This is a genomic window from Marinilactibacillus psychrotolerans (assembly GCF_900101525.1).
GTDB classification, from domain to species: domain Bacteria; phylum Bacillota; class Bacilli; order Lactobacillales; family Carnobacteriaceae_A; genus Marinilactibacillus; species Marinilactibacillus psychrotolerans.
Genome location: NZ_FMZD01000003.1, coordinates 115,344 through 173,014, shown reverse-complemented (window position 1 = coordinate 173,014; position 57,671 = coordinate 115,344). Strand labels below are relative to the sequence as shown.

At 33.4% G+C, this 57,671-nt stretch carries 62 protein-coding genes (2 of these 62 cut by a window edge); 56 read left to right on the top strand and 6 right to left on the bottom strand.

The genetic code is table 11. The annotated features are described in order from the left end of the window. The 38 genes from fliI to arcA form a co-directional block, all read left to right on the top strand. A protein-coding gene (fliI, locus tag BLT22_RS02780) for a flagellar protein export ATPase FliI (protein ID WP_091760424.1) crosses the window boundary here: on the top strand, window positions 1–809 show its 3' portion. Its footprint begins 517 nt before the window's first position; only the last 809 of its 1,326 coding nucleotides appear in the window; its start codon lies beyond the left edge, outside the window; the stop codon is at window positions 807–809. A 13-nt stretch (window positions 810–822) separates the two neighbouring features. Beyond that, window positions 823–1,275 (top strand): flagellar export protein FliJ, encoded by a 453-nt coding sequence (gene fliJ / locus BLT22_RS02775; protein WP_091760421.1) that lies wholly within the window; start codon window positions 823–825, stop codon window positions 1,273–1,275. 57 nt (window positions 1,276–1,332) lie between these two features. Then, window positions 1,333–2,754, top strand: coding sequence for a flagellar hook-length control protein FliK (locus BLT22_RS02770; protein ID WP_176935291.1), 1,422 nt, complete (start codon window positions 1,333–1,335; stop codon window positions 2,752–2,754). A 27-nt stretch (window positions 2,755–2,781) separates the two neighbouring features. Beyond that, window positions 2,782–3,216 (top strand): hypothetical protein, encoded by a 435-nt coding sequence (locus tag BLT22_RS02765; protein WP_091760413.1) that lies wholly within the window; start codon window positions 2,782–2,784, stop codon window positions 3,214–3,216. Further along, complete coding sequence (locus BLT22_RS02760) at window positions 3,209–3,598, top strand: hypothetical protein (protein WP_091760410.1); 390 nt, start codon at window positions 3,209–3,211, stop codon at window positions 3,596–3,598. The genes BLT22_RS02765 and BLT22_RS02760 overlap by 8 nt, the downstream gene beginning before the upstream one ends. Before the next feature lie 88 nt (window positions 3,599–3,686). Next, window positions 3,687–4,568: a flagellar hook-basal body complex protein gene (locus tag BLT22_RS02755; RefSeq protein WP_091760407.1), complete on the top strand. Its 882-nt coding sequence runs from the start codon at window positions 3,687–3,689 to the stop codon at window positions 4,566–4,568. Window positions 4,569–4,618: 50 nt separating this feature from the next. Next, on the top strand, window positions 4,619–4,822 hold the full coding sequence (locus BLT22_RS02750) for a flagellar FlbD family protein (RefSeq protein ID WP_091760404.1): 204 nt from the start codon (window positions 4,619–4,621) through the stop codon (window positions 4,820–4,822). Next, window positions 4,819–5,622, top strand: coding sequence for a motility protein A (locus BLT22_RS02745; RefSeq protein ID WP_091760402.1), 804 nt, complete (start codon window positions 4,819–4,821; stop codon window positions 5,620–5,622). The genes BLT22_RS02750 and BLT22_RS02745 overlap by 4 nt, the downstream gene beginning before the upstream one ends. Window positions 5,623–5,646: 24 nt before the next feature. Further along, window positions 5,647–6,441 (top strand): flagellar motor protein MotB, encoded by a 795-nt coding sequence (locus BLT22_RS02740; protein ID WP_091760400.1) that lies wholly within the window; start codon window positions 5,647–5,649, stop codon window positions 6,439–6,441. Beyond that, window positions 6,431–6,922 carry a flagellar basal body-associated FliL family protein gene (locus tag BLT22_RS02735; protein ID WP_091760397.1) on the top strand — a complete coding sequence of 164 codons (492 nt, stop codon included), beginning with the start codon at window positions 6,431–6,433 and terminating at the stop codon, window positions 6,920–6,922. Before BLT22_RS02740 ends, BLT22_RS02735 begins: the two co-directional genes overlap by 11 nt. Window positions 6,923–6,957: 35 nt before the next feature. Beyond that, window positions 6,958–7,350, top strand: coding sequence for a flagellar biosynthetic protein FliO (locus BLT22_RS02730; protein ID WP_091760394.1), 393 nt, complete (start codon window positions 6,958–6,960; stop codon window positions 7,348–7,350). Between the two features lie 15 nt (window positions 7,351–7,365). Next, window positions 7,366–8,031, top strand: a complete 666-nt coding sequence (fliP, locus tag BLT22_RS02725) for a flagellar type III secretion system pore protein FliP (protein ID WP_091760391.1) — start codon at window positions 7,366–7,368, stop codon at window positions 8,029–8,031. A 26-nt stretch (window positions 8,032–8,057) separates the two neighbouring features. Then, entirely contained in the window at window positions 8,058–8,321 is a 264-nt protein-coding gene (gene fliQ, locus BLT22_RS02720; RefSeq protein ID WP_091760388.1) for a flagellar biosynthesis protein FliQ, read from the top strand. Between the two features lie 5 nt (window positions 8,322–8,326). Beyond that, window positions 8,327–9,085, top strand: a complete 759-nt coding sequence (gene fliR, locus BLT22_RS02715) for a flagellar biosynthetic protein FliR (protein ID WP_091760384.1) — start codon at window positions 8,327–8,329, stop codon at window positions 9,083–9,085. Window positions 9,086–9,110: 25 nt separating this feature from the next. Then, on the top strand, window positions 9,111–10,178 hold the full coding sequence (flhB, locus tag BLT22_RS02710; RefSeq protein WP_091760381.1) for a flagellar biosynthesis protein FlhB: 1,068 nt from the start codon (window positions 9,111–9,113) through the stop codon (window positions 10,176–10,178). Window positions 10,179–10,201: 23 nt separating this feature from the next. Beyond that, window positions 10,202–12,286 carry a flagellar biosynthesis protein FlhA gene (gene flhA / locus BLT22_RS02705; RefSeq protein WP_091760378.1) on the top strand — a complete coding sequence of 695 codons (2,085 nt, stop codon included), beginning with the start codon at window positions 10,202–10,204 and terminating at the stop codon, window positions 12,284–12,286. 22 nt (window positions 12,287–12,308) lie between these two features. Beyond that, window positions 12,309–13,025, top strand: coding sequence for a sigma-70 family RNA polymerase sigma factor (locus tag BLT22_RS02700; protein ID WP_236048774.1), 717 nt, complete (start codon window positions 12,309–12,311; stop codon window positions 13,023–13,025). Then, complete coding sequence (locus BLT22_RS02695; RefSeq protein ID WP_091760375.1) at window positions 13,018–13,785, top strand: flagellar hook-basal body complex protein; 768 nt, start codon at window positions 13,018–13,020, stop codon at window positions 13,783–13,785. Before BLT22_RS02700 ends, BLT22_RS02695 begins: the two co-directional genes overlap by 8 nt. 11 nt (window positions 13,786–13,796) lie before the next feature. After that, entirely contained in the window at window positions 13,797–14,579 is a 783-nt protein-coding gene (locus tag BLT22_RS02690) for a flagellar hook-basal body protein (protein ID WP_091760372.1), read from the top strand. A gap of 32 nt (window positions 14,580–14,611) precedes the next feature. Next, entirely contained in the window at window positions 14,612–15,328 is a 717-nt protein-coding gene (gene ftsE / locus BLT22_RS02685; protein WP_091760370.1) for a cell division ATP-binding protein FtsE, read from the top strand. Window positions 15,329–15,958: 630 nt separating this feature from the next. Next, entirely contained in the window at window positions 15,959–17,491 is a 1,533-nt protein-coding gene (locus BLT22_RS02680; protein WP_091760367.1) for a methyl-accepting chemotaxis protein, read from the top strand. Between the two features lie 83 nt (window positions 17,492–17,574). Beyond that, on the top strand, window positions 17,575–19,377 hold the full coding sequence (locus BLT22_RS02675) for a sensor domain-containing protein (RefSeq protein WP_091760364.1): 1,803 nt from the start codon (window positions 17,575–17,577) through the stop codon (window positions 19,375–19,377). 345 nt (window positions 19,378–19,722) lie between these two features. Beyond that, window positions 19,723–21,480 carry a GGDEF domain-containing protein gene (locus BLT22_RS02670; RefSeq protein WP_091760361.1) on the top strand — a complete coding sequence of 586 codons (1,758 nt, stop codon included), beginning with the start codon at window positions 19,723–19,725 and terminating at the stop codon, window positions 21,478–21,480. Continuing rightward, on the top strand, window positions 21,377–21,592 hold the full coding sequence (locus BLT22_RS12550; RefSeq protein WP_091760357.1) for a prepilin-type N-terminal cleavage/methylation domain-containing protein: 216 nt from the start codon (window positions 21,377–21,379) through the stop codon (window positions 21,590–21,592). Before BLT22_RS02670 ends, BLT22_RS12550 begins: the two co-directional genes overlap by 104 nt. Window positions 21,593–21,970: 378 nt before the next feature. Then, window positions 21,971–22,723, top strand: a complete 753-nt coding sequence (locus BLT22_RS02660; RefSeq protein WP_087059643.1) for a prepilin peptidase — start codon at window positions 21,971–21,973, stop codon at window positions 22,721–22,723. Window positions 22,724–22,774: 51 nt separating this feature from the next. Then, window positions 22,775–22,969 (top strand): hypothetical protein, encoded by a 195-nt coding sequence (locus BLT22_RS02655; protein WP_091760354.1) that lies wholly within the window; start codon window positions 22,775–22,777, stop codon window positions 22,967–22,969. Window positions 22,970–23,142: 173 nt separating this feature from the next. Further along, a complete protein-coding gene (locus tag BLT22_RS02650; RefSeq protein ID WP_091760351.1) occupies window positions 23,143–24,411 on the top strand; it encodes a tetratricopeptide repeat protein in 1,269 nt (422 codons plus the stop codon). Window positions 24,412–24,481: 70 nt separating this feature from the next. Next, window positions 24,482–25,051: a ReoY family proteolytic degradation factor gene (locus BLT22_RS02645; protein WP_091760348.1), complete on the top strand. Its 570-nt coding sequence runs from the start codon at window positions 24,482–24,484 to the stop codon at window positions 25,049–25,051. A gap of 109 nt (window positions 25,052–25,160) precedes the next feature. Then, the gene (locus BLT22_RS02640; protein WP_091760345.1) at window positions 25,161–25,484 is read left to right on the top strand and encodes a nucleotide pyrophosphohydrolase; all 324 of its coding nucleotides are present in this window, start codon (window positions 25,161–25,163) and stop codon (window positions 25,482–25,484) included. Between the two features lie 81 nt (window positions 25,485–25,565). After that, the gene (locus BLT22_RS02635) at window positions 25,566–26,783 is read left to right on the top strand and encodes a CCA tRNA nucleotidyltransferase (RefSeq protein ID WP_091760342.1); all 1,218 of its coding nucleotides are present in this window, start codon (window positions 25,566–25,568) and stop codon (window positions 26,781–26,783) included. A gap of 45 nt (window positions 26,784–26,828) precedes the next feature. Next, window positions 26,829–29,633, top strand: coding sequence for a helicase C-terminal domain-containing protein (locus BLT22_RS02630; protein ID WP_091760340.1), 2,805 nt, complete (start codon window positions 26,829–26,831; stop codon window positions 29,631–29,633). Window positions 29,634–29,723: 90 nt separating this feature from the next. Beyond that, window positions 29,724–30,197 (top strand): cell wall elongation regulator TseB-like domain-containing protein, encoded by a 474-nt coding sequence (locus tag BLT22_RS02625; RefSeq protein WP_091760337.1) that lies wholly within the window; start codon window positions 29,724–29,726, stop codon window positions 30,195–30,197. 36 nt (window positions 30,198–30,233) lie between these two features. Then, window positions 30,234–31,529 (top strand): asparagine--tRNA ligase, encoded by a 1,296-nt coding sequence (asnS, locus tag BLT22_RS02620; RefSeq protein WP_087059628.1) that lies wholly within the window; start codon window positions 30,234–30,236, stop codon window positions 31,527–31,529. Between the two features lie 21 nt (window positions 31,530–31,550). Beyond that, window positions 31,551–32,267 (top strand): DnaD domain-containing protein, encoded by a 717-nt coding sequence (locus tag BLT22_RS02615; RefSeq protein WP_236048773.1) that lies wholly within the window; start codon window positions 31,551–31,553, stop codon window positions 32,265–32,267. A 34-nt stretch (window positions 32,268–32,301) separates the two neighbouring features. Then, window positions 32,302–32,949, top strand: coding sequence for an endonuclease III (gene nth, locus BLT22_RS02610; RefSeq protein WP_087059624.1), 648 nt, complete (start codon window positions 32,302–32,304; stop codon window positions 32,947–32,949). A 190-nt stretch (window positions 32,950–33,139) separates the two neighbouring features. Continuing rightward, complete coding sequence (locus BLT22_RS02605) at window positions 33,140–34,411, top strand: aspartate aminotransferase type Ic (protein ID WP_091760334.1); 1,272 nt, start codon at window positions 33,140–33,142, stop codon at window positions 34,409–34,411. A gap of 2 nt (window positions 34,412–34,413) precedes the next feature. Then, window positions 34,414–34,734 (top strand): YtxH domain-containing protein, encoded by a 321-nt coding sequence (locus BLT22_RS02600; RefSeq protein WP_087059620.1) that lies wholly within the window; start codon window positions 34,414–34,416, stop codon window positions 34,732–34,734. A 225-nt stretch (window positions 34,735–34,959) separates the two neighbouring features. Further along, complete coding sequence (arcA, locus tag BLT22_RS02595; protein WP_091760333.1) at window positions 34,960–36,189, top strand: arginine deiminase; 1,230 nt, start codon at window positions 34,960–34,962, stop codon at window positions 36,187–36,189. Between the two features lie 56 nt (window positions 36,190–36,245). Here the strand turns inward: arcA and BLT22_RS02590 are convergent, their stop codons facing one another. Continuing rightward, on the bottom strand, window positions 36,246–36,677 hold the full coding sequence (locus BLT22_RS02590; protein WP_087059616.1) for a DUF2188 domain-containing protein: 432 nt from the start codon (window positions 36,675–36,677) through the stop codon (window positions 36,246–36,248). A 115-nt stretch (window positions 36,678–36,792) separates the two neighbouring features. Between BLT22_RS02590 and BLT22_RS02585 the strand changes: the two genes are divergently transcribed. The 3 genes from BLT22_RS02585 to trmL all read left to right on the top strand — a co-directional run bounded on the left by BLT22_RS02585 (window position 36,793) and on the right by trmL (window position 39,734). Further along, window positions 36,793–37,632: a methyltransferase domain-containing protein gene (locus BLT22_RS02585; protein ID WP_091760330.1), complete on the top strand. Its 840-nt coding sequence runs from the start codon at window positions 36,793–36,795 to the stop codon at window positions 37,630–37,632. 349 nt (window positions 37,633–37,981) lie between these two features. After that, window positions 37,982–39,151 (top strand): tRNA epoxyqueuosine(34) reductase QueG, encoded by a 1,170-nt coding sequence (gene queG, locus BLT22_RS02580; protein ID WP_091760327.1) that lies wholly within the window; start codon window positions 37,982–37,984, stop codon window positions 39,149–39,151. Between the two features lie 73 nt (window positions 39,152–39,224). Then, window positions 39,225–39,734, top strand: coding sequence for a tRNA (uridine(34)/cytosine(34)/5-carboxymethylaminomethyluridine(34)-2'-O)-methyltransferase TrmL (gene trmL / locus BLT22_RS02575; RefSeq protein ID WP_091760324.1), 510 nt, complete (start codon window positions 39,225–39,227; stop codon window positions 39,732–39,734). 48 nt (window positions 39,735–39,782) lie between these two features. Here the strand turns inward: trmL and argS are convergent, their stop codons facing one another. Further along, window positions 39,783–41,477 (bottom strand): arginine--tRNA ligase, encoded by a 1,695-nt coding sequence (gene argS, locus BLT22_RS02570; protein ID WP_091760321.1) that lies wholly within the window; start codon window positions 41,475–41,477, stop codon window positions 39,783–39,785. 280 nt (window positions 41,478–41,757) lie between these two features. On the opposite strand from argS, the gene argR reads away from it, so the two are divergent. After that, entirely contained in the window at window positions 41,758–42,222 is a 465-nt protein-coding gene (gene argR, locus BLT22_RS02565; protein WP_087059604.1) for an arginine repressor, read from the top strand. 147 nt (window positions 42,223–42,369) lie between these two features. Here the strand turns inward: argR and zwf are convergent, their stop codons facing one another. After that, on the bottom strand, window positions 42,370–43,836 hold the full coding sequence (gene zwf / locus BLT22_RS02560) for a glucose-6-phosphate dehydrogenase (protein ID WP_091760318.1): 1,467 nt from the start codon (window positions 43,834–43,836) through the stop codon (window positions 42,370–42,372). 332 nt (window positions 43,837–44,168) lie between these two features. On the opposite strand from zwf, the gene BLT22_RS02555 reads away from it, so the two are divergent. After that, the gene (locus BLT22_RS02555) at window positions 44,169–45,482 is read left to right on the top strand and encodes a DEAD/DEAH box helicase (protein WP_087059600.1); all 1,314 of its coding nucleotides are present in this window, start codon (window positions 44,169–44,171) and stop codon (window positions 45,480–45,482) included. A gap of 57 nt (window positions 45,483–45,539) precedes the next feature. Here the strand turns inward: BLT22_RS02555 and BLT22_RS02550 are convergent, their stop codons facing one another. Then, window positions 45,540–46,316 carry a DUF1189 domain-containing protein gene (locus tag BLT22_RS02550; RefSeq protein WP_176935287.1) on the bottom strand — a complete coding sequence of 259 codons (777 nt, stop codon included), beginning with the start codon at window positions 46,314–46,316 and terminating at the stop codon, window positions 45,540–45,542. A 285-nt stretch (window positions 46,317–46,601) separates the two neighbouring features. On the opposite strand from BLT22_RS02550, the gene BLT22_RS02545 reads away from it, so the two are divergent. Together BLT22_RS02545 and BLT22_RS02540 are read left to right on the top strand one after the other, a co-directional pair. Further along, window positions 46,602–47,210, top strand: coding sequence for a superoxide dismutase (locus tag BLT22_RS02545; RefSeq protein ID WP_091760311.1), 609 nt, complete (start codon window positions 46,602–46,604; stop codon window positions 47,208–47,210). Between the two features lie 247 nt (window positions 47,211–47,457). Beyond that, window positions 47,458–49,614: a peptidoglycan D,D-transpeptidase FtsI family protein gene (locus BLT22_RS02540; protein ID WP_218127227.1), complete on the top strand. Its 2,157-nt coding sequence runs from the start codon at window positions 47,458–47,460 to the stop codon at window positions 49,612–49,614. Between the two features lie 89 nt (window positions 49,615–49,703). Here the strand turns inward: BLT22_RS02540 and rpmG are convergent, their stop codons facing one another. Continuing rightward, window positions 49,704–49,853, bottom strand: a complete 150-nt coding sequence (rpmG, locus tag BLT22_RS02535) for a 50S ribosomal protein L33 (RefSeq protein WP_080146533.1) — start codon at window positions 49,851–49,853, stop codon at window positions 49,704–49,706. 257 nt (window positions 49,854–50,110) lie between these two features. On the opposite strand from rpmG, the gene BLT22_RS02530 reads away from it, so the two are divergent. From BLT22_RS02530 to BLT22_RS02500, 7 genes are all read left to right on the top strand, one after another. Further along, window positions 50,111–50,470 carry a helix-turn-helix domain-containing protein gene (locus BLT22_RS02530; RefSeq protein ID WP_091760308.1) on the top strand — a complete coding sequence of 120 codons (360 nt, stop codon included), beginning with the start codon at window positions 50,111–50,113 and terminating at the stop codon, window positions 50,468–50,470. Window positions 50,471–50,518: 48 nt separating this feature from the next. Then, window positions 50,519–51,055: a hypothetical protein gene (locus tag BLT22_RS02525; RefSeq protein WP_087059592.1), complete on the top strand. Its 537-nt coding sequence runs from the start codon at window positions 50,519–50,521 to the stop codon at window positions 51,053–51,055. 97 nt (window positions 51,056–51,152) lie between these two features. Then, window positions 51,153–51,494 carry a hypothetical protein gene (locus BLT22_RS02520; protein ID WP_087059590.1) on the top strand — a complete coding sequence of 114 codons (342 nt, stop codon included), beginning with the start codon at window positions 51,153–51,155 and terminating at the stop codon, window positions 51,492–51,494. A 138-nt stretch (window positions 51,495–51,632) separates the two neighbouring features. Beyond that, window positions 51,633–52,337 (top strand): rhomboid family intramembrane serine protease, encoded by a 705-nt coding sequence (locus tag BLT22_RS02515; RefSeq protein ID WP_226910104.1) that lies wholly within the window; start codon window positions 51,633–51,635, stop codon window positions 52,335–52,337. Window positions 52,338–52,354: 17 nt separating this feature from the next. After that, complete coding sequence (locus BLT22_RS02510) at window positions 52,355–53,332, top strand: ROK family glucokinase (RefSeq protein WP_091760305.1); 978 nt, start codon at window positions 52,355–52,357, stop codon at window positions 53,330–53,332. A 66-nt stretch (window positions 53,333–53,398) separates the two neighbouring features. Then, window positions 53,399–54,517 carry a YqgU-like beta propeller domain-containing protein gene (locus tag BLT22_RS02505; RefSeq protein WP_091760302.1) on the top strand — a complete coding sequence of 373 codons (1,119 nt, stop codon included), beginning with the start codon at window positions 53,399–53,401 and terminating at the stop codon, window positions 54,515–54,517. Window positions 54,518–54,589: 72 nt separating this feature from the next. Beyond that, on the top strand, window positions 54,590–54,988 hold the full coding sequence (locus BLT22_RS02500; RefSeq protein WP_226910105.1) for a rhodanese-like domain-containing protein: 399 nt from the start codon (window positions 54,590–54,592) through the stop codon (window positions 54,986–54,988). 78 nt (window positions 54,989–55,066) lie between these two features. On the opposite strand, the gene BLT22_RS02495 is transcribed toward BLT22_RS02500, so the two are convergent. Beyond that, window positions 55,067–55,879 carry a pyruvate, water dikinase regulatory protein gene (locus tag BLT22_RS02495; protein ID WP_087059582.1) on the bottom strand — a complete coding sequence of 271 codons (813 nt, stop codon included), beginning with the start codon at window positions 55,877–55,879 and terminating at the stop codon, window positions 55,067–55,069. A 132-nt stretch (window positions 55,880–56,011) separates the two neighbouring features. Here BLT22_RS02495 and BLT22_RS02490 point away from each other — a divergent pair, with 132 nt between their 5' ends. The 4 genes from BLT22_RS02490 to BLT22_RS02475 all read left to right on the top strand — a co-directional run. Then, entirely contained in the window at window positions 56,012–56,434 is a 423-nt protein-coding gene (locus BLT22_RS02490) for a Fur family transcriptional regulator (protein ID WP_087059580.1), read from the top strand. A gap of 240 nt (window positions 56,435–56,674) precedes the next feature. Beyond that, window positions 56,675–56,857 carry a 30S ribosomal protein S21 gene (rpsU, locus tag BLT22_RS02485; protein ID WP_072694955.1) on the top strand — a complete coding sequence of 61 codons (183 nt, stop codon included), beginning with the start codon at window positions 56,675–56,677 and terminating at the stop codon, window positions 56,855–56,857. A 59-nt stretch (window positions 56,858–56,916) separates the two neighbouring features. Continuing rightward, window positions 56,917–57,363 (top strand): GatB/YqeY domain-containing protein, encoded by a 447-nt coding sequence (locus BLT22_RS02480; RefSeq protein WP_087059577.1) that lies wholly within the window; start codon window positions 56,917–56,919, stop codon window positions 57,361–57,363. A 222-nt stretch (window positions 57,364–57,585) separates the two neighbouring features. Then, a protein-coding gene (locus tag BLT22_RS02475) for a PhoH family protein (RefSeq protein ID WP_236048772.1) crosses the window boundary here: on the top strand, window positions 57,586–57,671 show its start. Its footprint extends 886 nt past the window's final position; the window shows 86 of its 972 coding nt (coding positions 1–86); it begins with the start codon at window positions 57,586–57,588; its stop codon lies beyond the right edge, outside the window.

Sequence of the window (57,671 nt, the reverse complement as noted above, 5' to 3'; positions counted from 1 at the left end):
CAACCTTACTGGGGATGATGGCTCGGTATTCAGAAGCAGATGTAATCGTGATAGGTTTGATAGGAGAACGGGGACGAGAAGTCTTAGAGTTTATTGAAAATGACTTAGGTAAAGAAGGATATGCAAAATCCGTAGTTGTCTGCGCCACTTCTGACATGCCGCCACTTGTAAGACTTAAAGGAGCATATGTAGCAACTGCTATAGCTGAATACTTTAGAGATCAAGGCAAAAAAGTAGTATTGATGATGGATTCGGTGACTCGGGTTGCTATGGCCCAACGTGAGATTGGACTTGCAACTGGAGAACCGCCAACAAGTAAAGGATATACGCCTTCAGTGTTTACCACATTGCCAAAATTATTGGAACGCAGCGGGACTTCACAACATGGTTCGATTACAGCTTTTTATACTGTGCTTGTTGAAGGAGATGATATGAATGAGCCGATTGCAGATTCAGTTCGAGGAATCTTAGACGGACATATCATTTTATCTAGAAAAATTGCTTCTGAAAACCATTATCCGGCAATTGATATTCCAAATAGTTTAAGTCGGTTGATGAAAGAACTTGTTTCACCAGAACAAGATGAGTTAGCTGGAAAATTAAGAGAAAATTTAACAAGATATGCTGACTCTAAAGATTTGATTGATGTAGGGGCGTATCAAAAAGGAACAAATCCTTTAGTAGACCAAGCAGTTAGACTCAATCGACCAATAAAAGAATTCTTAAAACAGAAAACGACTGAAGAGTATAAATATGATGAAACGTTAACTGAACTAAAATCAGTATTTTCTGCTCAGCCGCTAAGATAAGGAGAATAAGTATATGCAGCCCTATCATTTTTCAATGGAAAAGATTTTGGATTGGCGCGAGGATTTAGAAGAAGTCGCAAAAAAAGAAGTTAAAGATTGCGAAAATCTCTTAATAATGGAAAAGCAAAAGTTAGAATCATTATTAAAAGAGAGTAGAAAGCTAAAAAGCGATAATCTTTTTAAATCAAATATTGATTCCGTTAAGCGTCATAGTTTATACAAAGATATGCTAGATGAAAATATTATTCAACAGAAACTAGCGATTAAAAATGTTGAGATGCAGTTAAATATTGCTCAAGAAAAACTACTAAAAGCTAATAAAAATAAACGAATTATGGAAAAGTTAGAAGAAAAAGAACGATATGGACATAAAGAGGCAGAAAAAAAAGAAGAACAGAAACAACTTGATGAAATTTCTACATTACAATTTGGAAGGAATTTTACCTTTAATCAAAAAGTAAAATAAAGATTTAATTTCAACGATTATAAATTTATTTATGAGAAATTGAAGGGAGGTGAGATGATGAACAATCAGATACAAGTTAAACCTACTAAAACAATAAATGATTCTAATAAAAGCAAAACAACTAAATCTGACGAAAAACTATTTGTTTCTTACTTAAAGCAACAGGATAATACCAAGCAAGAAGCCACAAAAAGCAAAAATTCTAAAAGTGAACAAAAAGATATAGAAGAACAAGAAGACGAAACAATAGAGAAATCTGGAAATATAATTGAGTTGAGTAATTTAGTTGCTCAGCTGATTAAGGGATTGCAAAAAAATCCTGATGCACTCAAACAATTAGGATCGCAAGATGTAAAACAGGTAATTTCTATAATAAATCAATATAAAGAAACTGGACAACTCACGCAAGAAGAAAAAGGCCAACTTGAAAAGATAATGGAACAAATTCAAAATAGTGAACCAATTTCTAGTTCAGTTAACCAGATTTCAGAAGTTAAAGTAAATAATGTGAAAGAAAACAGTGAGAGCTTAGTATTCCAAGAAAAAATAGCTGCAAAACCTGAAATTGAGCAACATAAAACCGCTTCAGTATCGAAGGATCAGTTGGGAAAGATAGACATAGAACTGCAACAACTAATCAAGCTTTTGAAAAGTGGAGATAACAGTGCGCTTCAAAATGCTGAGAAACCAGAAAATGTTGAAGAGCAATATACAGATCTTATCAACTACATAAAGCAGATCAATTTGGTTGGTAAGCAAGAAAGGAAATCGCCAGTCAGTCAACTAAACACTATTAGTCAAGTTGAAGATAATCTAACAATAGACTCTCAATCTGTTCAAAAGGTAAATGTTCAACCTAATGAAGAAACGGGATTAATAGCAGAGCGTCCGTTAATGAATACTATAACTTCTGATATTAAAGAAACGAATATTAAAGTTGAAATGCCTCAAACAGATATTGCAGCTCAGAAAAATGTACGTTCTGAAAATATATCAGTTGCTGCAAAAGAAATTTCTACAGTTTTAAATAAAGATATAGTAGATCAACTGCAAAGTATGGTAACTGAAAAAATTCAAAATCCTGGAAAACCAGAAACCATTAAATCTACTGTTCAACTTACGCCTGAAAGCTTAGGTAAAGTAACCATTGAATTAGAAATGATTGACAACAAACTAATAGGTAAATTAGTTGTTTCTTCTGAGGATGCAAAAAGGTTAGTAGAACAGCAACTAAAAAACTTTACTGGAAATACGGCAACGCAGTCAGTTAAATTTGATAAAATCGAAGTACTAGTTACACCTGCACAAGAAGCTTTCGATGCAGCATTTAATTTTTCTGACCAACAGCAGAGTAATCAGAAATTTCAGCAAGTCATAAAAAATAAAAAGCTCTATTTAGCTAATAGTGATCTAGATCCAGAAATTGAATCACCGATTGAGACTGAAATGAATAAGGGCCGAGTAAATGTAATTGCCTAACTAAATATTTTGAAAGGAGTTAATTAAATGAATGTACCTTCTCAAATGACTATTGGATCGCTCGAAAAAGTAGTACCAGAAGATGAAACAAAGAAGAATTCAGATCTAGACATGGAACAATTTTTGTATATTATCTCGAATGCAATGAGTATGCCATCCTTAGACGGCGGAAGCGGCGGTGGCGGTGGAGAAACGGATTATATTGGTCAGATGGTTCAGTTTGGAATGTTGGATTCAATGCAGGAATTAACAAAAACTATGCAGACGACGATGCTAATGACTCAACAACAACAGGCTTTAGGCATGGTAGGTAAAGAAGTTTCACTTAAAACAGAGGAAGATCAGTTAGTAAAAGGTGTGGTAGAAAAAGTAAAATTCGATAGTGGTTACGCTACGATACAAGTTAATGGTAAAACTTATTCATTAAACAATATTGTCGAAGTTGGGACTGCAAGTGATTGATAAACTTACAGGACCTAAAGAACCTTCATCACATTCTTTTAAATTAAATCATCCTTCTGTTTCAGTAAATCGTCAGTTCGGCTCATTTATCGAAGATGCATTAAAAAACGTAGATAGTGAACATAAAGTAACATTTTCTAATCATGCACAGAAAAGACTAGACCAACATGGCATTTCATTAGACAAAACGGATTTAAGTAATTTAGAAGAAGCTGTTCAAACGCTAGCTGAAAAAGGCTCTAAACAGTCATTAATTTTGTATGATGACTTAGCTTTGATTGCGAGTATAAAAAATCGCAAAGTCATTACAGCATTGAAATCAGATGAAATGCATGAAGTAACAAATATTGATAGTGCAATCCAAGTAAAAAGGGATGTATAAGCTGGACTGAAAAAGGGGCTTTTCTCTATTGACTGACTGATTTAGAGACATCTCAAAACAACTATAGATAATAATAGGAGGATTCAAAATGTTAAAATCATTATATTCTGGTATCACTGGTATGAAAGGCCAACAAACTAAAATGGATGTAATCTCTAATAATATCGCTAACGTGAATACAACGGGCTTTAAATCACAAAAGGTTTCATTCCAAGACATGATTTCTCAAACAAATGCTGCAGCACAAGGACCGAATAATAACGGTCGAGGTGGAATTAATGCTCAACAAGTTGGGTTAGGAACTCAAGTTGCAGCTACTAATATGTTAATGCAAGGTGGCTCACTCCAATATTCAGGTAGAGGGTTGGATTTTGCTATACAAAATGGAGATAAATCTTTCTTTGTAGTTAGTGAGAATGGTACTGGAGAAAATGTTAATTATACGCGTGATGGTGGATTTACAATTGATTATGATGGAAACCTTACCTCAGCAAACGGATATAAAGTAATGGGATACGTTCCAGCAGGCGGCATGACGCCAGAAGCTGGTTATAATAGTGGAGATTTACCCACTACATTAAGCCCCATTCAAATTAATCAGACTATGGGTGGCCTCGAATTACAAGATTACAATATTGATAATACGGGTACGATCATTGCTACATACAGTGATGGAAATACCTATGTTTTAGGTAGAGTGGCATTATCCAATTTTGCAAATCCGGATGGTTTAGAAAAAGCAGGCAGTAACTTATACAATTCAACTACTAACTCAGGGGAGCCACAACTTGGCGGTCCTTCAGATGATGGTTATGGAATTATTCGTTCTGGATTTACTGAAATGTCTAATGTTGATTTGGCGAGTGAATTTACAGAGATGATCGTAGCGAGTAGAGCTTATCAAGCAAACTCTCGAAGTATAACAACATCAGATGAAATGCTGCAAGAATTGATCAACTTAAAACGTTAATCTAAAAATTAGTTGAATACTCAAGATCAAAAATAGAAAGAGGATATAAAATGATTCTTTTAAAATCTTTAGCTGGAAAAGAATTTTATCTTAATTGTGATCTGATCTATAGGGTAGAAAAAGAGTACGATACTTTGATTACACTGGTTGATCAAAAGACGATTTGGGTTCAAGAGACACCTGAAGAAATTAGAGATAAAGTTATCCAATTTAAAAATCAGGTTTATCGCAACCCCTGGGAGGTAAAAGAATGAAACGAAGCTTTACACCTATCATTGGTATGATTGCAGGTATTGGATTGATCATATATGCTATGTCATCCAGTGGTCCACTAGCAGGATTTTTTGATGTTCCATCTCTGATCATTACACTTTTAGGTTCTTTTTGCGCTTTAATGATCAGTTTTCCGATTGAAACGATGAAAAAAATTCCAAGTTTAGTAATGAAATTAATTATTGAACCAGATAACGATCGAGTAGCTTTAATAGATAAGATTATTGAAATCACAAAAAAATCTAGAGTTCAAGGAATCCTATCAATCGAAGGAGATATTAAAGAACTGCAGTATCCATTACTCAAATATGGACTGGAAATGGTCGTTGATGGAACAGATGAAGACACCATTAAAGAACTGATGACTGTACAACTTGAACAAACTGAAAATAGACATTCAGAGGGACAAGAAGTCTTTAGTAAATGGGGAGAATATGCTCCAGCATTTGGAATGATTGGTACACTAATTGGACTTATTGCTATGCTGGGAGATCTTCAAGATCCTTCACTAATTGGTGCGGGAATGGCTACAGCTTTATTGACAACTTTGTACGGAAGCTTTTTAGCTAATATCATATTCATTCCATTAGCTAAAAATCTAGAAATGCAAACGGGGAATGAGTTGAAAACGAACGAAATGATTCTCGAAGGAGTACTTGCGCTTCAAAGGGGAGAAAATCCACGAGTAATCGAACAGAAACTTCAAAGCTTTATTTCACAAAAAGAGCTCAAGACAACCAAGCTTGAAGACGAAGCAGTAGCAGCAGTTTCTGAAAAATAAAGATGTAGTAAATGAGGGAGTCAAATGGCAAGAAAACCGAAAAAAGCTAAGTCAAGCGGAGCACCCGCATGGATGGCCACATATTCTGACCTGATGTCTTTATTACTAACATTCTTTGTTCTGTTATTTTCAATGTCATCAGTGAGTGAAGAACAATTTAAAGCAGTCGCTGAGTCGCTTCGAGTTGCTCTGGCAGGTAGCAGTAATGACTCGATACTGGAAGATAATGGCAGTACTATCTCTGATCTAAACACAACTGAGGTAGAAGATATTGATCAAGCTAATCCAGAAGATTTAACAGTAGAAGATAGTGAAAGTGTTGAAAGTACAAATGTCATTCCACAAGAAGTACAAGAATTATATGAGACAGCAAATAAGTATATGGCTGAGAATGGAATTGAATCTGATTTAACAATTTCTCGCGATACTGAGGGTGTATATATCGATATTCAGGAATCTATATTGTTTACTTCAGGCAATGCTGATATCACAGCCTCTGGAGAAGAAACATTAAGTAAATTATCAGGTTTATTTGATCTTTTTGATAATAAAATTGTCGTGGAAGGTTATACAGACAATGTTCCCATTAATAATTCTAAGTTTTCTTCAAACTGGGAATTATCTACAGGAAGAGCAGTCTCTGTTTTACGTTATTTAAGTGAAGAAAGGGGGGTCTCTCCGAATAGATTAGCTGCAAAAGGCTATGGAGAGCATTCCCCGCAAGTAGCTAATGATTCTGATGAAAATAGAGCATTGAATAGAAGAGTGAATGTGATTATTATGTATGAAGATAGAGAGGAAGTAGACAATGGCGAATAATCCTACAGTAGCAGAAAATACAAAAAGTAAGGGTAGTAAAAGTAAAATAATAATTATTGCCCTGGCCATTGTTATCCTATTATTAGGAGGTTTTATTGGGTATTCACTCATGAGCGGTTCGGGTGAAATACCTTTTATCAGTAAATTTTTTGAAGAGCCTGAACCAGTAGAGGTTCAAGTGCCATTAGATGAGTTTCTGATTAACGTACCTGATAAAAATGGTGATGACACAGCGATAGTCAAATTGGAAGTATCTGTCAGTAGTTATGAAGAAGGTGCTGAAGAATTGATAGGGAAAGAGATAGCAAAAGTTCGGGATGCAATTATTCATGTTGTTTCAAATGAAAACATTGATACGCTACTAAAAAGAGAAGATAATTCTTTTGTAATAAAAAATGATTTGAAAAATCGTATAAATGAAGCATTTGGAAAAGATATTATCCATAAAGTCTACATTACGAATATTCTAACTCAGGATTAAATAACCTTTAACGACATAAATACAGGAGGAATAAGATGCAAGGTGTAGGTGTAGATCAATTTATTCAAATGTTGTTTGCTCTTTTACTGATCATTATATTAGCTAATTTCTTATTGAAAAGATTAGATAGAATGAATCAAGTGCGAAGTAAAGCAATCAAAATAATCGAACGCGTACCTGTATCAAAAAGTTCCTCCTTATGTATCGTGCAAGTAGGAGCGCAATATATGTTAATGAGCTTCAGTGAACATGGAAATGAAGTTATAAAGGAATTTTCGCAACAAGAAAAAGAAGAGATTCAAATACGGCTCCATCAACAAGCAGAAAATACGAAAAGTATAACTGACATTAAGAAAATATCCGGTGACTTGAAAAGTAAGTATAAGCATTTAAAGAAAAAGTATGAGGACTCTTTTAAGGGAGACTAAGAAAGGAATTATTTTATGGTGGACAATTTAGTAGATGTATTCTCAAATACTGGTGAATCTTCTGAAGTCATCGATTTGTATCTACTGCTTCTATTAATCGCATTGATTCCTTCTTTCTTAGTATTAACTACAAGCTTTACAAGAATGATCGTCGTGCTTTCTTTTACTAGAAATGCTTTGGGTACACAACAAACTCCGCCGAACCAAGTATTAATAGGCTTAGCTTTATTCCTGTCACTCTTTGTGATGCGACCTGTCTATGAAGAAGTTAATGACGTAGCACTGACTCCTATGTTGGAAGGTGACTTGTCAAGAGAAGAAGCATTTGTAGAAGCCGAGAAACCAATTAAAGATTTTATGTTAGATCAAACTCGAACAAGTGACATAGAATTATTTGTAGATTTATCTGGAGAAGACTATCCAGAAACGCCACAAGACTTACCTTTGACAACCATTATTCCAGCTTTTTCTATTAGTGAATTAAGGACAGCTTTTACAATTGGTTTTTTGATATTTATTCCATTCTTAGTAATTGATGTTGTCGTTTCGAGTATTCTTATGTCTATGGGAATGTTCATGCTATCTCCTGTTATGATTTCTTTACCGTTTAAATTATTATTATTTGTGATGGTAGATGGTTGGTACCTGGTAGTTGAGTCTTTAGTCAGCAGTTTTTATTAAAAAATTATTTGAGAGGATTTTATGATATGACAACACAAAATGTACTAGATGTTTTACAAGATGCGTTTCTCGTGATGTTACGTGTAGGGGCTCCTGTATTGATTATTGCTCTAGTTATTGGTTTAGTTGTCAGTATTTTACAAGCTACAACCCAAATCCAAGAACAAACGTTAAGTTTTGTTCCCAAATTATTTGCAATACTGTTAACACTTGTTTTATTAGGCAATTTTATGTTAAATACGTTAATCTCATTTACTGAACGATTATTCACTATCATCGCCGGATTGTGATCAGTATGATAGATCAGGTAGAGCATTTTCTATTAATATTAATTCGTATTACGACTTTTATTTCTTTAAGTCCCGGTTTTTCTAATAAAGCTTTTCCACAAGTTGCTAAATTAGGAATATCGCTGGCATTGTCTTTTACGGTAATGGGGTTCATAGATCCAGTTGAAACACCTTTTTCTATAATAGTTTTCTTAATATTGGGTATCAAGGAACTATTTATTGGTATGGCATTAGCATACATAACCATTCTATTTTTTACAGCAGTTGATATTGCAGGCTCATTGGTTGATTTTCAAGTTGGTTTTTCAATGGGTCAAATCTATGATCCATCTCTTGGTGTGAGTGCATCAAATTTCGGAAGGATCTATTATTGGATTTCAATTTCTATATTCTTTATTGCTAACATTCATCATCTTGTAATTAGAAGTTTAGTAAAATCATTCGAGTATGTTCCTTTAAATCAGATTATTTTTAATAGTTTTGGTGTTGAAGGAATAGTAAAGTTGTTTGGACATGTGTTTGAAATAGCTTTGAGCTTAGCAATTCCATTTATTATAGTAGCGCTATTATCAGAACTAACCTTAGCTCTAATTTCTAGAACTGTTCCTCAAATCAATGTGCTGATTTTAGGTATACCTATGAAGATATTAGTAAGTTTAGTATTCATGTTTATATTTTTACCTATGTTAATGGAAAACATCTCGGAAATCTTTCCTGAGATGATCAAATATATGAATCAATTCCTAGATTCTTTAAGTAATTAATGTTTAATTTGTGAGGTGAGTTCTAGTGGCAGAGAAAGATGGAAAAACCGAAAAACCTACCCCGAAAAAGCTTAGGGACGCTCGCAAAAAGGGACAGGTACCTAAAAGTCAAGATTTATCATCTGCTTTATCTTTTGGTATTTTTGCTTTAGCTTTCACTGGACTGGCTACTTATGTATTTCAACGAGCATTTGTATTTTTACAGAATATGCTGAAAAATGGCTTTGATGTCCAAAATATACATAATGAATTAGGTAATATTGGATCTAAAGCAATTTTATACTTTTTGATTTTATCTGCACCATTTTTAATAATTGCATTTTTGACAGCTGTTTTCGGAAATTTAGCACAAGTAGGTTTTATGCTTACCGCTGATCCAATTAAACCAAGTCTGAAAAAACTCAATCCAATATCAGGCTTTAAAAATATCTTCGGGAAAAAAGCTGCATTTGGATTATTTAAAAATTTAGCTAAGTTATTTATTGTTGTAGGATTTACTCTTTACACCTTATATCATTCAGGACTCATGATTATGAATTCGGGAAGCATAGGATCAGCAAACATATTCCCTCTAATGATTGATTTAGTTTCTAGACTAGCCTTTAATCTTGCGATTTTCTTAGCCGTATTAGGCGTCGCTGATTTTGTGTTCCAAAGATACTCACACAACAAAGAATTGATGATGTCCATGCAGGAAATTAAAGATGAATATAAAGAAATGGAAGGAGATCCGCAGATTAAATCACAGAGGAAAGCTCGCTATAGAGAATTATTAAGCGGGAAAATTTCTGACGTAGATGATGCAACAGTACTTATAACGAATCCCACTCACTTTGCCATTGCAATTAGATATGATCAAAAAACTGATGAGGTTCCAATAATGCTTGCTAAGGGGCAGGACTTGATGGCACTTCGTATGAAAGATAGAGCTGCAGAAAAAGCAGTACCTATGATTGAAAACAGACCACTTGCGAGAGCTTTATATAAAGATGTAGATCCAGGTGATCCAGTTCCGATAGAACTCTATCAGGCTATCGCTGAAATATTAGCTCTTGTTTTCCAAGCTGAAAAACGTAAAAAAACTAAAATTTAAAAACCATGAATAGGAGAATCAAGATGAATCAAGCTTCGACATCAACTAAATCTGGGATCGGCAATTACTTGAATATATTTGTTGCTTTTATTGTTGTTTCCATAATAGGAATCATTATGATCCCAATGCCTACTTTCATCTTGGATCTTCTGTTAGTTGTTAATATTTCACTTGCAATTACTATATTAGTTTTAACCTTATATACACATTCGGTCTTAGATTTCTTGAGTTTCCCTACATTGTTGCTGATAACAACGATGTTTCGATTAGGATTAAATGTAAGTTCGACTCGTTTAATTCTAAGTGAGGGTGATGCAGGTCAAGTAATTGATACTTTTGCTAATTTTGTTGCCGGAAACAACTATATTGTTGGAGCAGTAATTTTTATTATTATTGTATTAGTTCAAATGCTGGTTGTAACGAACGGTGCCAGTAGAGTAGCGGAGGTTTCAGCAAGGTTTACTTTGGACGCAATGCCAGGTAAACAGATGGCTATTGATGCCGATTTAAATTCAGGATTAATTACAGAAGAAGCTGCTAAATTGAGAAGATCTAATTTAGAAAAAGAGGCTAACTTCTATGGTTCCATGGATGGTGCCAGTAAATTCGTAAAAGGTGATGCAATTGCAGGTCTAGTTATAACCATTATCAACTTGATTGGTGGTATATTAATTCATTCTTTGCAAGGCAGTTATACTATGATTGAAGCATTGGAACACTTCGGTAAACTTACAATTGGGGATGGTCTAGTTAGTCAAATCCCTTCATTACTGATTTCAGTGGCTTCTGGTATTCTGGTTACAAGAACAGCAAATGAAAAAGCTTTTGGGGATACGATTGGTAGAGAGTTATTCAATGTTCCTCAAGTTTTATACATCGTTTCAGCTCTAATGATCATTTTTGCAATTATTCCAGGATTTCCTATCCTTCCATTTCTAATTCTTGGAGTTGCTTTAGGAACAGCAGGATATTTAGTGAATGAAGGACAAAAACAAGAAGCCGAAGATGCAAAAATACAGCAGCAACTAGTAGAACAAAGCCAGCCTGTTGCTAAAGAAGAAGAATCAGTAGCTAGCTTCCAAGTAGATAGGATTGCTATTGAGATCGGTTATGGTTTGATTCCTTTAGCTAATGAAGATCAAGAATCTAATCTGACAAATCAGATTGCTGCAGTTAGAAAACAACTTTCTCACGAAAAAGGTGTTTTATTAAATCCAATACGGATTAGAGATAATTTACAAATGGAACAAAATGAATATGTTATTAAGATAAAAGGAAATGAAGTAGCATCCGGTGAATTATATACTGACCGTTTCTTAGTGGTAGAACCTGGGGGAGCTTCTGAAGAATTTGATTTTGAAGGTATACCAGCAATTGAACCTGCCTTTGGGTTAGATGCTCTCTGGGTTACAGCTAAAAATAAAGAAATTGCTGAACTACACGATTTCACAGTAGTTGATCCGTTGACTGTATTGATTACCCACTTAAAAGAGGTCATTAAAAACAATGCACATGAATTATTGGGAAGACAAGAAGTTAAAGAATTGCTGGAGGGAATTAAAGATCAATACAATGTAGTGATTGACGAATTAATTCCGGATATTCTTCAACTTGGAGATGTACAAAAAGTATTGCAGCATTTACTGCAAGAAAATGTAGCAATCACTGACCTTGAAACTATTTTAGAAACATTAGCTGATTATGGAAGTTCAACTAAAGATCCAGAAACATTAACAGAATATGTAAGACAATCTTTAAAAAGAACAATAGTTAAACCATTTTTTGATGATCAAGGGACCTTAAATGTCTTAACTATCCATCCAGAAACAGAAGAGATATTAAGTACAAGTATTCAGAAATCCTCTGCTGGTTCAATACCTGTATTGCAGCCACAGATTGTCACAAAACTGTTTGATAGTATTAATCAGCAACATTCAGCATTAAATGCTCAAGGTGTTCCGCATGTCTTGTTAACTGCACCTAAAATAAGGCCAGCAGTTAAGAATTTAATCACCTTTAATTTTCCAGAACTTACAGTTGTTTCACTAAATGAAGTGCCGAATGACTGTCCATTAGAAACTGTTGGTATGATTGAGATAAAAGAATAATGAAAGAAAGGGAGTTTATCAGTTGGAAGTAGAAGATCGAAATGAAGCTATATTACAATATATGCCGTTAGTGCATAAAGTCGTTCACTCCATAAATGTCAAAAACAGGGACTATGATCACGAAGATATGGTCAATATTGGCGTAATCGGCTTGATAGATGCTCTGAAACGCTACGATAAAACGCAAAAAGTCCCTTTCGAAAATTATGCTTATATAAGGATCAAAGGTGCAATTATTGATGAAGTAAGAAAGACATCCAGAGTCCCAAGATCTAGAATGGCAAAATTGAATTTGTATTATAAAGCGAAAGAAGAACTAGAAATTCAGTTTAAACGTAATCCTACAGAAAAAGAAATATGCGAAAAATTGGAATTAACTAAGAAAGATTTGGAAGGGATTCATGATACAGTTCATCAACTCGCTTATGTGTCGTTAGATGAAGTGATTAATGTTGATTCTGATAATGAAGTTACCATGATGGATGCAATAGATGATCGTAACGAAGCGGCTATTGATGATACTTTATTAAAAAAAGAACAATCTATCTATTTAACAAATGCTGTGACAAAATTAAGTGAACGGGAACAGCAGATTTTGCAGTTAATTTACGTTGAACGATTGAGTATGAAGGAAGTTTCCTATATATTTGATATAAGTGTACCGAGAGTCTCTCAGATACATGGGAAAACATTATTGAAATTAAGAGAAATATTGGAGAGTGATTACGCTAATGATTAGAGGTCTAGATACTTTATCAAGAAGTTTTAACGTTTTATCAGAAAAACAAAAAAGCTTAGCTACAAATACTGCAAATGTAACCACACCTGGTTATAAATCGCAACAGCTTGTCACAAGTGCTACAGAACGAGTTGATGTACATAACTACACAAGAGGTCCTGAACTTAATCTTCGAAGAGAGACTGGAGAGATTACCTTTGGAAATCAATTAGACGAAGCGTATAGAGATTTAAGCGGAGGAGCATTCCAGACAACCAACAATCAGACTGACCTTGCTTTAAGCGGAAATGGCTTTTTCACTGTGCAAAATGCAGCTGGAGAAACTTTTTATACTCGAAATGGTAACTTTACAGTTAATGATCAAAATCAGCTTGTTACCCAGGAAGGCTATGCGGTACTTGGTATACAGCCAGGAGGAGGAACAGAACCAATTACTGTTGATTCGAATTCTTTTACTGTAGATCAAAACGGTTTTGTTCAATCAGGTGAAGGGGCGGAACAATTCTTATATATAACAAGTTTTGAAGACCAAGCTGCACTGAATAGCGCAGGAGATACTCTGTTTCAAGGTGAAGGTGGAATACCTATGGGTACTGGTTTTACAGTAAACCAGGGACAAGTTGAACAGTCTAACGTGGATATGGCCGATGTGATGAGTAATATGATGCAGATTTCACGAGAATTTGAAGCGAATCAGCGTATGCTAAAAACAACTGATGAAACATTGCGTCGCGCAACTCAAGAAGTCGGGAAAGTTTAGGAGGATATTAGATGAGAATACCTTATAGCATCAGTAAAAGCGGATTAAAAGCTCAGCAGAATAAGCTTGATACAATCGCCCACAATATTTCGAATTCTGATACAGCTGGATACAAGCAGAAAACCGTTAGCTTTAGAGAACTTCTTGTAAATGATATTAATGAACAAGACGCTTTATTATCAGGTAATGCTAATAATCTAGGGCTAAATAGAGGAGTTCTAAGTTCTACTAATGGAACTGATTTTTCAGCGGGTTCATTGGTTCAGTCAGAAGAAAATCTTTCTGTTTCAGTGAATGGTGAAGGGTTCTTTGGAGTCCGAAATGAGGCTGGAGATCTAGTGCTTACTCGAGATGGAAATTTCACATTAGATGAAAATAAACAAATTGTGAACAGTCGAGGGCAAGTAGTTGAGACTAATCTTACTATTCCTGCTGATGCTTGGCCAGAAGGCGAAGTTCAAGTAGGCAGCTCAGGAGAGATATTTATCCAAACTGGCGAAGGACAAATAAATGTGGGCGTAATTCCACTTTACAATGTTGAGAATCCTCAAGCGTTAATTCCAATTGGCGATAATAACTTTACCATTCCCCCTGAACAAGCGGGAACGCTAATAAATTCTATTGAGAATCCGGGAGCCTTCGGTACTCTATTGACGGGTGTTTATGAAAATTCAAATGTTGATCTGGCGCAATCCTTTACAGATATGATTATGGCGCAGCGAGCATACTCTTTGAATGCACAAGTCACCCGGAGCACAGATGAAATCTATTCCCTTATCAATCAATTCACTTAAGTCGATTTAGCTAAAAAGGTTATGGTGATGAAATGATTTCCTTGAATAATGTGACAAAAACTTATAGAGACGGAACTTCTGCTTTACAACAAGTGACTTTAATGATTGAAACAGGAGAATTCGTCTATTTAAAAGGAAAAAGTGGTTCAGGAAAAAGTACTTTATTAAAAGTTTTGTATGGGCAAGAAAAGGTTAATAGAGGTCAAGTTAGATTAGCGGATCACCATGTTCATAAAATGAATAATAGAAAAATCCATAAGCTTCGTCGTGAAATAGGCGTAGTCTTTCAAGACTATCAATTGCTTTCCTATAAAACTGTTTTTGATAATATTGCTTATGTATTGGAAGTCACAGGCTATCCAAAAGAAAAAATTAACGATAAGGTAATCGAAGCTCTTGAAAAAGTTGGACTAAAACATAAAATCTTTGAATATCCTTCAAATTGTTCTGGTGGTGAACAACAGAGAATTGCAATTGCACGAGCGATTGTACACGACCCTATAGTTCTTTTTGCTGATGAACCAACTGGGAACCTGGATCCTCAGAATGCTTATTCAATTTTAAAAGTTCTTCATAAAATTAACAAATCTGGAACCACAGTTATTATGGCGACACACGATCAGTCATTAGTTGATAAAATGCCTTCAAGAGTAATTGAGCTTGAAAAAGGATATTTAACTAAAGATCGGAGTATTAATCACACCATGATGATTTTGAGCAGCAGAATGGGCGAACAGTATATTATTTAGTTTGATTTTATAAATAGGGTCTAGTACAAAATTCTATATTAACTCATTATAATTAATGTATTATAACTTCCGAAATTTCAGACTTTTTTAAGAGTGAATTCTTTCACTCTTTTTTATTTTATTCATACAATTACACAACTTAAACTACTTTCTGATTTATGAATCAATAAAGTCCTCTTTTCATAAAATCAATCTTACTTATTACCTTACGATCAGCTAAAAAAATATATATTAGGTGTTTTTTAAATGATTTGGTAAGTATAATGACAGTTATAAAATTGATTCGTATTATTGTTCATTATCGAGACGGAATATAGTAAGCCATTATTAATTCTTATACTCATCTGCTTTGGCTCATAGATAAATTTTTATCCTAACGAGCCCCTCAAAACTAAAATAGGTAAATAAAATTCTTAACAGCACCTACAATTTCAAAATGGTATGAACGCTGATAATAAATTATTTTTTACTTTTGTTGATTTGTAGATGATTTCACCAAAATATATACTGGCTTAAAAAAATCTACGAAAATCAAATTAAAATAGTCTATGATTATTTCTTTTTCCTATTAATTAACTTATATATAAACCGATAGTATAAGTTGTAGTAGAAATATAGGAGGAATAGTTAATGTCACAGTCAAAATCAAAAGAGTTATCCATTAAACAGATGTTTAATGCGAATGTTACCGATATCATTACATACTTTTTCATAGGAATGATCTTAGTAACCTATCCATTCATTTATTTTTATCAAAGAGTATCATTTTTTGAACAGAGTAATTTCATGTATTACATATTAGTAAGTTCAATCATTCTTGTAGCAACATTCATAATGCACAAATTTCTCAAACAATCGGCGCAATATCCTTTCTTTATTATGGGATTACTCCATGTATTGCCCATTCTTTTATACCTGACTTTATCTTTTATAGCCGGTTGGTTTACTCTAGTAATATTACTAGTCGTATATACAATATATATGGATAAAACATTTTATTTGAGCGCAGCCATTATCGGTTTTATTGAACTAATCATTATGATGGGATTAAGATGGACTGTTGGGCATGATTTATTTGAATTAGGTTCAATGTTATTTGTTTATTTAATATTTGCAGCTTTAGCATATACATTAGTATGGCATGGTAAAAAAGTTATTACGAATTTTAATATCTCCTTAATGGCTCAATCTAATGAGTTAGAAAAAATTGTATCAGCCTCAAAAAAAACAGTGCAAAATCTTCAAGAAGGTACAGCGGTTTTGCATGAGACAAATCAATCGATTGTCAATGCTTCTCAGGAAACGGTCAATGCAATCGACGATATCGCTACTTCAACTACTGCTCAAGCTGAAAATACGGAAAGTGGTGCCGAAAACCTTACTAAATTAGGGAATCTGCTCAGTGATCATGCAAATCATATTTTTAGTTTAACTAAAGAAACCATTCATGCCAGTGAATTGAAAGAATCTAGTTTGAATAATTTAAATTCATTAACAAAAAGTACACAAGATAGTATACAATCGATCACTGAAATTGAGAAAATGATTAAGTTGACTTCCGACTCCGTTGATAAAATTGAGAATGCCAGTACCCAGATCGCCAGTATTTCTGAACAGACCGACTTGTTGGCGTTGAACGCTTCCATTGAGGCAGCAAGGGCAGGCGAAGACGGTAAAGGTTTTGCAGTTGTTGCAGAAGAAATTAGAAAACTTGCTGAACAATCAAGATCCTTCAATGAAGAAATTGCTGAAGTTATCTTAAATTTAATGAATCAAACAAAAGGTGCAGTAAGCGCCGTTTCTAACGTTCAAAATATTACTGCTGAACAGCAAAAGAACTTGGCAGATACAAATGAACAATTCGATTTCTTATCTAAAGCATTCAATACTTTAGAAAATGTCATTGATCAAGTTTCTCAAACAGAGATGAAAATGAAAAATAAAACAGATGATATGATTGATATTATGAATAATTTATCTGTCTCTTCAGAAGAAAATGCTTCCACAATTGAAGAGCTCTCAGCTACTATATCTACAACAAATGAAGAGATTGAAAATATGTTTAATGAGGTCAAATCAATCAATAAGCAGGTTAAAATACTCGAAAAAGTTATATTATTCAGTAATTATAAAGAGAGCTTGAATAAAATCGCTAAAGACTAAGTACCTCTATTTTTATAGTTAATATCGATATAAGTAAATAGACTTTCTAAATAGAAGAAAGTTCAAAAGGAGTTTGAAGCACATTGTCTATATTTTCCATAAAATTCGTAGTAGCACATATAAGTGGAATTGTCTATTATAGTTGGCTCATTTTTTTAGGAGTAGGGTTTATAGGCATGTTGATGTATTTTAATCGTAAGTTAAATGAAAATAAGTCTGAAATCTCAACTATCAAAAAAGAAAAGAAAGATCTTGAATCAGTTTTTAATAATGATAGATCATTTCTATGGGAAATTGATAAGAACAAGAAAAATCAAAAAGCTTCTAAAGCTGTTTGTAAGATTTTAAATATTGATGAATTTGATTATCCTAATTTGATAGATTCATGGAAGAGCAGTGTATATCCAGATGACTTACCTGATTTTTTGAAATTTATTGATGAACTTGATAACAGAAGTGGACAACCCTTTGAAGTTCGCGTTTATGACGGAAAATGTAGAATTATTTGGCTAGAAACATTTGTGAATGTTGTTTCTGATGATTATGGACAAGTTTTAAAATATGTGGGAACATCTATCGATATTACTGCTCGTAAACTTAAAGAAGAGAAACTAAGAAAAAGTAATCATTATGATCAATTAACCAAATTACCTAACAGAAAGAAATTTTATGATTATTTTACTAAACAAAAAAAAGAAAAATCAGACGATATTGAAATGTCTATTATCATTTTAGATATTGATCGCTTTAAGATAATTAACGAACTACATGGTCGAAATTTAGGAGATCAGGTATTAGTAAAAGTTGCATCTAAACTTCAAGATACCTTAGGAAACGATGCGTTCATTGCTAGGGAAAGCGAAGACGAATTTATGATCTTACTTGAAAGTTCAAATGAAAAGAAAACTAAATTGATCGCTGAAAAACTTTTAAATGTTTTTAAAAAACCTATTAAAATTAATGACCAATTATTTTACCTTACAATTAGTATGGGGATAAGTCGCTATCCTGAAACAGCACAAGATATTGAGGCATTGTATCAACAAGCTGAGATCGCAATGTATAAAGTTAAAGATAGTGGGAAAAGTAATTATCATGTATTCATGACTGACGACGCTGCTTTAATTGAAAGAAAAAGAAGAATAGAATTTGGATTAAAAGAAGCACTCAGTAGAAATGAATTATATTTACTTTATCAACCGAAAGTAGATCTAAGTACGGGAGTTATTTACGGTACTGAAGCACTAATCAGATGGAAACATCCATTGCTCGGAGAAGTATCTCCTACCGAATTTATTCCAATCGCTGAAGAATCTAGAATCATTCAAGATATAGGGTACTGGGTTATGTTTGAAGCAATTCGTCAAAACAAAATTTGGCATAAGAATGGTATTTGCTTAGATATTGCAGTAAATGTTTCTGTTCTGCAATATGAAGATCCATTTTTTATTGAACGAATAAAACAGACATTGCTTCATCATGATCTTGATCCTAAATATTTAATTATTGAAGTTACGGAAAGTGTAATGCAAAATATTGACCATTCCAATCGGATAATTAAAGAATTACATGATTTGGGTGTAAAGATCGCAATTGACGATTTTGGAACTGGATATTCTTCACTTAGTGTATTAAATAATATATTTATTGACATTGTTAAAATAGACAAATCTTTTATTGATGGGATATTAACAAAAGAGAATACTGCGTCTCTAGTAAAAACTATAATCCAAATGGGGAAAAGTCTAAATTTTCATATCGTTGCTGAAGGAATAGAAACAGAAGATCAAGCAGAATTCTTAAAAGTAAATGAATGTTCATATGGCCAAGGTTACTTATTCAGTAAACCACTATTACCAGAAGATCTTCCAAAAAAAATAACTTAAAAAAACATCCTTTAAAAAACTAGTCAGGAAGCTGAAATAGTAATTTATCTTGAATAGATTTTAAAGGATGTTTTAATATTGACATTGTGACCATATTAAATAAAAAATTCACAATTATGTCATTTATTAAAATGAAGTTATATTAACATTAGATTAACTTAAAAAGGCGAAAAGTATACAAAATGATATCAAATATATAAGTTGTTATATTATACGAATTTAGCCTACCTAAAATAGGCTTTTTTTATTTAATTTAGGATATTGACATAAATATTTAATAAAGATAGACTGACTTAGGAGACTGTCATGCTAATAAATTCATATTGAACCGAAGAGGTGAATGCGATGCTATCAAAGAAAAGACAATTCATAACATGGTTGGTAGGTTTAATAATGATCCCTTTGTTGTTTTTTGTTGTTTTTTATTTAACAGCATCGGCAGGCCTTTTCTCCGAGCCTTCATTTTATGTATTTATATTTCTTGGTGCACTCGTGGCTCTTTTTCCCATTGAAGTTAGAGGTGCTACACTTTTTTTAATTGCAAGTGTAAGTATATCTGTCTTTTTAGCATATGGTCTTTTTGCCGAAATGGTTGTGACAACGATAGCTACTACCATAGTCATGAAGCAGATGAGGATAACGCGCGAAGAAAGTTATAGATTTCCTATGAATATTCTTTTGTTTCAAATCATTTCAATTTTATCTGCAGAAATCTATTATCTAGTAAATCCTATTTTACTAAATCCTTTGAATTATCCCTATAATATTTTATCATTAACGGTCTACCTAGTTGCTTCTATAACTCTTAATCGATTATTTTTATATGTGTTAGCAACTGAATGGCAGAAGAAAGTCTATGGAAAAATTATAAATTTTGAATACATATTTTCTCTTTTTTCAGTTTTTTATGCAATACCTATTGCGCTGATGATTCTTCACCTACGAAATATATATTCGACCTTTGGCATTATTATAGCAGCTTTTCCACTAATTGGTATTTCCATCATTTTTAAATTATATTTTTCAAGTGACTCTCAGAACCGTTATTTGTACAAAGTTAACGGTCTTGCTATTAAGTTAAACGAACAACAAAATGTAAAAAAAATTATAGAATTGTATTTAAGTTCATGGAATAATATTTTCCCGGCAGACACAATTTATTACTGCATAATTAGAGAAGACCAAAAAATTGAAAAATCCATGGTTTATCATAACGGTCATATTGTAGAATCTAAAGAGTCTCTTGACCCAATTTCTTCTCATGTAATACTGGAAGAATACTGGTTTGAAAGTGATATGATAGTTTACAAAAGTTCTGAAGAGTGGCCTGAAATTATCCATTCTGTAATTGACTATCCAGCTGAAAGTATGTTGATTTTTCCTATTAAACGAGCGGACAGTGTAAAAGGATTTATCGGTATAACAGACCCAAAAAGAAAAGCATTTAGTAAAAATATGCTGTTTGTAATGCCGGTTCTGCATAATTTCTTGAATAACGCTTTAGCGAATGCTTATAATTTTGAAGAATTAAAAATTAATAGCAGAACGGATCATCTTACAGGTCTTTCAAATTTAAGAGCTTTTGAACAGAATATCAATAAATACAACCAAACTAGACCTGATAATAGAATTTCAATTATTATTATCGATTTAGACTATTTTAAAGACGTGAACGATTCTTTTGGTCATCAGGCTGGAAATGAACTTCTAAAACAAATTTCTATTTTGTTAAGTACATTTGTCTATGAGCAAGAAAAACTAGCTCGATATGGTGGGGAAGAATTTATTTTTTTTGTTCCAAATAAAACACCGGATGAAATTATTGAATTAGCTGAAAGTATACGTGAAAAGATTGAGAAGACGGCATTTAATACTCACAATTATTTAGATGATCGTGAACTTGTAACGGTTAATATAACTGCAAGTATTGGTGTAGCGACTTATCCTGATCAATGTTCGAGTATAAAAGAATTGATGATGTTAGCAGATCGAGCAATGTATGTTGGTTCTAAGCAAAATGGAAGAAACAAAGTGGCTACGATTAACGAAGGGGATATCATCAATGAAAGACAAGCTATTTTGGAACCCGATAAAACTTATTAAAAAGCAGGAAGGGACTACTTTAATTGAGTTGATTGTTGCCATCGCAATTTTATCAATCGTAGTCACTTCTTTCTTGATTTTTTATAAAATGATTCTTAAATATTTACTTTAGAATATAATTGATATGGATATTATCAGAAGTGTAGTTATTACAAGTCGATAAGAAAACAGCTCTGGTCTAGTACTTGCTTTAAAGGGACTGATATTTTAGCTGTAGGAGGTATTGTTTCACAGCTGAAAATTGAGATTCTATCTCAGTAATTATGTAACTAAAGTCAGTCTAAACGATACTTCTAAAGAAATATAATCACTTTTTGAGGATACCTATCAGTTAGATATTAATAGAATGCTTACTTTTGATACTTGGAGAATCTATTAGAGATTCTCCTTTTCATTTGATTCAAAAATAGGCAATGATTTTACTACAAAGGAATATTATAGAATAAATTTGGAGATTTTTTTGCATAGAATGAACTTAGGAGTTATGAGGATGGAATGGTTTATAGGAATAGTTTTTTTCATATATGGTTTGATATTCGGATCTTTTTATAATGTAGTAGGGTTGCGGGTGCCGATTAATAATTTTTTATCTCAGAGAAATTCTTATTGTTACACTTGTAAAAGAAAATTGACTTGGATTGAGTTAATACCTGTACTGTCTTATGTTATTCAAAAGGGAAAGTGTAAAGGTTGCGGAAGCTCAATCTCAATTGTCTATCCTGTGGTAGAACTCGCTACGGGGCTTCTGTTTACTGCGACATACCTTTTCTTTGGATTATCTTTTCAAACGATCTTTGGATTGCTTTTAGTCTCTATGATCGTTATTGTAACTGTTTCAGATATAACTTATCAAAAGATTCCAAATAAAATTTTACTGTTTTTTTTACCGCTGTTTTTGATAATAAAAGCCTTTTTTCTTGATACGAATTGGACATCTTCAATCGTAGGAGCCGCCCTCGCTTTTTTATTAATTGGGCTTATTATTTATATTACTAAAGGTGGTATGGGAATCGGAGACCTTAAGTTTTTTTCTTTATTTGGGTTGCTTTTTGGTTGGCAATTATTTTTATTGCTGTTCTTACTTTCAACATTATATGGCGCTGTAATTAATGGTATTTTACTTGCTCTTGGAAAAGTTACGAGAAAGACTAAAGTCCCGTTCGGTCCCTACATAGGCGCATCAGCAGTGACCGTTTTATATTTTGGTAAATTCATTTTACATTGGTACTTATCCTCATTTTAGCAAAAGATAATATGACTAGAGTCAACTAGTGATAATGAAGAAGTTGAAAATGTGGAAACTCATTCCTATCAATTGGAAGTTGAATATGAGAATGTAAATGAGTTAGACAAATTTGTCAAAGAGATTTATGAATTAACACAAAAAACAGATTTAACCTCTATATCATATGAAACAGGGCAGAATTTATCTTTTAAAGCAACTATATTTCTGAATACGTATAATCAAACTTCTGACCTGACAGAATAAAATAAATAAACGTCTTTTTAAAAGGCGTTTTTTTATTTTGTCTAATGCTGCTTTTTAAATTGTTAACATGACGAAGCTTAATGAATATGATAAGATAGGAGAAGTATAAAAAGCAGATAAAGGTATTAAAAAAAGTAATCTATTAAATAAACTGACTATCTGGAGGAGACAATATGTCCTATTCTCAAAAAATGATCGATGCTTTACAGAATGATCAACTATCTGAAGCGGAAGAACTTTTTATCCTTGCGCTGGAACAAGATTCTATTGATGAGTTATATGGATTAAGCGATTCTTTATATCAATTAGGATTTCTTGAACAAACTAAACGTGTATTACATCATTTACTTGACCAGAATCCCAAAGATGATGAAATCAAGGTTAATTTGGCAGAGATTGCGATTGAAGAAGGTAATGAGCTCGAAGCAATTGACTGGCTTCAGTCCATCGATAAAACTAGTAGTGTTTATCCGCAGGCATTGCTGGTGTCTGCAGATTATTATCAAGGATTAGATCTTCCTGAGGTTTCTGAACAAAAGCTTTTGGAGGCCCAATCGATTCTGGAAAATGAACCAGTTATCCTATTTGCATTAGCTGAATTGCACTTTACCATGGGGAAATATGCTCAAGCTATTCGTGAATATGAGCAGTTGTTAACAATGGGGGAAGAAAATTTAGCTGGTATTCACCTAGTTTCCAGATTGGGAAGCGCTTATAGCGCCCTGGGAGACTGGGAGAACGCTATAGACTATTTAGAAGAAGCTGTTGAAGTGGATGATACCGTTGATACTTTATTCCAATTAGGTTTCACTTACTTTCAAGTTAAAGAATACCAACGTGCAAATGAATGTCTTTATAAAGTCAAAGAGATGGATCATTCCTATACTTCTTTATACCCCTATCTTGCAAAAGGGTTAGATGAAGAAAATCAGTTAGATAAGGCCTCTGAAATTATTGAAGAAGGTCTTTTGCAAGATAAAACAAACTACCAGCTTTATCTAATCGGAGCAGAAGTTGAACTTAAAAGAAGTAATGAAGTGAAAGCGGAGCAGTATTATAAGCTAGCACTTGAACTAGATCCGGATAACGAAACTATTTCTTTGCAATATACAAACTTTTTATTGCATCAGGAAAGATATGAAGAAACTGTTGAGTTTGTTCAAAAGGCTCTGACAGAATTGGATGCTGACCCGCAATTACATTGGAATCTTGCTGTCGCTCAAAATGAATTAGAAGAATACGATGCTGCTAGAAGAGCCTATGATAAAGCCTACCCATATTTTGATACAAATATAGAATTTTTAAAACAATATTTCTTCTTTTTGAGAGAAGAAGGACAGATAGAGAAATCTAGAGAAGTTGGAATTAGGTATCTTGAGTTTAGAAGCGATGATTTAGAAATTCAAGAAATTTTAAACAATGAACACTTAGATTTCGAATGATTTTTGTTATAATAAAGAAGAGGGATACTTGAGTATTTAATGCGTCTTATCTACAAGGAGGGGAGTCATTATGAATAATCGAGTACAATTAAAAGACAAGAAGCATTTTTTGAAGTGGTTTTTACAAAGATATCAGATGAAACGTCGTGAATCAATGTGGATCTTAAATTATTTACTCAATCACGATATCGTATTAAATAAAGCAAAATTTGTTGAAAGTGCTGAAAGAACACCAAGAGGAATTCGGATGGCAGCAGTAGGGACAGACCAAGAAGCCTTTAAATTTTATAAAGATGGACATGCATTTGATAATCCAGAACAAGCTTTTCATGAAGTTAGATTAAATTGGCATACAGATTTATATATAGAACTATTTTTCACGGATTCTTGGATGTCTCCCGAGTATCTTACTGTATTAGAAGATAATCCTTTTTCAAGCTGGAATGATTCTATTTCAGAAGAACTTAGTCAAGAGGTCAACGATGCCATTGATCAATTCCATTTAGAAGAAATGAGAAATAGATTGATACAAGAAATTGATCGTGCCTTGGAACAAGATGAAAAGAACACATTTTATGAACTTACAAATGAATTAAAGGTAGTTGAGGAAAAATTAAATAATGGTTTACCTCATTCCTGATTAATGAATAACTGAATAATTAGAGATAATGGAGTACAATTGGTTCAGAGTGATTGTACTCTATTGATTCTTGAAAATAGCACTTTTTAAGTGATTTGAGGGTTTAATAATGACAGATATTAGGGTTTTGCAAAAAGAAGTCGATGAGTACATAAAGCAGTTTAAAGCAGGATACTTTTCACCTTTAGGTCAACTTGCACGCTTGACAGAAGAAGTTGGAGAACTTGCCAGAGAAATCAACCATATTCATGGTGATAAACCAAAGAAAGCTGAGGAAACTGAGAAATCTATTGAAGAAGAACTGGGAGATGTACTATTTGTAATGATTAGTTTAGCGAACTCTTTAGATATAGATTTATCGGACGCATTTAAACTCGTGATGAACAAATTTAACACCAGAGATTACAATCGGTTTGAAAGAGTTGAAGACTAAATATATCTTTAAATAAGTAAAGGAGCGAGCAGGCGAGGCACTTCAACTGAGAAGATTGAAGAGCGCTGTCGCACGTTTAATATGGCAAACAATAGAATTGAATTAGATAATGTGTTTATTGAAGCTCTACCTGTTTTAAACAAGCTTAATTCTGCCGGTTTTGAGGCATATTTTGTAGGTGGAAGTGTTAGAGATGCATTATTAAATCATGAGGTAAATGATGTTGATATTGCAACTAGTGCATTTCCAAATGAAGTAAAAAAGCTTTTTAAAAAAACAATTGATGTTGGAATTGAACATGGAACGGTATTGGTTCTTTCCGGTGAACATTCTTATGAAATAACAACTTTTCGAACCGAATCAACGTATCAGGATTTTAGACGTCCAGATTCGGTTACTTTTGTGCGTTCATTAAAAGAAGATTTAAAAAGAAGAGACTTTACCATTAATGCTCTAGCAATGGATGGAGATGGAGTCATTCATGATTATTTCAATGGCAAAGAAGACTTAAATTCCCGGCTTATCAAAGCAGTTGGAATTCCAGATGAACGGTTCAACGAAGATGCTCTTCGTATGCTCAGAGCTACTCGTTTTGCAGCGCAGTTAGATTTTGAGATAGATAGGCATACAACTGAAGCAATAAAAAAACATGCAGCTCTATTAAGTCATATTGCGATTGAACGAATTCAAATTGAATTTATTAAGATGTTTTTAGGAAAATCCAAGAATAAAGGCCTGCTTTATTTTATTAAAACAAACCTATATGCCTATTGCCCAGGGCTGGATAAGCAAGGACTTGAAGGATTAATCAGTATTGAAAAGCCTTTTGAAAATGAAATCCAAATCTGGGTATCTTATTTAATGTGTTCAACGCTTATGCCTACTGAAGTTAGAGGGTTCCTTCGTTCATGGAAACTTTCAAATAAAAACATTCAAGATATTGAAACAGTTTATATGACAGCTCATGAACGCCTGCATAAGCAAATTAGTAAAGAAACAATATATAAAGTAGGAAAAAGATTATCACTTGAAACTGAGAATGTTTTAGCTTTATTGAAATATGATTCCAACAGAAGGCTAGTCGAAAAATTCTACAATGATCTTCCTATTTATTCAAAAAAAGATTTAGCTATCTCGGGAAAAGATCTCTTAAAATTAACTGATCAAAAAGCTGGAATATGGCTAGGAGATTTACTGGATAGAGTAGAGCAAGCAGTGCTGGATCAAGAAATAGAAAATGATTATTCTCAAATCCTAAAATGGATAACTGCAAATCAATTAATACCTAAACAAAAATAAATATAAATTTATTACTTTTCCAAGTTATAAGGAAAGGAGGTTTTTATGAAAAAAAATCAAATTTATGCCATTGTAGATATAGAGTCAACAGGCGGAAATATCGAAAATGATAGAATGATTCAATTCGCATGTGTACTTTTAGAAAACGGAGAAATCTTAGAGTCTTTCGATACGTATGTTAATCCCCTAAAAAACGTTCCTAAAAGAATACAAGAACTTACTGGGATTAGTTCTAAAGAGGTTAAAGAAGCACCTTACTTTGAAGATATTGCCCCTATTCTTTACTCAATGCTAGAACAGACAATTTTTGTTGCTCATAATGTAGGATTTGATTTTCAATTTCTTAATCAGGAGTTTCAGAGAGCAGGATTTCCAAAATTAACGATTCCAGCTATTGATACGGTTGAACTTGCGCAGGTTATTTTCCCGACATCAAATAGTTATGTTTTACAGGAAATTGTAGAATGGTTGGGCTATGATCTAGATCGCCCTCATAATGCTTTATTTGATGCTGAAGCTACTGTTTTTCTACTTAAAAAAATGGATGAAAAACTGCAAACACTCCCCTTGACAACAGTGGAGAAACTGGCTGAACTATCCCATTATTGTATTGCAGAAACGTATCTTTTCTTTATTCACGCATTAGACATTATGAAAAAAGCACCAAAAGATTTAAGTAAAGATCTTGTAATTGCAGAAGGAATAGCGTTAAAAGATCCTTCTATATGTATTCAAGCTATAAAGCCTCCTATAAATTCATTTTATCCTGAATCTTCTAAATCAAAAACAGCTTTTTTTGATGACTCGTATTTAAAAAGGTCAACACAAGAAGAGATGATGGATACAGTTTATCAATATTTTAAAAAATCCGAAAAAATGGATGGATTAGCTATTGAAGGTTCATCTGGTCTAGGTAAATCTTTAGGTTATATGCTTCCTATCAGCTTTATTGCTACTTCAGAAAAGCCCATTTTAATCAGTACTAAAACGACTATATTACAAAGACAAATGGTAGAAGAAACCTTTGCATACTTAAACCAATTTCTAGCGTTTCCTTTAAAAATTGCTTCAGTGAAAGGAAAGTATCATTATCTTTCTCTTGCTAACTTTGAATATAAATTGAAACATGTGGATTTACAAGATATTGAGGCCTTATTTTGTATGCGCATTTTAGTATGGTTAACTGAGACTACTACTGGAGATCTGGATGAATTAGGTGCAGGAGGGAATAATAGCCATGATTTCTGGACAGAGGTAAGAGTAGGTCAGGCAAACCTTACCAGTAAAACATTTCAAAAGTGGAAAAATCTTGATTTTTATCACCGTGCTCAAAAAGCACTAGATCAAGCTGCAATTATTGTAACGAATCATGCCTTCTTGGTTCATGATTGGAAAAAGGAAAAGAGTTTGTTTTCTGATGTAGAAAGAATTCTTATTGATGAGGCCCACTTTTTTCCAGATGTTGTTCAATCTGCTGCCACTGAAACGATATCCTATAATTCATTTATATCAGTTCTTAAGAAATTTGGTACCTTAGAAAAAGAAAATTCTATTATAGCAACTTTGTATGAATTATCTAGAAGAAATATCATCAAAGAATATCAAATTCAGTCCATTGAAACAAACAAAACACTTTTTGAATCCGAATGGGAAGCTTTTATAGATTACTGGGTAGACCAATTAAATCTATCAAGAGAAAAAAAGTCTAGGATTATCAAATGGCAGGAAAGATCTGTTGAATTCTCGCAATTGAGTCTCCCGCTCAAGAGAACAGTAAAGGAATTAACTAGATTAGTGTATGAAGTAATCTACGTAGGAAACCATATTATAAATAAAAGTCTAGAAGATAAAGATCAACTATCTTCTTCTGAGCAATTCAATATGCTCATGTTTAATGATTTTCTAGAAGAACTTACCAACAATGCCCAGTCCTTTAAAACTATTTTTGATCAGAATAGTCCTGGTGACCATTCTTGGATTTCTTATTATTCAAAAAAGCCTAGTAGTACTTTAAAATTTAATAGAACAAGTCTTTATATGAAAGAAAAGTTATTACACTCATTACAAGACTACAGTCATGTAGTGTACACAAGTAGCACGCTTTCTTATAATCGATCAATTGATTTTTTTAAGAAACAATTAGAACTAGATAATCTTAGATTTGTAGAACTTTTGTCTTCATATAATTATGAAAAAAATACAAAAGTATATGTACCGGAGAAATTATTAGCAGTAAAAGAATCCTCTAGTGATGACTATATTGGATATTTGACGGACTCAATTGAGATTCTAGCAAAAGAAGTGGATGAGAATGCACTAATTTTGTTTAGATCGATTGACTCATTACAACGGGTTTATCATAACTTGCAAAATAAGAAATCGCTTGATAATAAATTAATACTTGCCCAAAATATTTCTGGAACTAAGTCGAAATTATTAAAACAGTTCAAGAAAAATAGAAATGCCTTACTACTGGGGGCAGATTCATTTTGGGAAGGAATCGACTTGCCAGGTGACTCATTAAAGATTGTGATCGTAACAAGACTTCCATTTGATTCTCCAGAGCTACCGGCAGTTAAAATGCGATATAAAGAAATACTGGCTCATAATCAAAATCCTTTTGTACAAGATACATTGCCTCGAGCCGTTCTCAGAATGAAACAAGGTTTTGGACGATTGATTCGTTCTGAAAACGATAAAGGTATCTTAATTATATTAGACAGCAGATATATTGAGTCAAGTTATGCCCACATATTTAAGCAAGCTTTACCTCCAGAAGTAAAAATTGAACAGTTACCATTAAAAGTTATTTCAAAAGAAATCAATCATTTTTTAAAAAATGGAAATTGAAAAAAAGCGAAAGTGTCTAATAATATTTATTTCTAAACCTTAATTTGATATACTTAGATAGTTGAACTTTAAGACTGTGAGGGAAATAAATTGAAAAAATTTTTTATTGGCCTTGCTGTATTCTTGATTATGCTGATAGCAGGCACAATTGTACTATACAGAAGATCTGTTGCTCCATACAACAATTCTAAAAATCAAGCCTTTGAATATGCAATGACACATTCTGAAATCATTACACCAGAAGAATTTTATTGGTATAATGACAGTGAAACGTTCTTTGCTGTAGTGGGTAAAACTGAAGAGGAAACTGAGTTAGTTGTATTAATCAATCAGGATAACGGTGAAACAACTTCTATTCCCGTTGAAGAAACAATTATTAAACAACAAGCTATTCAAAGAACAAGAGAAGCTCGTCAACCTGCGAAAATATTAGAAGCTCGTATAGGGATGGATAATAATACGCCTATCTGGGAAGTGAGCTACCGAAATGAAAATGGACGTTTAGGATATTACATCTTAAATTTAGAAGATGGTGAATGGTTAAAAACTATAGATAATATATAATAATTGAAAAAGTATTTAGGATAAGGAGACTGAACATTGGAAAAAATTAGAATTATTGAAGCCCCTAAACATATAGGTGAAACAGTAACAATTGGGGGATGGATTTCAAATAAACGTTCAAGTGGAAAAATTGCATTCCTTCAGCTACGAGATGGATCTGCATATTTTCAAGGAGTTGTAGTTAAAAGCGAAGTTGAAGAACCAGTTTTTGATTTAGCCAAAAGTTTGACTCAAGAATCTTCTGTATGGGTAACTGGAATTATACAAGAGGATACACGTTCAAAATTTGGTTATGAGATCCATGTTAAAGAAATTGAAATTATCGGTGAATCGAAAGATTATCCTATTACTCCTAAGGAACATGGAACTGAGTTCTTAATGGATCATCGTCATCTATGGTTACGTTCGTCTAAACAACATGCAATTATGCAGATTCGTAATGAAGTCATTCGAGCAACTTATGAATTTTTCAATAAGGAAGGCTTCTTGAAAGTTGATCCACCAATTTTAACAGGAAACGCTGCAGAAGATACGACTGAACTTTTCCATACTCAATACTTTGAGTATGATGCTTTCTTATCACAAAGTGGACAGTTGTATATGGAAGCTGCTGCAATGGCTTTAGGAAAAGTATTTTCTTTTGGTCCTACATTCAGAGCTGAAAAATCTAAAACTCGTCGTCATTTGATTGAATTCTGGATGATTGAACCTGAGATGGCTTTTATGAACCAAGAGGAATCTTTGGAGATACAAGAAAAATATGTTGCTTACCTTGTTCAAAGTGTTTTGAATAATTGTGATATGGCTCTTGAGATCTTAGAAAGAGATAAAGAACTGTTGAAAAAATATACTACATTACCTTACCCAAGAATTTCTTATGACGAAGCAGTTGAATTACTAAAAGAAAATGATTTTGAGATTGAGTGGGGAGAAGATTTTGGATCTCCACAAGAAACTTTTATTGCAAACCAGTATGACCAGCCGGTTTTCATTTTAAATTATCCTAAAGCAATTAAGCCTTTTTATATGAAGCCCCATCCTGACAGAGATGATGTTGTATTGTGTGCAGATATGATTGCACCAGAAGGTTATGGAGAAATTATCGGCGGAAGTCAACGTGAAGATGATTATGAAGCTTTGCAGACCCAGTTAGAAAAACATGGCTTAGACATCAAAGACTACGACTGGTATCTAGATCTGAGAAAATATGGAAGTGTTCCACATTCTGGGTTTGGTTTAGGATTAGAAAGAACCATTACTTGGTTATCTGGTACAGAACATATCCGTGAAGCGATTCCGTTTCCACGCTTACTAAATAGAATCTATCCATAAGACTTGAAATAATACGAAAGGGTGAGGCCATTGAACGAAGAGTTGTTTAAAGAATGGTTAAAATCTGGACACGTGACGATTTCTACCCTTTTACTACAAACTTATAAACAACTCGGTCTTTCAAATGAGAATCTGGTCTTTTTAATTCAGTTAAAATCATTTGTTGATCAAGGTGAAGGCTTTCCAAATATTAATGTAATCGCTGATAGAATGAAGATTTCACGAGATGATGCCTTTAAAGAAGTACATGCTCTTATTAATAAGGATGTTTTAACCATCAATACCAAAGTTGATGAAGAGGGTAAGAGCAAAGATGAGTTCTCTTTTGATTTGCTTTGGGAAAAGGTACTATTATGCTTGAAACAAAATAATAACGAAAAAATGCAAATGCAGACAGAAATTGATTCTAAAGAATTATATCAACTATTTGAAAAGGAATTTGGGAGACCTCTTTCTCCTATTGAAATACAAACACTCAATATGTGGATTGATGAAGATCATTATAAACCTGAGCTTATTCAAATGGCACTTAGAGAAGCGGTCTTAAGTCAAGTTTATAGTTTGAAGTATATTGATCGAATTTTATTAAACTGGGAAAAGAAAAATATTAGAAGCAAAGACCAGGTTGAAAAAGAATCAAAACAGTACCGAAATAAAAAGGTACAAGATTCTATTTCGACTTCTCAACCTTCGAAGCCCGTTCCGATGTATGATTGGTTAAAAGATTTTAAAGATTGATTTTATCTTTATTAAATATAGGGGGAGGGGTTCAATGCCTGATAAAGAAAAATTATTAACAAGCAAAGAGACAATCGAATTAATAGAAGCAATGGGGAAACTATTTCCGAATGCAAAAGCAGAACTGGTTCATAAAAATTCCTTTGAATTATTGATATCTGTTATCTTAAGTGCCCAAACAACAGATATTTCTGTTAATAAAATAACACCAGCATTATTTCAAGCCTATCCGACCCCGGAACTTATGATGGAAGCACCGCTTGATGATATCATGGATAAAATTAAAACAATTGGCTTATATCGGAATAAATCTAAGTTTATAAAAAAATGTTCTAGAGAATTAGTTGAAAAATTTGGTGGAGAAGTACCCTCGACTCATAAGGAATTAGAAAGTCTCGCTGGAGTTGGACGTAAAACGGCTAATGTAGTGATGAGTGTGGCTTTTGATAAGCCAGCTATTGCTGTAGATACACACGTAGAAAGAATTAGTAAGAAATTTAATATCTGTTCTCAAAAGGCAACCGTCAGACAAGTTGAAAATACTTTGATGGAGAAACTTCCTGAGGACCTTTGGAGTGTTGCACATCATCGAATGATATTTTTTGGTCGTTATCAATGCCCCGCTCGAACACACGACCATAATTTATGTATTGAAAAGATTAAAGAACAGATTAGAGCATAACATTAAGACAGAGTAGGAACTGTGCTCTGTCTTTTTATTATAAAAAAGTAATTTCACTTTATAACATGATAAATTTTAGAGTAGGATTTTATAGTAGTTTACTTTTCTTAATAAAGTAAGCTATACTTTGATGTAACAGTCTATTGTCCGAAATACTTCGCTTTACTTCTCAATAAAGGAGAGAGTTTATATGAATAAAAACCATTTAGATGGAAGGTTAGAACAAGTTCGCATGCAATATAATCTTTATAAGAAGCGCCCATTTGACATTAATATAACCAGAGGAATCCCTTCTAGACAACAGCTAGAATTATCTAAACCTTTGCTTAATGCATTAGATCTTTCTGACTGGATGAGCGAAGATGAACAAGATATACGGAACTATGGTGGATTATTAGGTATTAAAGAAGCTAGGAGGCTTTTTAGCGACATTTTAGAGACTTCAGTTGAGGAGACTCTAGTAGGAGGAAACTCTAGCTTACAGCTTATGTATGCGGTCCTCATGATGGAAATGTTTACAGGAGAAAGTCCTTGGAGTAAAGAAGCGGACGTTAAATTTTTATGTCCTAGTCCTGGATATGACCGCCACTGGTCAATCCTTGAAAGACTGGGAATTAAAATGATTCCAGTAGAATTAACTGGTGAAGGCCCTGATATGGAACTGATCGAAAAGATTGTTTCACAAGACTCTTCAATCAAGGGAATCTTTTGTGTGCCGACTTATAGCAATCCCACAGGAGAAACTTATTCCGATGAAGTAGTTGAAAGATTAGCTGAAATGCATACTGCAGCAGAAGACTTTTTGATTATGTGGGATAACGCATATGTTGTTCATCATCTAGATGATGAGCATGAGAAAGCATTGAATCTATTAGAAGCTTGCAAAAAATCTGATGTTCCAAATCGACCTTATATGTTTGTGTCTACTTCAAAAATCACGTTTCCTGGCGCAGGTGTTGCTGCAGTAGGAGCATCTGAAAAAAATATTCTTAGATTAGCGGAAGAACTCAGTAAACAAATTATAAGTTTTGATAAATTGAATCAAAAAAGACATGTGCTTTTTCTAAAAGATACTAATAATATCCAACAATTAATGGAAGAGCATGCAAAAATTTTAAAGCCTAAGTTTGTTTGGATACAATCTATTCTTAGCGCATATTTTTCAGGGGAAAGAAAAAAGTTTATCAATTGGACTAATCCTAAAGGCGGTTACTTTGTTCATTTAACCACTAGGGATGGATGTGCAACCAAAATAGTAGACAAAATGGGTGAAATTGGAATACAATTAACACCAGCTAATGCAACATATCCATATGGGATTAATCCCTTAGATAATAGTATCAGACTAGCACCTAGCTTTATAGAACTAGATAAATTAGAAGTTGCGCTAGAAGCACTATGTATATGTATTGAATTAGTTACACTTGAAAAATATGGTGAAAATTTTATAGGAGGCAACTAAAAATGTCAAAAAGTAGTTTTAGTTTTGGAATTGCACTAGGTAGTGCTTTAGGAGCAGCAGCAGCTTATATGCTTGCTAAACAATCAGGAGAAGAATTGCAACAAGATCTTAAAGGCAAAGCAAATGACTCAAAAAACAAAATGATTATCAAACTCGATAATATGGTAGAAAATGCTGAAATGAAATTTTCTGAACAAATAACAAATAATGAAGTTTATAATCCACCTGTAGAGTATGAAGCAGTTCCAGAAACAGTTGCTGCTCCTCCAGAGCATAATGCTTTAGAAGATGATCCAGTGACAGTACCTGATATAAAACTTTAAGAACATTCATAAATAATTCTAGACTATAAAGAATTTAGATGAAGCCAAAGTTATTCTTTTGGGTAATCTAAATTCTTTTTTTATTGGTTAAACATTCATATAAAAGTATAAATATCCATATAACTGCTGGGAAATGAATTTTTTACCAAATAATTAATATGTTTGTTTTTCTTTTAAAAAGTCTTTATTATTATATCTATGAGTGTGTCGATTAGGAGGACAAACATGAGCTTAAATATTAACGTAACATCAGAAATATCGAAATTGAATTCTGTACTATTGAAAAGACCTGGACGCGAAGTGGAAAACCTCACTCCAAATACAATGCATGATTTATTATTTGATGATATCCCTTATTTACCCATAATCCAACAAGAACACGATGCTTTTGCAAATGTTCTTAAAGATAATGGTGCTCAGGTATATTATCTTGAAAAACTTGCTGCTGAAGCAATAGAACACTCTCATAGCAAAGAAAAAATCGTTCAGCAATTTATAAATGAGTCTGATATTCACGAAATAGATATTGCGAATGAATTATCGAACTATTTGTTTTCCATGGATACCCAGTCCATGGTGGATAAAATAATGGCAGGAATTCGTAATGACGAAGTTGATATTCATTCAACTTCATTAGCATGGAGCGCAGATCATCAAAAGAAATCGTTATTTCTAATGCAGCCAATGCCTAATTTATATTATACACGTGATCCTGCAAATATTTTAGGTGGTGGCATTTCTATTAATAATATGACTTACACCGCTCGTAAGCGTGAATCTTTATTCATGGAAATAATTGTGAACTATCATCCTGACTTTAAAGACTCTGGTTTAAACATCTGGAGAGATCGTATGGTTTCCACTTCTATAGAAGGAGGGGACGTGTTAGTATTGAATGAAGAAGTATTAGCGATTGGTATTTCTCAAAGAACCAGTGGACGTGCCATAGAAGAATTAGCTAAAACACTATTTTCTAGTAATAGTACTTTCAAAAAAATATTAGCAATCGAAATTCCTCATGTCAGAGCTATGATGCATTTGGACACAGTATTCACAATGATAGATACTGATAAATTTACGATTCATCCTGGTATTCAGAGTCTAGATGGTAAAATGTCCGTTTATGTTCTTCAGCCAGGTAAGCATAAAGGAGAAATCGAGGTTAAACATCAAACAGATCTTTCCAAAGCTTTAATGGAAGCTTTGAAGATATCAGAGCTGGCTCTTATTCCTTGTGGAGGAGGAGATGCTATCGCGGCACCTAGAGAACAATGGAATGACGGATCAAATACTTTAGCAATTGAACCTGGAGTAGTTGTTACCTATAATCGTAATTATGTTTCAAATGATTTAATGAGGGAGTACGGAGTAAAAGTACTTGAAGTTCCATCCAGTGAGCTTTCAAGAGGCCGTGGTGGCCCGAGATGTATGAGCATGCCTTTGTCTCGAGGGTAAACAGTAAAAGCAGGAAAAACTCATTAAAAATTGAGTTTTTCCTGCTTTTTATAGGGTTAATCTTGTTTCTTGCCTTCTTTTGTATAGCGAACTACTTTACTATTTTTATTTTGCGCAATTTCTTTGGCTCTATCAATTGCATCTTGTTTGTGTGAGAAAGTCGAATCTGGTCTTTTAGCGCCTTGAGTTTGCACTTTCCATTCATCTTCTTTAAAAAAGACTTTTACATCATTATCGAGTAGGTCTGTATTACTTTCGTCATCATGTTCATCACTCTTTTTAGGATTCTCTTGATATTTGTATGAATTTACTTCTTTTTCTGAAGCATCTTTATACCACTCTTTAGCTTGACTAATTGCGATAGGAATAGCACGATCTTCTGGATAATTACTGTCCAATAATGCATTACCGATATCAATTGCTTTTTTACGTACTACCCCATCTAAATTTTTCATTGATGCTGGATAGTCGTTTGTATTCCATGGCATATAAATCATCCTTTCTTATTTTCTAATTTCGTTATATCATGAATTTGATAGTACTCCTAGAATATAGACTTATAATGAACCAAAATTATTAAAATTTAAATTGAAAGAGGATCAAATGAAAAAAATAGAAAACTCAAAATTATTTATAAATAATCATCTAGACTTATTTCAATGCCCAATTTGCAAGGATCATTTCATTCCTATTCAAGACTTTCAATTAGTCTGTTCAAATCATCATTCATTTGATCTTTCTAAAAAAGGGACAGTACATTTCCTGCTTAAGCAACCACAAAATGAATACAACAAAGATATGTTGCAATCTAGAAGACTAATTGCAGAAGACGGTCTGTGGTATCCTATGCTTAAAAATATAGTCTCGGAAGTAAATTGTAAAAATGGTGTTCACTTAGATGTTGGCTGCGGAGAAGGTTCTCACCTACAGCATTTAATTAAATTGGGACTGGAAGGTACTAATATAGGATTTGATATCTCTAAAGATGCTATCCAATTAGCATCTGCAGCATATACAGACGCCTTCTGGTGTGTAGCGGATTTAGCACATTCTCCCTTTGCATCAAATAGCTACGACACAATTTTTAATATTTTATCTCCTTCAAATTATAAAGAGTTTGATCGACTTCTTAAATCAGGCGGCCAAGTCATAAAAGTTGTACCGTCAGAAAAGTACTTAATTGAAATTAGAGAGCTAATCGGAAAAAATAATACTCCATATTCTAATAAAGATGTTCTAAATAAATTTTACCAGCATTATCCAAATGCAAATAGGATAACAGTATCTTATGATCACAATTTAAATAGTGAACTGTGGGAACATTTACTGAACATGACGCCGCTTGGTTGGAATATAGAAGAATCCAATAGAGAACAATTGATTTTAGCTCCTTCTGAAAAAATAACAATAGAAATGGAGATTTTGATCGGGACTAAAGACTGATATTTCCAAAATTAAATGATCCTATTAGATTAGGGATTTTTGAAAATGTAAACCAATTTACAAAAAGTTCACAATATTGTTAATATTTCCTTTGTTTTAGAGACTTTATTTATTTAGTGCCTTGCAATGCGTATAGTCCAATGTTATCATATGGAACATAAGCTGATTTGATTCATTGGTTTTTATCAGTCACCCCATCAGAAGCTGATAAAAAAATGTGAAAAAGCAACAGCTTAATTAACGTATCGTTTCGCAGTGCATGACACCGAGGCGATACGTTTTTTGTTGCGGATTTTTACTATAGCTAACTCTACAGAAATCTAGTAAAATTTAGATAAGATTGGCTTGAATGGAGGAGAGTTTAATTAACCTCGAATTAAAAGAAAAAATAAAACAGAAAGCCCAAGAAATTGGTATTGATAAAATTGGATTTACTCATGCTGAACCCTTTTATGAATTAGAAGAAAAGCTGTATATTCAAAAAGAAAAAGGGTATACTTCTGGATTTGAGCATGATGTAATTGAAGAACGAGTATATCCAGATAAAATCTTTTCTAAGCCCCGGTCCATTATTGCGATTGCTGTAGCCTATCCATCAAAGATGCGTACAAAACCACCTAGAGTCAAAGGAGAAAGAAGAGGAGAGTTCGCTCGAGCTTCTTGGGGGTCTGATTATCATGACGTGTTGAGAAAAAGAATGGACTTATTAATTGAATTCATTCGAGCAGAAGCTAACGAAAAGGCTAATTTTAAACCTATGGTTGATACTGGGGAACTGGTAGATGTAGCCGTTGCACAAAGAGCCGGATTAGGGTTTATAGGTAGAAACGGGTTATTGATTACTAAAGAATTTGGTTCTTATGTATATCTAGGTGAAATTATAACTAATTTAGAATTTGCCCCCGACATAGAAGTCCCTTTTGGTTGTGGAGAATGTACTCGTTGTGTGACAGCCTGTCCAACAGGCGCACTACTCGGTGATGGAAGAATGAACGCACAGAAGTGTTTATCTTATCAAACACAGACAAAAGGATACATGCCTAAAGAGTATCGTCGCAAGATGGGGCATATGATTTATGGATGTGACATTTGTCAGATCGTCTGCCCTTATAATAAGGGCGTAGACTCACATTTTCATGAGGATATGGAACCTGATCCTGAGAAAACGATGCCTTTACTCAAACCTATACTGACCATATCTAATCGAGAATTTAAGGATACTTATGGAGAAATGGCAGGCTCATGGAGAGGGAAAAAACCTTTACAAAGAAATGCTATTATTGCTTTAGCAAATTATCGGGATCGAACTGCTATCCCTGATTTGTTAAGAGTAATTGATCAAGATCCAAGACCAATGATTAGAGGGACTGCAGCTTGGGCCATTTCTGTCATTTTAAAAAGAGAAGCGAATGAGGATGTTGTTTCTTTTTTAAATGAGGCTTTATCTAAAGAAACAGATGATGAGACAATTGAAGAATTTCAAACCGCAATTTCTTTAATGAAAGAAAATTTAACATAAGAAAGTACAGAGTTTACTTGATTAATGTAGTGAACCATCTAAATAAGTATTAATAAACAAGGAGTATATAATTATGCCAAATCACATTGTTTTATTTGAGCCACAAATTCCCGCTAATACAGGTAATATTTCAAGAACCTGCGCAGGAACAAATACACATTTGCATTTAATTAAACCGCTTGGATTTGAAACGGATGATAAACATTTAAAAAGAGCGGGCTTAGATTATTGGAATGAAGTAGAAATCACCTATCATGAGAGCCTAGAAGCCTTTATTGAGTATTCAAAAGAGGGAAGATTGTATTTAATTTCTAAGTTTGCCAATAAAATATATTCTGATGAAGATTTTGCAGATACAACTATAGATCACTATTTTATTTTTGGAAAAGAGACAACCGGTCTTCCAGAACCGTTTATGCGCAAATATGAAGAAGACTGCCTCCGGATTCCAATGAATGATGAACATGTTCGTTCACTAAACTTATCAAATACTGCTAATATACTAATTTTTGAAGCTTTAAGACAACAAAATTTTCCTGATTTAGAATTAACCTATGCTTATGAGAATGATAAATTGAAGTAAAAATAAAAAAGCAGGTCTTCCTTAAAAGGAAAGCCTGCTTTTTACTAATTACATCTGATCGGGCGCTTCAACTCCAAGGATAGTCAAGTCTTGTTTTAGCAATTCAGTTACCGCAAAAACAAGTGCTAACCTTGATTCTTTTTCGGGATGTTCATCTAAGACACGAATATTAGCATAGAATTTATTAAAAGCTTGAGCTAAATGGATTGCATGCTTAGCAATAATAGAGGGTTCATAGAGTTTGTAAGCTCTTTGTAATGTCTCAGGAAATTCTTGGATTAATTTTAGGACTTCCCAGCTATAATCATCAGTTAATGAGTAGTTTTCAGTAGGAGAGAAGTGACTCTTTCCAGCTTTTTTAAGAATGCTCAGGGCACGTGCACGAGTATATTGAACATATGGACCCGTTTCACCCTCAAACTGTACAACTTCTTCGATAGTAAAATCAAAGTTATTTAAACGATCATTCTTTAGGTCATGGAAGATAACAGCACCTACACCTACTTGTTCCGCTACAATTTCTTTATCTTTGAGATTTGGATTTTTAGTTTCGATTTGATTCAATGCTAATTTAGAAGCTTCATTTAAGACTTCTTCTAATAAAACAACTTTCCCTTTTCTGGTAGATAACTTTTTACCGTCTTTTGTAATCAAACCAAAAGGAATATGATGAATGTTTTCTGCCCAGTCGTATCCCATCTCAGACAAAACAGCTTTCAATTGTTTAAAATGATTAGCTTGTTCTTGACCGACAACATAAAGAGCTTGAGAAAACTTATACGTGTTTTTACGATAAAGAGCAGCCGCCAAATCACGCGTAATATAAAGAGTAGCACCATCAGTTTTTTTGATCAAAGCAGGATTAAGATTATATTTCTCTAAGTCAACAATATGCGCGCCTTGGTTTAATTTTAATAGATCTTTAGCGTCTAATAGAGAAACAACTGAATCCATTTTATCATTATAAAATGCTTCTCCATTGTAAGAATCAAAATCAATGTTTAAACGATCATAAACTTTTTGAAATTCTTCAAGTGATTCTTTTCTAAACCAGTTCCAAAGATCAAGTGCTTCTTCATTACCATCTTCAAGTTTTTTAAACCACGCACGTCCATCATCTTCGAGTTCTGGATGTTTTTCTGCCTCTTCATGGAAGGTGACATACAGTCGAAGCAGTTCTTTGATCGGATTTGCGCGAACTTCCTCTTCATTTCCCCATTTTTTATAGGCAGAGATTAATTTACCAAATTGCGTTCCCCAATCCCCAAGATAATTGATGCGTATTGGATTATAGCCCATTTTTCGTAAAATATTAGATAGGGCATTACCGATAACAGTTGAACGAAGATGACCCATTGACATTGGTTTGGCAATATTTGGGGAAGACATATCGATTGGAACATTTTGTCCTTCACCTATATCACTTGAACCATAGTCATCCTTTTCTTCTAAAATCTTATTAAGAATCTGACGACTCACTTGATCTTTTTTCAAAAAGAAATTTAAGTAGGGTCCTACAGTTTCTGCTTTTTCGATAATAGGAGAGGATACTTTACTTTCTAAATTTGCTGCAATCTGAGCAGGACTTTTTCTCAATACTTTGGCTAATTGAAATGTTGGAAACGCTAAATCTCCGTGCTCTGCCATTTTAGGTTTTTCTAATAAGTGACTGATTTCATTTAATTCTAATTGATCTTTTAAGACTTCGTGTAACGCTTTGGCTACAAGTTGTTTATATTCCAAAAAAAATCCTCCTAGTAGTATTATAATAATGAATAGTAAAATCGTATATATGATGGAATGATTATTTATTTAAAAATTAATATAATTAGTAAATAACCTAGTTTTTGTTCATACATAAGCATTTGTATTATAGCAAAGGTGGGTAAAGCTAGCAATAGTATAATGCGCTTGTAAACAAAGTAAGCGTTTTAATAAATATTTAATGAATTTATATACGATATCGGTTATAGTTAGGTTAGCTATTATAGAATCTTAATAAAGTAAAAACAGGAGTGTCCTTATGAAAAAATCCGAAAGGCAAATGATGATCAAACAAATGGTACTGAATGAAGAAATCGGTACACAAGATGAATTATTGAACAAATTAAAAAATAAAGGCATTGACGCTACTCAAGCGACTATATCTAGAGATATCAAAGAGTTGAACTTAGTTAAAACACCAAGTGTCAATGGAGGAACTAAATACACTATCTATCAAAACAACCAATTAACAATAGAAGATAAATTATCTTCTACGTTAAGAGAGGTAGTGGACAATATCACTCAAGTTCAGTTTATGAATGTTGTTAAAACAATACCTGGCAATGCACATGTTATCGGCGCATTGATGGATGATATCCCGTTTACAGAAGTTGTCGGGACAGTAGCTGGAAATGATACAATTATGATTATATCTAAGAATGAATACGAAGCAACAAAAATGTATAACTACTTAACTGACCGCATGCATAAAGCTTTGCAATAAAAGGTGCTGATGGGTCTGCTACTAGCGTTTTTAAAACAGAGAAAACTATATCATTAAAAAGACACTCATAGTTCTAAATACATACTATGAGTGTCTTTTAAGATTCACTATGCTGAGAGCGGTTTTTCTAAAATCAATTAGTAAAATTTAATGCTCGGGATTCCAAACCCATTTATGACCGTCTTTTTCCAGTAAGTCATCAGCTTCCTTCGGTCCCATGGTGCCTGCAGGGTAACTGGCTAACTTATCAGTAGATTCGTCCCAAGTTGTTCTGATCTTATCGACAAATTTCCACGAAGTCGCAACTTCTTCCCAATGGGCAAAATGGGTTCTATCGCCATTCAGACAGTCTAAGATTAGTTTTTCATAAGCTTCAGGACTTTCTTGAATCATACTTTCAGTTCTCAGATGATCGAACTGAATGATATCTGTATCCATTCCCAAGCCGATTTTCTTTTCATTTAGTGTAATTGAGAAGCCTTCACTAGGTCCTAAATAGATCGTTAAAATATTTGGAGCAGTATCCTCTTTACTGAAAAGCGAACTTTCTACTTGTTTAAAGACGATATTAATCTGCGCCTCTTTTTTCGCCATTTTTTTACCTGTACGTATATAAACAGGTACACCATTCCAGCGATCATTGTTCAGTTCTAATTTTCCAGCTACATAAGTTTCGGTTATAGAGTCATCCGCAACATTTTCTTCCTCACGATATCCGCATAATTTATCATCCAATGATCGAGTATACTGTCCACGAACAAAATCTGATCGAACAGACTCGGTAGTAAGGTCTTTAAGAGATGATAAAACAAGCATTTTCTGTCTACGGACTTCGTTTGTACTTAGTGATTTCGGTGCATCCATTGTCAATAAACTGAAAATTTGCATGATATGGTTTTGCATCATGTCTCTCAATGCGCCGCTTTTATCATAATATTCAGCACGTTCTTCTACTCCAAGTTCTTCACTTAAAGTAATTTGTATATTAGAAATAAACTGATTATTCCAGACAGATTCAATCATTGGATTAGCAAATCTGAATGTAAGAATATTTTGAACCATTTCTTTTCCTAAATAATGATCAATACGATAAAGCTCGTCCGACTCAAAGGCTTCTAAGATCTCATCATTCAAAGCCTTGGAACTTTCATAATCAGTTCCAAATGGTTTTTCTATAATTACACGATTAAAACCATTTTCAGTTACTAACTTCTGACTTTTCAGATGTTTTGTTATCGTTCCGAAAAAGGTAGGTGACATAGAAAGATAAAAAACTCTATTGCCTGCAATTTGATATTTTTCATCCAATTGATCAGCTAACTTTTTAAGCGTGTTGTAGTGCTCTGTGTCTTTGACATTATGAGATTGATAATAAAAGTGACGTGAAAATTCTAAAGCATGTTCGTCTGAAATCTTTAATGAATGAATAGAATCCCGAACAACTTCTTGATAGTGATCATCTGACCACTCACGTCTAGCCGTACCGATTACTGCAAAATTTTCTTTTAAAAACCCTTTTGTATATAATCGATACAAGGAAGGATACAATTTGCGTTGTGCGAGATCTCCAGTACCTCCAAATATTATAAAAAGTGCTTTGTTAGCTTGATCCATACTTTCCCTCTTTTCTATCTACACACGAATGTATAAAGATTACTATATACTATTTTACTTTTTGTTAGCCATTCAAGCAACTGAATTGTTGAGGTTCTGTCATTTTGATTGTAGACGATCAAAGTTTATCATAAAAAAACTGCTTTAAATCTGTTTATCAGATATTTAAATCATGTTAAAATCAAGGTTCTGAAATAATTTATAGATTCAGCTTATTCAATTTCTATAAATTGTGCCTAGAATAAGGATAATTAATGAGAAAGATAGCATAAATATAGATTGAAAGGTTTAGCTTTGGTACAATATTATGAGTTAAAGAAAGAGGCGAGAAAATGACACACCCATTTGAACAATATAATTTGAAACCATACCTTATTGAAGCAATAAATAAAATAGGTTTTCGAGAACCCACAGAGATTCAAAAGAAAGTAATTCCTGAAATCAAAAAAGGAAGAGACATTATAGGCCAGTCACAAACTGGGTCAGGTAAAACTCATGCGTTTTTACTTCCTTTATTTAATCAAATTGATCCCAGCAGAGAACACGTTCAAATTGTAATCACCGCTCCAAGTAGAGAACTATCTGATCAATTATTCCAGGCAGCTAGTCAATTAGCTAAGCATTCAGAAGAAGAAATAATTGTTCAGCAATTTATTGGTGGTACCGACAAACAAAGACAAATAGACAAATTAGCTCAAAAACAACCTCATGTGGCCATTGGTACACCTGGTCGGATGAATGACCTAGTAAAACAAAATGTTTTATTAATCCACACAGCGAACTATATGGTTGTAGATGAAGCTGATATGACTCTAGATATGGGATTCTTGGAAGAGGTAGACCAAATGGCTGCTAGATTACCGGAAAATGGGCAGATGCTCATCTTTTCGGCTACGATTCCCCAAAGCTTGCAACCTTTCTTAAAGAAATATATGAAAAATCCAATAAATATTGTCATTGAAAACCAGCAGGTTATTTCTGATAATGTTGAAAATTGGTTAATTTCTACTAAAGGAAAGAAACGTGTTGACGTTATTCATCAACTTCTGACGCTTGGACAACCTTATCTTGCTCTAGTTTTTGCTAATACTAAAGATAGAGTTGACGAAATAGCTAAGGGTCTTAGAGATAGAGGTCTTGACGTAGCCGTAGTGCACGGAGGAATCTCTTCTCGAGAACGTAGACGCGTCATGAGACAGATTCAGAATCTAGACTATCAATATGTGGTAGCCTCCGATCTTGCAGCAAGAGGGATTGATATTAAAGGAGTTTCTCATGTTATCAATGCGGAAATACCTCATGAACTAGACTTCTTTATTCACAGAGTTGGCAGAACTGGTCGTAATGGAATGGATGGCATTGCTGTTACTTTATATTCTCCTGGAGAAGAAAAAGAAATTGAGACACTTGAAGGTATGGGAATCAGCTTCCAGCCTAAAGAAATTAAGCAAGATGAGGTAACCGATACTCACGACCGTAATCGTAGAGAACAGCGTAAAGATCAGAATAATAAAGAAGCGTTTGACTCTGAAATTCATGGTATGAGAAAAAAAGCAAAGAAAAATGTGAAGCCTGCTTATAAACGAAAAATCGAACGTAAAAAAGAAGAAAAAAGAAAAAAAGCTAGAAAATTAAAGAAAAGATAATAAAAAAAGACAACCTGTTAAAAAATGACAGGTTGTCTTTTTATTTGTATGAAGTAGCTAATCAGCTTGTGTATTTTTTTTCATTTCTTTAATGGTCAAATATAAGAAAAACAAGGATAATATAATTTTAAGCTCAAATGTATAAAGTGATAATACATTAAATACAGATGCCAACTCTACTAAAAGAGTAGGTAGAAGAGCTGATAAAATGGCAATTCTCATATTTTCTCTAAACCTTAAATTAGATCTCAATATTCTTGAAAATAAATTACCAAATAAGACAATAAATAAGAGATCAAACAATGTGAATAACCCTAATCCTATATATAGGATTCCAAAACTAATCAAATAAGAAATTATTGAAAAGTTCCCAATTTCATTGAAAATTGTTCGAATGGTCTCGTTATTGAAATCTTCTATTTGAGAGTACGGGGTTTCCATTTCGAACCCTGAAAGATTCAAATAAAGTTCCTTTTCAAACAAACCAATACCAATAGGTACTTTCAACCGGTCTAAATTATCATCAATTTCATTGCTGTTCGTTTCATTTTCTGGATCAAAAAAGAATAGAAAGGTATTCGTTTGATGAATATAGGATTCAGCTCCCTCTGCTTGAAGCTTTCCGTCAGTCACAGAAAACTCAGGTAAATCGTTAGCAATTTCCTTACCATCTGATTCAATTGAATTAACTGTCGGCAGAATTTGTATCATATTTAATAATGTGACAACGAAAACTAATAAAGCCACAATAGCAGCTAAATGTCTTTTTTTCATTCCTTTAGCTTTATATATATCTTTAGGACGAATAAATGCTTGTTTTAAATAATAAATCAATAGGTATCTTCCTTTATATAATAGATTCGATAAAATTGTTCTTCCTTATTTTACATTCTTATTACTTAAATAACAACGATAGTTCGGAAAAGAATTGCGCTGTTTAAAAATAGGAAAAATATCAATCTAAAAGTAGTATTATTGGTATTAATTCATATTCTAACTAATCAAAAATAAGTAAAGTGTGTCTAAAAATTGAATAAATTTCTTCAATCCACTTTGATAATATTGTCTTCAATGTTAGAATAATGAGTGTAAGAAAAAATAATAGGAGGAATGTTCATTATGGCTTATACTTTACCTGAATTACCTTATGCTTATGATGCATTAGCACCACATATCGATGAGGAGACTATGCGTATCCACCACGATAAGCACCATGCTGCTTACGTGACTAAAGTGAACGCTGCTCTAGAAAATCATCCAGAACTTGCTCAATTAAGTATCAATGAATTGATGCAAAAACTTGATTCTGTACCGGAAGATATTAAAACAGCAGTTCAAAATAATGGTGGCGGACATGCAAATCACAGTTTGTTCTGGGAAATTTTATCACCTAATGGTGGTGGGAAACCTTCTGGAGAATTAGCTGCTGCAATCGATGAAACATTTGGAAGCTTTGATGAATTCAAGGAAAAATTCAGTGCTACTGGTGCTGGACGGTTTGGTTCTGGATGGGCTTGGTTAGTTGTTACTGATGGAAAATTAGAAGTGATTGATACATTAAACCAAGATTCGCCTCTTTCATTAGGAAAAACGCCCCTTTTAGGACTAGACGTTTGGGAACATGCTTACTATTTGAACTATCAAAACAAACGCCCTGAATATATTTCAGCTTTCTGGAATGTAGTAAATTGGGATGAAGTTGCTAAAAGATACAAAGCAGCTAAATAATTGAAATAAACTTCTCTACCAGGTACTTAAAGAGTACCTGGTTTTTTTTCGCTAATTTTAAATCCTTTGGTATATACATGCTTCAGATCTGACAACTAACGATAATAAGTAATCTTCACACAAATTTACCTTTTATCATATAGAAATTCTCCTATCTATTTGGTAAACTAAGCTAAGTCTATTTAATCATTAACTTTTAAAAAAATATGATATAACTTTTACAAGAGAACTACTTGGAGGCATTATTTTGAGAAAACCTGTTAAAAAGACAAATGAGAAAAAAAAATCTCATATTCCATTTCGCTTAAACCTATTATTTTTCATTGTATTTATGTTATTTTCTGCTTTAATATTACGATTAGGATATTTACAGATTGTCAGAGCAGACGAATACCGTGCAGAGGTTGAACGGACAGAACGTACTACGATTACTGGAAGTGTGCCAAGAGGGGAAATGTACGATGCGAATTTGAAAAAATTAGTAGGAAATGAAGCTAGAAATACGATCACCTACACTCGTGGTAAAAATACTACTGCAGCAACAATGGCTGAGATTGCTTTAAATTTAGCTGATTATATCACAATGCCTAGCGTTTCTCCTTTTGATAATCCAGACAGCTCTGATATTACAATTAGAGATATGCAGGATTTTTATATAGCAATGAATCAAGATGAAATTAATAACAGACTTTCTAAAGAAGAAATGAAGTTATCTGGGTCAGAATCTTATCAAGCCATGTTGGAAAAGGTTGCTGATGAAGATATTTCTGATTTTTCTAAGCAGGAAAAAGTTGCTACTGCTATTTTTAAGAGTATGAATGCTTCTTATTCATTAAGTACTGTTAACATTAAAAACCAAGATGTTTCTCAAGAAGAGATTGCTAAAGTAAGTGAAAATCTTGATTCTCTTCCAGGAATTGGCACAGGTACTGACTGGGTAAGAACGTATCCGCAAGGAAACATGTTGAAAAGTATTTTAGGAAGTGTAACAACTGAATCTCAAGGAATACCTAGTGAAAAAGTCAGTAAATATCTTGCAATGGGCTATTCGAGAAATGATCGAGTAGGGCGTAGTTATCTAGAACAACAATATGAATCTGTTTTAAGAGGAACCAAGTCTAGTATTGAAACAGAAACGGACAAGAATGGAGAGATTATCAATCAGATTGAAAAATATTCTGGTAGTAAAGGGGATAATCTGATTCTAAGTTCTGATATTGAATACCAAGCAACGGTTGAACAAATTGCAAAAGATTCACTAGCAAAAAGAGAAGGCATGAGCGATCGAATCTATATGGCTGCTATGGACCCTAAAACCGGGGACATTTTAGGTTTGACTGGTCAAAAAGTTGATGAAAATGGCGAGATTGTGGATGATGCTTTGGGAAACTTTAGTCAAGTTTTCACTATGGGATCTTCTATAAAAGGCGCAACTGTTTTATCTGCCTATATGGATGGCGTTTTAGATTCAAGTAACAATAAAATACTGGATAAAAAATTGCAGTTTCAAGGATCAAAGGATATTTCATCCATATTTAACAGAAATGGAGCAATCCAGATGAATGATATTACTGCACTGGAGCGCTCATCAAACGTTTATATGGCTCGATTGGCTATGAGAATGGGTGGAGTCTGGGATTATACTCCAAATCAATCATTACCGTTCGATTATAATGCTTTAATAAAAAAACAGCGTGAGTATTATGCTATGTTTGGTCTAGGAACAAACACTGGAATAGATCTTCCGTTTGAATCTACCGGATTGCTCAATCCACCTTCTCAACCAGGGAACTCTTTGTTTGAAGCTTTTGGCCAATTCGATCTGTATACACCTTTGCAGTTATTACAATACGTATCGACTATTGCTAATGATGGAGTACGAGTAGCACCTAGACTAGTATCTGAAATCAGAGGAACTGATTCTAAAACAGGAGAAATAGGTGCATTATCAACAGAAATCGAAACGAAAGTATTAAATACCGTTCCTGTTTCTAAAGATGCCATGGAACGAGTCCAGACCGGTTTTCATCAAGCTGTACATGGAGATCAAGGAACAGCTAGAGCGTTTTTTGCAGATGCTCCATATGATGCAGCCGGTAAAACCGGTACAGCCCAAGCTTCTAAGTATAACGAAGAAGAAAAAAGGAATTATCCAGATGAACTCGTTAATCTAACTTATGTAGGCTATGCACCATTTGATGATCCAGAAATAGCTGTAGCCGTAGTGGTTCCTTATCTTCCTGCCAGCAGTTCACAACGTTCCAATAAAGAAAATTTGGCAGCAGCAAGAAGGATGATGGATGCTTACTTTAAAACTGGCGAATTCGATGAAAAACAAAAAAATAATACAGAAACGGTTGAAGAATTGCAAGAAGCACAAAATTCTTCAGAAGATGCAGAATAACTGCAGAAAAGCACGAGAATTCAAATCGAATTCTCGTGCTTTTTGTATATTAAAAAGCCAAAAGATCAACTTTCGGCTTTAATAGATAATTATTTAGTTTCGCGGTGCAAAGTTACTTTTTGCTCTCTAGGGCAATATTTTTTAACTTCCAAACGTTCTGCATTATTACGTTTGTTTTTAGAAGTTAAATAGTTACGTTCTTTGCATTCTGTACATTCTAAAGTTACGTTAACTCGCATGATAGTCCCTCCAAATCTTTCCAGTATTAAGACCAAACACAGGTGTCTAGTCTTTCGCCTTGACTAGGATAACACGTTTAGAGAAAAATTACCATCTTTTTTATTATATAACCTAAATTTTTATAGAATGAAATAGCCTCTCTAAAAATTATTTCGTAATTTTTTCTTCTGTCTGATGAAACTTATCATGGACCTTCCTGTTTTTTATTGAGTATGGTAAAATTTATAGGGCTAATAATAAGAGGAGGAACAAATATATGGAATTATGGATAATAACAGGTGTCCTATTTGGGATATCTGCAATATTGATGATCTACTCTTTTTTTAAAAAAGAAGAAAAGGATCGCACTTATAAGGAATTAGAAGATGTATCATTAAATTTAGTCCAAATAATTTATGGATTAAATAAAAGAATACAGAATCTAGAAAATGAACTAAAGATTGAAAAACCAGAAGAAACCTTTCCTGACCGTGTAACGAATATCACGCAAACACATATTTTAACATTATTTACACAAGGTTTTTCTGCTAAGGAAATTTCAGAACATTTACATGTATCTGAAGCATCCGTTCAACACACAATAGATGCCTATATTTCTGAAGGAATACATTCATAGAAAATAGACAAAGATAGTCACCAAGCTATCTATGAAAGGAATAAAATTATGTCAAAAAAAAATATAAGGATTCTATCTTTAGGATTCTTTGTTTCCGCTATTATCATTGTACTAACTTCTTTATTTCTACCCGGAAACCATTCTGCAGAGGGACAAACGGGGAACGTAGAAGAACTAGAAACTGAGATTACTTATTTAGAAGATAAAGTTGCTAAGCTTGAAGTTGCTCAGGCTACAAAAGAGGTAGAACAGCCAAAAGAAACTGAACAACCAGCTGACGAAGCAAAAGAAGCTGATGATAAAGAAGAAGCATCCGACAATACAAAAGATGAGACAGATCAGAATAAGGATGATAAAGAACCAGAAGAAACACCAGTGATTAAAACTACTGTAACAATCGGAGAAGGTGAACCGAGTAGTGTAGCTGCTCAACAGTTAGAATCAGAAAAAATTATCAAAGATCGTCATGAATTTGATAAATTTTTAGAGGATAAAAAATATGCACCTTTAGTACGTCCTGGCAGCTATGAGATTAACAGTGATATGACGTATGAAGAAATGGCCCAAAAATTGATGGGGCGTTAAACTAGATATTTACTAGTTGATTAGGCATATAGTTTCATTATCTTACTTTATTCCTATATGATGAATTTAATAAAATACATTTGAAAGGATGAGTAGAATGAGTAGAATGTCTAAAGTTAGTATGATAAATGGGGAACTTTTTATGATACAAATCCCCCCGGAAGAATTGCATAAAATATTGTCGAATTCTAACAAGGAAGCTAGTCACTTTTTTCATGAATTTGAATTAAAATCTGGGGAAGTAATCTATTTACAATCTTCACATGTCGTTTCCATCGAAGGAACCGGTGAAACAACTAGTTTAACAGATTCGCTTGATAAATCCTCAATTGAGCAGGACAATGAAAAAACTGAAACCAACAATGATAATGATAAGGCTGCAGCAAATTTAAAAGCTGCTAAAGCATTCAAAAAAGATTTAGATGGAAATATGGAATAAGGAAAGTTTGAAAGAAACTTTGAAACCAGTTTATATATTTGGTTTCAAAGTTTTTTGTTAGCGATTAATTTTAATCATTTAGATGATAAAATTTATGATATACTAAATATAAATTGTATAAAAAAGGAAGGATTATAAATGAGTCCTCAAACCAAAATGAAAATGAGACGCTGGCAGAGAAAGCCTTTTGTTACTTACGGATTATTAGGCTTAACTGTATTTATGTTTCTCTTGCAAACGCTTAGGGGAGGCAGCCAAAATCCTTTCGTTCTATATGAGTTAGGAGCCAAAGTAAATGAACTGATCGTGCTTGGAGAATGGTGGCGTCTGATTACCCCTGTATTTTTACATATAGGTATTGAACACATTCTTTTAAATGGTATAATTATTTACTTTTTAGGGATACAAGTCGAAGCGATTATTGGACATTGGAGATATTTTTTACTATACATGCTTAGTGCTATAGCGGGAAATGCTGCAAGTTTTGCATTCAATCAATCAATTTCAGCAGGTGCTAGTACAGCACTATTTGGTCTTTTTGGAGCGACACTTGTCTTACCTAAATTTTTTCCAAATAACTATCAGGTTAAAGAAATGTCTAAAAGCTTCTTATTGTTGATCATCATTAATCTAGTAGTTGGTCTTTTCAGTAATGGAATAGACATGGCCGGCCATGTAGGTGGTTTAGTGGGAGGCTATTTGATTATGTATACACTGTCAGCCCCAAATTCTTGGATTAGCGGTGTCAAAATACAGGCGAAGTATGGAGTTATATATACGATTCTGCTTAGTATAATCTTGATAATCGGATGGCGTACCACTACAATGCTTTATTTCAACTAAAAATTGGAGGGTGAAATATGCTTGAAAAAAAATTAATAGGAATCGATTTAGGAGGAACGACCATCAAATTTGCAATCCTAAATATTGAAGGTCACATTCAAACTAAATGGAGTCTCGAAACAGATATTACAGAAAAAGGAACAAAAATTGTTCCAGCAATTATAGAGTCTATCAACCATCATTTAGATTTATATAATATGCAAAAAGAAGATTTTTTAGGTATTGGGATGGGTTCCCCTGGAAATGTGAGTCATATTGACGGAACGGTCATCGGTGCTTACAACTTAAATTGGAAAACAACTCAATTCGTCAAGAAACTCATTGAAGAAGGGACTGGAATTCCTTTCTTTATTGATAATGACGCAAACGTGGCAGCGTTAGGAGAACAATGGATGGGCGCTGGTAACAATGAGCCAAATGTAGTCTTTATAACATTAGGAACTGGTGTAGGTGGCGGAATTATTATAAATGGAGAACTGGTTCGTGGTTCTTCTGGTGCTGCTGGAGAGATTGGACATATTGTTATTGAGCCACATGGATTCGATTGTACATGCGGTAATCAAGGATGTCTCGAAACAGTTGCCAGCGCTACGGGTGTTGTCAGATTAGCGAGAACAATGGCAGAAGAATTTGCAGGGCTTTCTTTACTTAAAGAAAGTATAGATAATGGAGATAGCGTGGACGCTAAAAGTGTCTTCGATGCAGCTAAAGAGGGCGACGTTTTCGCACTTAGAGTAGTGGATAAAGTTTGTGATTATTTAGCTCTTGCTTGTGGTAATATCTCAAACATGTTAAATCCTTCTACAATTGTTATTGGTGGTGGAGTATCCAAAGCTGGAGAATTTTTAGCTGATAAGATTAGAGAAAAGTTTGTAAAGTATGCTTTCCCGCCGATTTATAATAATACTAAGATCAAAATTGCCGAACTAGGAAATGATGCTGGGGTAATTGGTGCTAGTTATCTAGTGCTTAACGACTCATTCTCTGAGTCATGATAGATGATTTAAAAACTTCTCTTATGTTAATATAGAGTTAATCTATTGGATAAGAGGGTGATCAGAATGCATTCGAGAAATAAGCTAACTTTAATTAGTCTATTTCTCATGCTTTTTGGTTTCTTTTTTTTACTTGCTTGTTCTGACTCTGAATCACGGTCTAAAGATGATCTTCCTAATCAAGAGTCTAATAACGAATCCAAGTTTATAAAAATTGATCAGTCAAAAGAAACTTTGCAAAAAGTAGTAGGCTGGCTTGATAATGAAGAGTTGCTTGTTCATCTGGGTGACCAGAATGGTCAACAGCTGATTCAATTAAATATTAAAACAGGCGAACGTACAGTACTATATACAACAAAGAGTCATATTTTAACTGTTAATCTCAATAATCAATTAGATAAAATAGTCATTCAAGAGGGATCTGACCAATTGGCAGAACTAGTTATCGTGAATTTATCAGGTGATGAATTAAACCGTAAACAAATAGATTACAATGGTTATCTAACGGTCAATTGGAATCCTGTAGAAACTCATTTATTATTTTTATCTTATTACCAAGTAAACCAAAATACATCAGCTGAACAGCCTAAGGTGATTGTGTGGAATCTTGAAAATGATAGCTTTCAAGAACTGCCTATTCAAAGTGTAGAACCAAAATGGTATTCATCTAATCTATATTTGTATATAGATGAATTAACAGATCAACTTTTTATAGGTGACATTAGGACAGCGGAATCTACTGATCGAATCAGCACTGAAACAATTGGGTTTTACCTTAATCAAGATACCATTATATCTTTTTTACCATCAGACATTAATGATCATGAGGTACACTTAATGAAAGATTACCCTCTTTTAGTACACAAAGGAACCATTACAATTCCCAAAGTAAGCATGGGTGGAAAAGTACAAGAGCCCTACCTGTCTCAAAGTAACAGGAATGGCAAGATAGTAGGTAATATACCTGATAAATCTACTGATTTAAATCAAAATTTAGGATCTTTTACTTTATGCGTCTTAGATTTTGAAAATAGTCAGCTCCAACCAATCACTTCATTACCGGAAAATGCTCCAATCTCACTTTCTCCAAACGAAAGATATGTATTGTATGGTTGGCAGTTTGAAAATATTATTGATTTAGAAGGGAATGCTTCAGTTCACTCACTAATATCAGGTTCTATCTAAATAAGTACTAGAAAAAAACGCTTTTCTACTGTAAACTATGTAGATGAGAATAGTTAGAGAGGAAGAATAGAATTGAACGGATGGACAGTATTTACTATAATTTTATGGATCGGAATTATTGGATGGGCGATTTGGGAACTTATACAATATTTCAGAAGAAAGAACGCTGCTACTATTGTTTCTAAAGAAGAATTCAAAGAGAATATGCGCAAAGCACAAGTTGTTGATGTTAGGGGGAAAGATGATTTTGATGCTGGGCATATTTTAGGAGCCAGAAATATTCCTTATTTACAAATGAAACAAAGAGCGAATGAACTTCGTAAAGATCAACCAATCTATTTATACGACGAAAAGAAAACCTTGAGTGCAAGATCAGCAATTATATTAAAAAAACAAGGCTATCAGAATTTATATGTTCTAAAAGGCGGTTATGCTGATTGGGATGGTAAAATTAAACGTAAAAAAAATTAAATAATCATACTTTTTAAAAAACACAGAATCCTTATAAAGGGGTCCTGTGTTTTTTAATAGTATTATTAAAGAGCGCAGTTAATGGGCTTGAAATGAACTAACAATGATCGCTGCAGTTTCCTCAATAGACTTATTTGCTACATTAATGATCTGACAGCCAAGTTTGTTGTACAACTTCTCTGCATACCTAATTTCTTTTTGAATGCGCTCAGTACTTGAATAAGGCGTATCTGGATTCATTCCGTAAGAAATCATTCTCTCCTTACGTATATTCGATAAAATACTTTCATCATTTGTCAGTCCAACAATTTTTTTAGGATCTACGCTCCATAGTTCGCTAGGTATTTCAGATTCAGGCATGAGCGGAAGATTCGCTACTTTATAATTTTGATTGGCCAGATAGATACTTAAAGGTGTTTTAGAGGTTCGTGAGATTCCTAGTATAACGATATCTGCTTCTAAAAAACCTTTTGGATCTTTTCCATCATCATAATTAACAGCAAATTCCATAGCTCCAATACGATCAAAATAGTTTTCATCTAATTTATGCATAGCACCGGGCTTAAATTGTGGTTCTAAATTAGTCCTTTCACTAATTTCTCGCATAATTGGATTTAAAATATCAAAACAGGTTAAATCATTTTTGTTACAAAAATGATGAATCGTATGAATCAGTGTTTTACTTACAAAAGTATGCAAAATAATCGCATTAACTTCCTGAGCTTTCTTCAAGATACTCATGAGTTGATTTTCTTCCCTAATGAATGAAAATATTTTAAAATTACATTCTAGCTTAGGAAATTGTGACAACGCTGCGCTACTAATATTGCTAGCCGTTCCTCCTACTGAGTCAGATAAGACATATATGGCTAATTCTGGGTGATCACTCATTAAATTCCATCCTTTCTAGAATACAAAATCATTATACAGGACAGTCAGTATTTAGTGAAGTCTCAAGGGTTTCTTGATATTTTTATAAATTTCAGCTACTATAGACTAAACTATTTAAAAGGAAGCGATCTTTTGTCTGCTTTTGATCAAGCTGTTACGACTTTAAAAAGTAAAGGCTATAAAACAACTGGAAAACGCCAAAAAATATTAGAATTGCTATTTAATCATGACAAATATATGACCGCAAAAGAAGTACAAGACAATCTAAAGTCTTTATTTCCTGGAATCAGCCCCGATACAATCTATCGAAACTTGAACACTTTTGTGAATCTAGCAATAGTAGAAGAAACCGAATTAAATGGAGAGAAACTATTTCGGTTCAGTTGTGAGCTGCATGGTCATCACCACCATCATTTTATCTGTACAAACTGCGGTAGAACCTTACCCTTGAAAAACTGCCCTCTTGATATGTTTTCTGATCAATTACCGGGTTGTAAAGTTACCGCACACAGATTCGAAATTTTTGGTATCTGTGACAATTGTATGGCAAGTTAGTTCAAGAAATGAAGTACACTAATTAGAAAAAGTGAGTAGATTTTATAAAAAAATTATTTTTTCTCCTCTAAACGGTTGACGTAAAATTGCTTGTTGTATATAATGAGCAAGAACTGTTATATACATCAACTATGTATATGAAATCAGTTACATCATTTATTGATAGGGAAGACCAATTGTGAGCAATTATTTTATTAAACAAATGGAACTCCCTGAACGTACGAGGGGAGGGGAAGAACGATGACTAAAACAGATATCAAGAAAGGTGAGAGTCTTGATGATGCTCTTCGTCGCTTCAAACGTTCCGTTTCTAAAACTGGCACTTTAAAAGAAGCCCGTAAACGTGAATACTATGAAAAGCCAAGTGTTAAACGTAAAAAGAAATCTGAGGAAGCTAGAAAACGTAAAAACAAGAAATTTTAATTTATGTTTCGCTTTTGAAGAAAGTATAATACCACTTTTCTTTAAAGAAGGTGAACTATTTGACAGTGTTAGAGGAACTTAATCAAGATATGAAAGTTGCAATGAAAGCTAAAGATCGCGAAAGTCTTATTACGATTCGTATGTTAAAGTCTGCTTTGCAAAATGAACAAATCAACAAAGGAGACGAATTAACTGAAGATGAAGAGTTAACGGTGCTTGCTCGTGAAAAAAAGCAAAGAATCGAATCTCTTAATGAGTTTAAAGATGCAGATCGTAAAGATCTAGTTGAAAAACTTGAAAAAGAACTTTCAATTGTTGATCAATATCTTCCTGAGCAATTATCTGAACAAGAAATAGTGAGAATTGTTCGTGATACAGTTGAAGAGACAGGTGCTGACTCTATGAAAGATATGGGGAAAGTAATGGGCGCTGTCTTGCCTAAAGTTAAAGGAAAAGCAGACGGTAGTCTTGTTAGCTCAATTGTAAAACAAGAATTAAGTAAATAAAGATTAGAGGGAGTTGAGATCATAGATCTCACTGCCTCTTTTTTTGATATTTTTTTAATTGTAGGCTGAAAATCAATATAACTTCTGGTAATTCTTTAATAAAACTTAAAAGTTACATCTCGCTATTATGCTAGTAATTATAGAGATTATTCACTTTTTATGCTATTATTTGAAAGAAGTATAAAAAAATTAACTAAACCTCTCAAAGGAGTTGGCATTTGTTTGACTGACAATGCACAAAAAAAAATTCGTATCTTTGATAATTCAGAAAAAGCTATTGCTTTATTCGGTCCCCAAAACAATCATCT

Bases quoted from the DNA above. Each gene is read 5' to 3' on its own strand.
- BLT22_RS02505 (WP_091760302.1), top strand. From the start codon at position 53,399: ATGCATTCGAGAAATAAGCTAACTTTAATTAGTCTATTTCTCATGCTT.
- BLT22_RS02605 (WP_091760334.1), top strand. From the start codon at position 33,140: ATGAATAAAAACCATTTAGATGGAAGGTTAGAACAAGTTCGCATGCAA.
- BLT22_RS02650 (WP_091760351.1), top strand. From the start codon at position 23,143: ATGTCCTATTCTCAAAAAATGATCGATGCTTTACAGAATGATCAACTA.
- BLT22_RS02660 (WP_087059643.1), top strand. From the start codon at position 21,971: ATGGAATGGTTTATAGGAATAGTTTTTTTCATATATGGTTTGATATTC.
- fliQ (WP_091760388.1), top strand. From the start codon at position 8,058: ATGACAACACAAAATGTACTAGATGTTTTACAAGATGCGTTTCTCGTG.
- BLT22_RS02695 (WP_091760375.1), top strand. From the start codon at position 13,018: ATGATTAGAGGTCTAGATACTTTATCAAGAAGTTTTAACGTTTTATCA.
- fliJ (WP_091760421.1), top strand. From the start codon at position 823: ATGCAGCCCTATCATTTTTCAATGGAAAAGATTTTGGATTGGCGCGAG.
- BLT22_RS02770 (WP_176935291.1), top strand. From the start codon at position 1,333: ATGAACAATCAGATACAAGTTAAACCTACTAAAACAATAAATGATTCT.
- arcA (WP_091760333.1), top strand. From the start codon at position 34,960: ATGAGCTTAAATATTAACGTAACATCAGAAATATCGAAATTGAATTCT.
- BLT22_RS02590 (WP_087059616.1), bottom strand. From the start codon at position 36,677: ATGCCATGGAATACAAACGACTATCCAGCATCAATGAAAAATTTAGAT.
- fliR (WP_091760384.1), top strand. From the start codon at position 8,327: ATGATAGATCAGGTAGAGCATTTTCTATTAATATTAATTCGTATTACG.
- queG (WP_091760327.1), top strand. From the start codon at position 37,982: ATGGAGGAGAGTTTAATTAACCTCGAATTAAAAGAAAAAATAAAACAG.
- rpmG (WP_080146533.1), bottom strand. From the start codon at position 49,853: ATGCGAGTTAACGTAACTTTAGAATGTACAGAATGCAAAGAACGTAAC.
- BLT22_RS02670 (WP_091760361.1), top strand. From the start codon at position 19,723: ATGCTATCAAAGAAAAGACAATTCATAACATGGTTGGTAGGTTTAATA.
- BLT22_RS02680 (WP_091760367.1), top strand. From the start codon at position 15,959: ATGTCACAGTCAAAATCAAAAGAGTTATCCATTAAACAGATGTTTAAT.
- flhA (WP_091760378.1), top strand. From the start codon at position 10,202: ATGAATCAAGCTTCGACATCAACTAAATCTGGGATCGGCAATTACTTG.
- BLT22_RS02510 (WP_091760305.1), top strand. From the start codon at position 52,355: ATGCTTGAAAAAAAATTAATAGGAATCGATTTAGGAGGAACGACCATC.
- BLT22_RS12550 (WP_091760357.1), top strand. From the start codon at position 21,377: ATGTTGGTTCTAAGCAAAATGGAAGAAACAAAGTGGCTACGATTAACG.
- BLT22_RS02755 (WP_091760407.1), top strand. From the start codon at position 3,687: ATGTTAAAATCATTATATTCTGGTATCACTGGTATGAAAGGCCAACAA.
- BLT22_RS02735 (WP_091760397.1), top strand. From the start codon at position 6,431: ATGGCGAATAATCCTACAGTAGCAGAAAATACAAAAAGTAAGGGTAGT.
- fliP (WP_091760391.1), top strand. From the start codon at position 7,366: ATGGTGGACAATTTAGTAGATGTATTCTCAAATACTGGTGAATCTTCT.
- BLT22_RS02515 (WP_226910104.1), top strand. From the start codon at position 51,633: ATGAGTCCTCAAACCAAAATGAAAATGAGACGCTGGCAGAGAAAGCCT.
- BLT22_RS02495 (WP_087059582.1), bottom strand. From the start codon at position 55,879: ATGAGTGATCACCCAGAATTAGCCATATATGTCTTATCTGACTCAGTA.
- BLT22_RS02545 (WP_091760311.1), top strand. From the start codon at position 46,602: ATGGCTTATACTTTACCTGAATTACCTTATGCTTATGATGCATTAGCA.
- BLT22_RS02730 (WP_091760394.1), top strand. From the start codon at position 6,958: ATGCAAGGTGTAGGTGTAGATCAATTTATTCAAATGTTGTTTGCTCTT.
- BLT22_RS02525 (WP_087059592.1), top strand. From the start codon at position 50,519: ATGTCAAAAAAAAATATAAGGATTCTATCTTTAGGATTCTTTGTTTCC.
- BLT22_RS02690 (WP_091760372.1), top strand. From the start codon at position 13,797: ATGAGAATACCTTATAGCATCAGTAAAAGCGGATTAAAAGCTCAGCAG.
- BLT22_RS02765 (WP_091760413.1), top strand. From the start codon at position 2,782: ATGAATGTACCTTCTCAAATGACTATTGGATCGCTCGAAAAAGTAGTA.
- trmL (WP_091760324.1), top strand. From the start codon at position 39,225: ATGCCAAATCACATTGTTTTATTTGAGCCACAAATTCCCGCTAATACA.
- BLT22_RS02750 (WP_091760404.1), top strand. From the start codon at position 4,619: ATGATTCTTTTAAAATCTTTAGCTGGAAAAGAATTTTATCTTAATTGT.
- BLT22_RS02630 (WP_091760340.1), top strand. From the start codon at position 26,829: ATGAAAAAAAATCAAATTTATGCCATTGTAGATATAGAGTCAACAGGC.
- BLT22_RS02555 (WP_087059600.1), top strand. From the start codon at position 44,169: ATGACACACCCATTTGAACAATATAATTTGAAACCATACCTTATTGAA.
- BLT22_RS02585 (WP_091760330.1), top strand. From the start codon at position 36,793: ATGAAAAAAATAGAAAACTCAAAATTATTTATAAATAATCATCTAGAC.
- ftsE (WP_091760370.1), top strand. From the start codon at position 14,612: ATGATTTCCTTGAATAATGTGACAAAAACTTATAGAGACGGAACTTCT.
- argR (WP_087059604.1), top strand. From the start codon at position 41,758: ATGAAAAAATCCGAAAGGCAAATGATGATCAAACAAATGGTACTGAAT.
- BLT22_RS02645 (WP_091760348.1), top strand. From the start codon at position 24,482: ATGAATAATCGAGTACAATTAAAAGACAAGAAGCATTTTTTGAAGTGG.
- BLT22_RS02530 (WP_091760308.1), top strand. From the start codon at position 50,111: ATGGAATTATGGATAATAACAGGTGTCCTATTTGGGATATCTGCAATA.
- rpsU (WP_072694955.1), top strand. From the start codon at position 56,675: ATGACTAAAACAGATATCAAGAAAGGTGAGAGTCTTGATGATGCTCTT.
- BLT22_RS02745 (WP_091760402.1), top strand. From the start codon at position 4,819: ATGAAACGAAGCTTTACACCTATCATTGGTATGATTGCAGGTATTGGA.
- zwf (WP_091760318.1), bottom strand. From the start codon at position 43,836: ATGGATCAAGCTAACAAAGCACTTTTTATAATATTTGGAGGTACTGGA.
- BLT22_RS02640 (WP_091760345.1), top strand. From the start codon at position 25,161: ATGACAGATATTAGGGTTTTGCAAAAAGAAGTCGATGAGTACATAAAG.
- BLT22_RS02520 (WP_087059590.1), top strand. From the start codon at position 51,153: ATGAGTAGAATGTCTAAAGTTAGTATGATAAATGGGGAACTTTTTATG.
- BLT22_RS02600 (WP_087059620.1), top strand. From the start codon at position 34,414: ATGTCAAAAAGTAGTTTTAGTTTTGGAATTGCACTAGGTAGTGCTTTA.
- BLT22_RS02740 (WP_091760400.1), top strand. From the start codon at position 5,647: ATGGCAAGAAAACCGAAAAAAGCTAAGTCAAGCGGAGCACCCGCATGG.
- nth (WP_087059624.1), top strand. From the start codon at position 32,302: ATGCCTGATAAAGAAAAATTATTAACAAGCAAAGAGACAATCGAATTA.
- BLT22_RS02635 (WP_091760342.1), top strand. From the start codon at position 25,566: ATGGCAAACAATAGAATTGAATTAGATAATGTGTTTATTGAAGCTCTA.